General features: G+C 71.3%; 38 protein-coding genes. 23 read left to right on the top strand and 15 right to left on the bottom strand.

Features of this window, described 5'->3' with window-relative positions:
* Positions 1-166: 166 nt before the first annotated feature.
* Together ACFYSH_RS08695 and ACFYSH_RS08690 are read right to left on the bottom strand one after the other, a co-directional pair.
* Positions 167-1,441, bottom strand: a complete 1,275-nt coding sequence (locus tag ACFYSH_RS08695) for an MFS transporter (protein WP_388751527.1) — start codon at positions 1,439-1,441, stop codon at positions 167-169.
* Positions 1,438-2,208, bottom strand: coding sequence for a hypothetical protein (locus ACFYSH_RS08690; protein ID WP_388751525.1), 771 nt, complete (start codon positions 2,206-2,208; stop codon positions 1,438-1,440). The genes ACFYSH_RS08695 and ACFYSH_RS08690 overlap by 4 nt, the downstream gene beginning before the upstream one ends.
* 213 nt (positions 2,209-2,421) lie before the next feature.
* On the opposite strand from ACFYSH_RS08690, the gene ACFYSH_RS08685 reads away from it, so the two are divergent.
* The 3 genes from ACFYSH_RS08685 (at position 2,422) to gndA (ending at position 6,686) form a co-directional block, all read left to right on the top strand.
* The gene (locus ACFYSH_RS08685) at positions 2,422-2,901 is read left to right on the top strand and encodes a DUF5709 domain-containing protein (protein ID WP_388751523.1); all 480 of its coding nucleotides are present in this window, start codon (positions 2,422-2,424) and stop codon (positions 2,899-2,901) included.
* Positions 2,902-3,169: 268 nt separating this feature from the next.
* Complete coding sequence (locus ACFYSH_RS08680; RefSeq protein WP_359473904.1) at positions 3,170-4,999, top strand: ABC transporter ATP-binding protein; 1,830 nt, start codon at positions 3,170-3,172, stop codon at positions 4,997-4,999.
* Positions 5,000-5,246: 247 nt separating this feature from the next.
* Entirely contained in the window at positions 5,247-6,686 is a 1,440-nt protein-coding gene (gndA, locus tag ACFYSH_RS08675; protein ID WP_359473907.1) for an NADP-dependent phosphogluconate dehydrogenase, read from the top strand.
* A 142-nt stretch (positions 6,687-6,828) separates the two neighbouring features.
* On the opposite strand, the gene gap is transcribed toward gndA, so the two are convergent.
* Both gap and ACFYSH_RS08665 read right to left on the bottom strand, forming a co-directional pair.
* Positions 6,829-7,827, bottom strand: a complete 999-nt coding sequence (gap, locus tag ACFYSH_RS08670) for a type I glyceraldehyde-3-phosphate dehydrogenase (RefSeq protein WP_388751520.1) — start codon at positions 7,825-7,827, stop codon at positions 6,829-6,831.
* A 107-nt stretch (positions 7,828-7,934) separates the two neighbouring features.
* Positions 7,935-8,891 carry a helix-turn-helix domain-containing protein gene (locus ACFYSH_RS08665; RefSeq protein WP_359473913.1) on the bottom strand — a complete coding sequence of 319 codons (957 nt, stop codon included), beginning with the start codon at positions 8,889-8,891 and terminating at the stop codon, positions 7,935-7,937.
* 188 nt (positions 8,892-9,079) lie between these two features.
* Here ACFYSH_RS08665 and ACFYSH_RS08660 point away from each other — a divergent pair, with 188 nt between their 5' ends.
* Complete coding sequence (locus ACFYSH_RS08660) at positions 9,080-10,612, top strand: diaminopimelate decarboxylase (protein WP_388751518.1); 1,533 nt, start codon at positions 9,080-9,082, stop codon at positions 10,610-10,612.
* Between the two features lie 591 nt (positions 10,613-11,203).
* Here ACFYSH_RS08660 and panD read toward each other — a convergent pair.
* Both panD and ACFYSH_RS08650 read right to left on the bottom strand, forming a co-directional pair.
* Positions 11,204-11,629: an aspartate 1-decarboxylase gene (panD, locus tag ACFYSH_RS08655; RefSeq protein ID WP_388751516.1), complete on the bottom strand. Its 426-nt coding sequence runs from the start codon at positions 11,627-11,629 to the stop codon at positions 11,204-11,206.
* Positions 11,630-12,308: 679 nt separating this feature from the next.
* Positions 12,309-12,617, bottom strand: a complete 309-nt coding sequence (locus tag ACFYSH_RS08650; protein WP_359473922.1) for a GNAT family N-acetyltransferase — start codon at positions 12,615-12,617, stop codon at positions 12,309-12,311.
* A 273-nt stretch (positions 12,618-12,890) separates the two neighbouring features.
* Between ACFYSH_RS08650 and ACFYSH_RS08645 the strand changes: the two genes are divergently transcribed.
* Entirely contained in the window at positions 12,891-13,358 is a 468-nt protein-coding gene (locus ACFYSH_RS08645; RefSeq protein ID WP_359473925.1) for a MarR family transcriptional regulator, read from the top strand.
* A 437-nt stretch (positions 13,359-13,795) separates the two neighbouring features.
* Here the strand turns inward: ACFYSH_RS08645 and ACFYSH_RS08640 are convergent, their stop codons facing one another.
* The 3 genes from ACFYSH_RS08640 to ACFYSH_RS08630 form a co-directional block, all read right to left on the bottom strand.
* Entirely contained in the window at positions 13,796-14,287 is a 492-nt protein-coding gene (locus tag ACFYSH_RS08640; RefSeq protein ID WP_359473928.1) for a GNAT family N-acetyltransferase, read from the bottom strand.
* Between the two features lie 238 nt (positions 14,288-14,525).
* The gene (locus ACFYSH_RS08635) at positions 14,526-15,290 is read right to left on the bottom strand and encodes a TetR/AcrR family transcriptional regulator C-terminal domain-containing protein (RefSeq protein ID WP_359473931.1); all 765 of its coding nucleotides are present in this window, start codon (positions 15,288-15,290) and stop codon (positions 14,526-14,528) included.
* An 83-nt stretch (positions 15,291-15,373) separates the two neighbouring features.
* A complete protein-coding gene (locus tag ACFYSH_RS08630; RefSeq protein ID WP_388751513.1) occupies positions 15,374-16,897 on the bottom strand; it encodes a DHA2 family efflux MFS transporter permease subunit in 1,524 nt (507 codons plus the stop codon).
* A 137-nt stretch (positions 16,898-17,034) separates the two neighbouring features.
* Between ACFYSH_RS08630 and ACFYSH_RS08625 the strand changes: the two genes are divergently transcribed.
* Positions 17,035-18,159, top strand: a complete 1,125-nt coding sequence (locus ACFYSH_RS08625) for a PLP-dependent cysteine synthase family protein (protein WP_388751512.1) — start codon at positions 17,035-17,037, stop codon at positions 18,157-18,159.
* Positions 18,160-18,165: 6 nt separating this feature from the next.
* Here the strand turns inward: ACFYSH_RS08625 and ACFYSH_RS08620 are convergent, their stop codons facing one another.
* The gene (locus ACFYSH_RS08620; RefSeq protein ID WP_388751510.1) at positions 18,166-19,389 is read right to left on the bottom strand and encodes a cytochrome P450; all 1,224 of its coding nucleotides are present in this window, start codon (positions 19,387-19,389) and stop codon (positions 18,166-18,168) included.
* Between the two features lie 12 nt (positions 19,390-19,401).
* Positions 19,402-20,643, bottom strand: a complete 1,242-nt coding sequence (locus tag ACFYSH_RS08615; RefSeq protein WP_359473943.1) for a cytochrome P450 — start codon at positions 20,641-20,643, stop codon at positions 19,402-19,404.
* 258 nt (positions 20,644-20,901) lie between these two features.
* Here ACFYSH_RS08615 and ACFYSH_RS08610 point away from each other — a divergent pair, with 258 nt between their 5' ends.
* The 8 genes from ACFYSH_RS08610 (at position 20,902) to ACFYSH_RS08575 (ending at position 45,925) form a co-directional block, all read left to right on the top strand.
* Positions 20,902-22,236, top strand: a complete 1,335-nt coding sequence (locus tag ACFYSH_RS08610; RefSeq protein ID WP_388751507.1) for a KamA family radical SAM protein — start codon at positions 20,902-20,904, stop codon at positions 22,234-22,236.
* Complete coding sequence (locus tag ACFYSH_RS08605; RefSeq protein WP_388751506.1) at positions 22,233-23,486, top strand: pyridoxal phosphate-dependent aminotransferase; 1,254 nt, start codon at positions 22,233-22,235, stop codon at positions 23,484-23,486. The genes ACFYSH_RS08610 and ACFYSH_RS08605 overlap by 4 nt, the downstream gene beginning before the upstream one ends.
* 29 nt (positions 23,487-23,515) lie before the next feature.
* Complete coding sequence (locus ACFYSH_RS08600; RefSeq protein ID WP_359473952.1) at positions 23,516-24,208, top strand: DUF6875 domain-containing protein; 693 nt, start codon at positions 23,516-23,518, stop codon at positions 24,206-24,208.
* Entirely contained in the window at positions 24,208-25,284 is a 1,077-nt protein-coding gene (locus ACFYSH_RS08595) for a methyltransferase (protein ID WP_359473955.1), read from the top strand. The genes ACFYSH_RS08600 and ACFYSH_RS08595 overlap by 1 nt, the downstream gene beginning before the upstream one ends.
* Positions 25,277-40,489, top strand: a complete 15,213-nt coding sequence (locus ACFYSH_RS08590; RefSeq protein WP_388751503.1) for an amino acid adenylation domain-containing protein — start codon at positions 25,277-25,279, stop codon at positions 40,487-40,489. Before ACFYSH_RS08595 ends, ACFYSH_RS08590 begins: the two co-directional genes overlap by 8 nt.
* Positions 40,486-44,403 (top strand): amino acid adenylation domain-containing protein, encoded by a 3,918-nt coding sequence (locus ACFYSH_RS08585; protein ID WP_388751501.1) that lies wholly within the window; start codon positions 40,486-40,488, stop codon positions 44,401-44,403. Before ACFYSH_RS08590 ends, ACFYSH_RS08585 begins: the two co-directional genes overlap by 4 nt.
* A gap of 64 nt (positions 44,404-44,467) precedes the next feature.
* The gene (locus tag ACFYSH_RS08580; RefSeq protein ID WP_359478929.1) at positions 44,468-44,677 is read left to right on the top strand and encodes an MbtH family protein; all 210 of its coding nucleotides are present in this window, start codon (positions 44,468-44,470) and stop codon (positions 44,675-44,677) included.
* 12 nt (positions 44,678-44,689) lie between these two features.
* Positions 44,690-45,925 (top strand): cytochrome P450, encoded by a 1,236-nt coding sequence (locus ACFYSH_RS08575; RefSeq protein ID WP_388751499.1) that lies wholly within the window; start codon positions 44,690-44,692, stop codon positions 45,923-45,925.
* Here the strand turns inward: ACFYSH_RS08575 and ACFYSH_RS08570 are convergent.
* Together ACFYSH_RS08570 and ACFYSH_RS08565 are read right to left on the bottom strand one after the other, a co-directional pair.
* A complete protein-coding gene (locus ACFYSH_RS08570) occupies positions 45,905-46,819 on the bottom strand; it encodes a response regulator transcription factor (protein ID WP_388751497.1) in 915 nt (304 codons plus the stop codon). The two genes, ACFYSH_RS08575 and ACFYSH_RS08570, sit on opposite strands and share 21 nt — an antisense overlap.
* A gap of 738 nt (positions 46,820-47,557) precedes the next feature.
* On the bottom strand, positions 47,558-47,998 hold the full coding sequence (locus ACFYSH_RS08565) for a hypothetical protein (RefSeq protein WP_388751495.1): 441 nt from the start codon (positions 47,996-47,998) through the stop codon (positions 47,558-47,560).
* A gap of 372 nt (positions 47,999-48,370) precedes the next feature.
* On the opposite strand from ACFYSH_RS08565, the gene ACFYSH_RS08560 reads away from it, so the two are divergent.
* From ACFYSH_RS08560 to ACFYSH_RS08540, 5 genes are all read left to right on the top strand, one after another.
* On the top strand, positions 48,371-49,096 hold the full coding sequence (locus ACFYSH_RS08560) for a dienelactone hydrolase family protein (RefSeq protein WP_359478920.1): 726 nt from the start codon (positions 48,371-48,373) through the stop codon (positions 49,094-49,096).
* Between the two features lie 120 nt (positions 49,097-49,216).
* The gene (locus ACFYSH_RS08555; protein WP_388751493.1) at positions 49,217-49,765 is read left to right on the top strand and encodes a transposase; all 549 of its coding nucleotides are present in this window, start codon (positions 49,217-49,219) and stop codon (positions 49,763-49,765) included.
* The gene (locus ACFYSH_RS08550) at positions 49,696-49,917 is read left to right on the top strand and encodes an ATP-binding cassette domain-containing protein (protein WP_388751491.1); all 222 of its coding nucleotides are present in this window, start codon (positions 49,696-49,698) and stop codon (positions 49,915-49,917) included. The genes ACFYSH_RS08555 and ACFYSH_RS08550 overlap by 70 nt, the downstream gene beginning before the upstream one ends.
* Before the next feature lie 433 nt (positions 49,918-50,350).
* A complete protein-coding gene (gene rpmF / locus ACFYSH_RS08545; RefSeq protein ID WP_359478941.1) occupies positions 50,351-50,521 on the top strand; it encodes a 50S ribosomal protein L32 in 171 nt (56 codons plus the stop codon).
* Positions 50,522-50,529: 8 nt separating this feature from the next.
* On the top strand, positions 50,530-51,705 hold the full coding sequence (locus ACFYSH_RS08540) for a GTP-binding protein (protein ID WP_388751489.1): 1,176 nt from the start codon (positions 50,530-50,532) through the stop codon (positions 51,703-51,705).
* A 117-nt stretch (positions 51,706-51,822) separates the two neighbouring features.
* On the opposite strand, the gene ACFYSH_RS08535 is transcribed toward ACFYSH_RS08540, so the two are convergent.
* On the bottom strand, positions 51,823-52,242 hold the full coding sequence (locus ACFYSH_RS08535) for a Fur family transcriptional regulator (protein WP_388751487.1): 420 nt from the start codon (positions 52,240-52,242) through the stop codon (positions 51,823-51,825).
* Between the two features lie 196 nt (positions 52,243-52,438).
* On the bottom strand, positions 52,439-53,140 hold the full coding sequence (aztA, locus tag ACFYSH_RS08530) for a zinc ABC transporter ATP-binding protein AztA (RefSeq protein WP_388751485.1): 702 nt from the start codon (positions 53,138-53,140) through the stop codon (positions 52,439-52,441).
* Positions 53,141-53,205: 65 nt separating this feature from the next.
* Between aztA and aztB the strand changes: the two genes are divergently transcribed.
* From aztB to aztD, 4 genes are read left to right on the top strand one after another with little or no spacing between them, the layout of a single operon-like run.
* Positions 53,206-54,117 carry a zinc ABC transporter permease AztB gene (aztB, locus tag ACFYSH_RS08525; protein ID WP_359478912.1) on the top strand — a complete coding sequence of 304 codons (912 nt, stop codon included), beginning with the start codon at positions 53,206-53,208 and terminating at the stop codon, positions 54,115-54,117.
* Positions 54,114-55,322, top strand: coding sequence for a hypothetical protein (locus ACFYSH_RS08520; RefSeq protein ID WP_359478909.1), 1,209 nt, complete (start codon positions 54,114-54,116; stop codon positions 55,320-55,322). The genes aztB and ACFYSH_RS08520 overlap by 4 nt, the downstream gene beginning before the upstream one ends.
* Complete coding sequence (gene aztC / locus ACFYSH_RS08515; RefSeq protein ID WP_388751483.1) at positions 55,319-56,281, top strand: zinc ABC transporter substrate-binding protein AztC; 963 nt, start codon at positions 55,319-55,321, stop codon at positions 56,279-56,281. Before ACFYSH_RS08520 ends, aztC begins: the two co-directional genes overlap by 4 nt.
* A 50-nt stretch (positions 56,282-56,331) precedes the next feature.
* The gene (gene aztD / locus ACFYSH_RS08510) at positions 56,332-57,525 is read left to right on the top strand and encodes a zinc metallochaperone AztD (protein ID WP_388751481.1); all 1,194 of its coding nucleotides are present in this window, start codon (positions 56,332-56,334) and stop codon (positions 57,523-57,525) included.
* The last annotated feature ends 146 nt before the right edge of the window (positions 57,526-57,671 follow it).

Genomic DNA, 57,671 nt, shown 5'->3' with positions numbered 1-57,671 from the left:
GGTACCGGTTTCGGCGCCCGGCTGCCAGGGCGGGGCCGGTACGCGGCCTGGGGCCGTCGTACAGGGCCGGTGCCCCGAATCCGTGGGCCGTGAGGGAGTGGCGCGGTTCCTGGACCTGGCCTCGTAGAGCTTCGGGCGGTCGGTGCGCTGGTTGCCCGCCAGGTCTTCACGCCGTCACCGCCAGGGGTGCGGGCCGTGTCCGGGGCAGGGTGCCGTTGCGGTGCAGCCGGAGCACACCGGCTGCCGAAGCGAGCCCGGCCGCCACGCAGCAGGCCCAGGGGAGCAGAGCGGCCGGGCTGTTGTCCCCGCCTCGCTGGGCGGCGTCCATGGCCCAGCCGACAGCCGCGTTACCGACGGCCGCGGCGATGCCGGAGACCGCGTAGAAGACCCCGAAGTACGTGCCTGTCAGCGTCTGCCTGCCGAACCCCGGGATCAGTTCCATGACGAAGGGCTGCGCGGTCATGACTCCCAGATGCAGCAGGAGGGCTCCGGCCAGTACGGGCAGGGCGCGCAGGGTCGCGTCGAGGGCACCGTCCGGTGGTGCGTCCTCGCCTGCGACGAGCATCGGTGGTACGAAGGCGAGCCCCATCAGGACGAGTCCGGTGGCGATCCAACGCCCCCTGGTCCCCCGGGCTTTGAGCGCCCGGGTGATCCGCAGCTGGAAGGCGACGCCCGCGATCGTGCCCACCAGGAAGACGAGTCCGGCGGCGCCGTCCCAGCCGGTGGCCTGTCGGGCGCCTGCGGGCAGCAGCAGATAGAGCTGGTTCTCGAGGGTGAACATGCCGACCATGGCCAGCGCGAAGGCGAGGAAGGCGCGGTTGCCGACGGCTTCCCTCCAGTCGGCGGCGACGCTGCTCGTGGCCGGGGGCACGTCCCGGGCCGGGAGCACCAGGGCCTGGGCGAAGGTGAGTACGGCGAAGATCGCGGCGGCGGTGAGCGCGGCGGCCCGGAAGTCGACCAGCAGCAGGGCGCTGCCCAGAAGGGGTCCGACGAGGGCGCCGGTCGTCGCGAAGACGTTGAACAGGGCGAACGCCTCGGCCTTGCGCTCCCCAGCCTCCTGCGCGAGGTAGGTGCGGACGGCGGGGTTGAACAGCGCGCCGGCCACCCCGCTGAGCACGGAGGCGGCGAGCAGGACGGGCAGCCCGTCACCGAGCGCGAAGAGGGCGAAGCCGACGGTGCGTAGCGCGCAGCCGGTGATGATGACGCCTCGGGCGCCGAGCCGGTCGGCGGCGGAGCCGCCTATGAGGAACAGGCCCTGCTGGCTGAGGTTGCGTACACCGAGGACGATACCGACGACGGCCGCCGACATCCCCAGGTCGTCGCCGAGGTGGGTGGCGAGGTAGGGGATGAGGAGGTAGAAGCCTGTGTTGACGCCGAGTTGGTTGACCAGCAACAGACGGATGGCGAGCGGGAATCCACGAATTTCCTGCCAGGTCCTCATGCGGCCGCGCTCCGGACCCCGGCTTCGGAGCGGGGCCGTACGCCGAGCTGCGGCGGGCTCGCCGCCGCGACGCGACCGTCCTCGCCGCCGATGCCGCTCCAGGGGCCGTGGGCGAGCAGGAGGTGCCCGTCGAGGCCGGTCCGGCGGGCACGGCCGACGGTGTGGACAGCCGGGGCGATGCCGAGGGTGCCGGCGGTCGGACGGCCGGGCATCAGGTCCGTGCCACTGCCCTTGGCCGGCGCGACGATACGGAGAGCGGCGCGGACACCGCCGCACGGGGCGAGGGCGACGTCGATCTGACGTACGGACGTGCCCTCGCAGAGGTCCATCGGCTCGACGGCCAAGGGGTGGCCGATGCCATGGGCGGCCAGGACGGTTTCGGTCCCGTCCGCACATACGGCGGAGCGGGGGCCGGGTATGCGCGCTGCGGCCAGGACACGGCGGGTGGCGTGCTTGCGACGTGCGTTCTCCATGGCTTCGGCCGAGGGTTCCGGCAGGCCCGGCCTGGCAGCGATGCGGGCGGCGGCCGGCAGGGAGCGGGCACAGGACGTGACCGCCCCCTCGAAGCGCGACGCACCGTGCGACCGCTCGACCCGCGGGAGTGCAGACTCCGCATCACTGGTGGGCGCCGTGACGACACTACGTGCAGTGCGGTGGTGCAGGTCGCTGGTGCGGAAGGTGAAGTGGTGCCCCGCCTCCTCGATGGCCCGTGGCAGCAGTCCGCTCATCGCCCCGACCCAGCTCTCGACCACCGACAGATGAGCCACGATCTCCCCCTTCTCGCCGTGCCGTTGTCCCTGCCGGCAGGCAGAGTTCACCCCCACGCGGGGTATGCCGACCCGATCACGCACACGCTATCGATAATCATTTTCATTGTCATCCCTGGCGGCGTCCCCGCTTCCGGAGACCTGCTTCCGTTGCGCAGCCCGCCGGACCGGAGTGGAATTGCATACAGGGGGACCCGGAGGAAGGGGCACGCCATGAGCGACAGCGACCGGGGGGACGACGTCTACCAGCCGCAGGAGCCGGAGGCCTCGGACCCCGCCGACCTGCTGGATCTGGAGGACACCCTGGACACGTCAGGGATCGCCGACGTCCTGGACGAGGGCTACTCCCCGCCGGACCGTCCCTGGGCCGTCGACGACGAAGGCACCACCGCCTCGGAGCAGCACACGGGCGAAACCCTCGACAGCCGCCTCACCAGGGAAGTCCCGGAGAGCCCCGCCCCTGTCCCCGACGGTCCCGGTGATCTGGTGGACGGCGACGGCGAGCTCTACGACCTGGAAGAAGTGGGAACGGACCGCGCGGGCAGACTCACGCAGGAGGGCGATGGGCACGTGCCCTCCACCCTCACCGCCCAGGACGTCGGTATCGACGGCGCGGCGGCGTCCGCCGAGGAGGCGGCCATGCACCTGATACCGGAGGAGCAGGACCTCTTCGAGGAGAGGCCCGTGGCCTGAAGGCACTGCCATCCGGTGCGACCCATGGGGCGCCCGGTGCGAGGACGGACGGACCGGTGCGGCCGAAAGGCGCCGTTGCGCTGCCCGTGCCCCTGAAAACACTTGGACGCCGACCGCCCGGCCACGCGAGACTCCTCTCCTCCGGACCTCTTGCCACGGACGCGCAGCCGGTGCTTCCGGTGGGTACGGTGCCACGCCCTTCGTGTGCGGCGACCTCTCCCCATGGCGGAGTCCGGAGCAACTGCCCGCGAAACGACATGAGGTCGGCATGGGATCGCAGCAGTCTCACGGCACCGGACCGGGTAAGGGCCCGGTGCGGCTCGCACTCCGCCACTACCTGCGGGAACTCTCCCGCCAACGTCGGCTTTCCGTTCCCGGGCTCCTGCTCCCGGCCGTCGGCAACATCGGAATCACGTACATAGCGCCCCTGATCGTCGCCAAACTCGTCGGCCGGATCGCCGAGGACGGAGCCTTGGGCGTCCGCGAGGCGCTGCCCTACGTCGGGGTGTTCGCCGGAGTGCTGCTCCTGGCGGAAGCGATGTGGCGGCTGGGACTGCACTGCCTCAACCGCGTAGACGCCCGAGGCATCGAGCACCTGTATGTCACCGGAATGGATGAACTGTTCGCCAAGGACGCCTCGTTCTTCCAGGACAACTTCGCCGGATCGCTGACCAAGAGGGTGCTGAGTTTCGCCGCACGCTTCGAGGAGTTCGTCGACACCCTCACGTTCAACGTCATCGGAAGCCTGGCCCCGCTGCTGTTCGGGACGGTGATCCTGTGGAGCTACGACCCCCTCCTGGTGGCCGGCCTGCTGACGATGATCGCGGTGACCGCCGTGTGCGCCGCACCGCTCATCCGGCGCCGCCAGAAGCTGGTCAACCGGCGCGAGGAGGCGATCGCCCGGGTGTCGGGCCATGTGTCCGACGCGCTGATGAACATGGACACCGTGCGCGCCTTCGCGGCCGAGGAACGCGAGGCCGCCGAGCACCGGGCGCGGGTCGCGGAGTCCCGGCGGCTGACGCTGCGCTCGTGGGACTACGGCAATCTGCGCATCGACACCCTCGTCGCACCGCTGTCCGTGCTCACCAACGCACTGGGTCTGCTCCTCGCCGTCGGGATCGGGGCCGGCGGCGGCGGCGTGGAGGCGATCGTGGTGGCCTTCACGTACTACACCGGCTCGACCCGCATCATGTTCGAGTTCAATCAGATCTACCGCCGCCTCGAGAGCTCGATGACCGAGGCCGCGCAGTTCACCGAGCTGCTCCTCGTCGAACCCACCGTGCTGGACCCCGCGACACCGGAGCCGTTGAGCCCGCAGTCCGGGGGTGTGCGCTTCGAACAGGTCACGTTCGCCCACAACGGGGCTGACCCCATCTTCGAGGGGCTCGACCTCGACGTGCCGAGCGGGACGAGGATCGGTCTCGTCGGACGGTCCGGTGGCGGCAAGACCACGCTCACCCGGCTGCTGCTGCGTATGGCCGACGTCCGGTCCGGCCGCATCCTGATCGGAGGTCAGGACATCAGCCGGTTACGCCAGTCCGACCTGCGGAGCCTGATCGCGTACGTCCCGCAGGAACCGGCCATGTTCCACCGCACGCTGCGCGAGAACATCCAGTTCGCCCGGCCGGACGCCACCGACGCGGAGATCCGCGCCGCCGCCGACGCGGCACATGTCACCGAGTTCGCCGGTCAACTCCCGTCGGGCTTCGACACGATGGTCGGGGAACGCGGCGTCAAACTCTCCGGTGGGCAGCGTCAGCGGGTCGCCCTCGCCCGGGCGATCCTGCGTGACGCGCCGATCCTGCTGCTCGACGAGGCGACCAGCGCGCTGGACTCCGAGAGTGAGACCCTCGTCCAACAGGCGCTGTGGCAGCTGATGGAAGGCCGGACCGCGTTGGTCGTCGCGCACCGCCTGAGCACGGTCGCGGCCATGGACCAGCTCATCGTGCTCGACCACGGCCGCATCGTCGAGCAGGGGACGCACCACGAGCTGCTGCACACCGACGGCGCCTACGCCAAGCTCTGGCACCACCAGTCCGGCGGCTTCCTCGTCGACACCGCCACCGGCGAGCCTCTCCCGACTCACGAACCGCTGTGACACGCCCCGGCCCGCGCCATCGGCCTCCCCCGGGCCGATCGACGTGCGCGGCCCCCCGGCCCGCGCTCCGCAAGGAGGCAGGACAGCCGCGTCACGGAGTGCCGACGACCATCCGGTGAACATCCGCGACACCACGGCCCGCTCCCGGTCCGCGATCTCCTGTACCTCCTAAGCTCGGCAGCCCGTTCCACCATCGCGGTCGGCCGAACTGCCGAAGAACACGAAACCGGAAGCAGGCAGAGCAGCAATGAGCAGCACAGCGCAGATCGGTGTCACAGGACTTGCCGTCATGGGGCGCAACCTGGCCCGCAATTTCGCACGCAACGGATACACCGTCGCGGTACACAACCGAACGGATGCTCGCACGCACGAACTCGTCGAACAGTTCGGGGGCGAGGGCCATTTCATCGCGACCGAGAGCGCCCAGGATTTCGTGGCAGCCCTGGAAAGGCCACGACGTCTGGTGGCCATGGTGAAGGCCGGGGAGGCCACGGACGCAGTGATCGCGGAGTTCGCTCCTCTCCTGGAACCCGGCGATGTGATCATCGACGGAGGCAATGCCCACTTCGCAGACACGCGCCGCCGAGAGCGCGAGTTGCGCGAGCAGGGCATCCACTTCGTCGGCACCGGCGTCTCCGGTGGCGAGGAAGGCGCGCTCAACGGACCGAGCATCATGCCGGGCGGCAGCAAGGAGTCCTACGACTCACTGGGGCCGATGCTGGAGAAGATCTCCGCGAAAGCCAAGGACGGCGCCCCGTGCGTCACACATATCGGTCCTGACGGTGCCGGACACTTCGTGAAGATGACACACAACGGCGTCGAGTACGCGGACATGCAGCTCATCGGCGAGGCGTACCAACTGCTCCGCGACGTGGCGGGATACTCCGCCGCTGATATCGCGGGCATCTTCCGCGCCTGGAACACCGGGCGCCTGGACTCCTACCTCATCGAGATCACCGCGGAAGTGCTCTCACACATCGATGCGGCGACCGGTGAGCCCTTCGTGGATGTCGTGCTCGACCAGGCGGAGCAGAAGGGCACCGGTCGCTGGACGGTACAGATCGCCCTCGACCTGGGCGTCCCCGTCTCCGGCATCGCCGAGGCAGTCTTCGCACGTTCCGTCTCCGGCCACTCGACCCTCCGTGATGCCTCACGCCACCTCGCCGGACCGACCGCCCGCAAGCTCGGTGAGACCGAGGCGGCGGCCTTCGCCGACCAGGTCGAGCAGGCACTCTATGCCTCGAAGATCGTCGCCTACACCCAGGGCTTCCACGAGATCGCGGCGGGCAGCGAGCAATACGACTGGAACATCGACCTCGGCAAGGTCGCCGCGATCTGGCGCGGCGGGTGCATCATCCGGGCCGCGTTCCTCGACCGGATCACCAGCGCCTACGAAGCCCAGCCTCAGCTGCCGAGCCTCCTCTCCGACAAGAGCTTCGCCGAGGAGATCGCCGCCGCACAGAGCGACTGGCGCACCGTGATCGCCACCGCCGTCACCCAGGGCGTCCCCACCCCCGCCTTCGCCGCCACCCTCGCCTACTACGACTCCCTACGCGCCGAGCGCCTTCCCGCCGCCCTCACCCAAGGGCAGCGCGACTACTTCGGCGCACACACCTATCACCGCATCGACCGGGACGGCGCCTTCCACACCCTCTGGGGCGGAGACAAGACCGAAGTCGAGAGCTGACCGACGTCGGTCCACGCTGCTGACGGGACAGCCCTTGGGCAGGAAGCAACCGGCTGAGCGCTGCAGTCGGCCCGGCCGGCCACAGCGCTCACCGGAGGTACTGGCCCGTGCAACTGGGCAGGCGGGCCGCCCCGGTTTCCGGTCAGTTGGTGGAGAGGAGTTCGAGGGTATCGATCACGCGGTTCGAGAAGCCCCACTCGTTGTCGTACCAGGCAACCACCTTGACGTGGCGGCCGTCGACGCGGGTGAGAGCCGAGTCGAAGATCGACGAGGCCGGATTGCCCGTGATGTCGGAGGACACGAGCGGGTCGTCCGAGTATTCGAGTACACCCGCGAGCGGTCCCTGCGCCGCGGCGCGGTACGCCGCCAGCACCTCTTCGCGCGTCACGTCGCGGGCGACGGTCGTGTTGAGTTCGACGATCGATCCCACCGGGACCGGCACACGGATCGAGTCGCCCGACAGCTTGCCGTCGAGGTTCGGCAGCACGAGGCCGATCGCCTTGGCGGCGCCCGTCGTGGTCGGCACGATGTTGACGGCGGCCGCGCGGGCGCGGCGGGCGTCGCGGTGCGGACCGTCCTGCAGGTTCTGCTCCTGCGTGTAGGCGTGCACCGTCGTCATGAAACCGTGCTCGATGCCGGCGAGCCCGTCGAGCACCGCGGCCAGCGGCGCGAGCGCGTTGGTCGTGCACGAGGCGTTCGAGACGATCGTGTGCGCGGCCGGGTCGTACGCCTCGGTGTTGACCCCGAACGCGAGGGTGACATCCGCGCCGTCCGCCGGCGCACTGATGAGTACCTTCTTCGCGCCCGCGTCGATGTGGGCGCGGGCGGCCGCGGCCGACGTGAAGCGGCCGGTCGCCTCGAGCACGATGTCGACGCCGAGTCCGGCCCACGGCAGTTGCGCGGGTTCACGCTCGGCGAGCACGGTGATGCGTCGGCCGTCGACGACGAGGGCGTCCCCGTCGACAGTCACCGGACGGCCGAGCCGCCCCGCCGTCGTGTCGTAGGCGAGCAGCCGCGCGAGGGTCGCGGGCTCCGTGAGGTCGTTGACGGCGACGACCTCGAGGTCGCTGTCACGTTCGAGCAGCGCGCGCAGCACGTTACGTCCGATGCGGCCGAATCCGTTGATGGCGATGCGAGTCATGAGTGGTGTCCCTTCGGGTTCACCACCAGGCTCTCGCGCAACAGTTGCCGGTGACAGCGGCGTGATCGCCATGGTCCGCAAGGATCACGCCACATGGCCGGGCCGGGCTAATGGCCCTGGGCGAAGGTTCGCCGGTACTCGGTCGGCGTGGTGCCGAGGACGCGTTGGAAGTGCAGTCGCAGATTCGCGCCGGTGCCGAGACCGACGTCGGCGGCGATCTGCTCGATGCCTCGCTGTGAACGCTCGAGCTGCTCACGGGCCACGTCGATGCGGGCTCGCATGACCCACTGCATCGGCGTGTACCCCGTGTCCTCGACGAAGCGCCGCGACAACGTCCGCGGTGACACCGCCGCATGCCGGGCGAGTGCTTCCAGCGTGAGGGGCTCGCCGAGCCGGTGCAGCGCCCACTCCCGGGTCGCGGCGAACCGCTCGCCGAGCGACTCGGGCACGCTGCGCGGCACGTACTGCGCCTGGCCGCCGCTGCGGTAGGGCGCCGCCACCAGGCGCCGCGCCGCGTGGTTCGACGCGGACACCCCCAGATCGCCGCGCAGGATGTGCAGACACAGGTCGATGCCCGAGGCGGCGCCGGCTGACGTGAGCACGCTGCCCTCGTCGACGAACAGAACGTTCGCGTCGACCCGGACGAGGGGACGCTTTGCCGCGAGTGCCCGTGTGTAGTGCCAGTGCGTCGTGGCGCGCTTGCCGTCGAGCAGACCCGTGGCAGCGAGCGCGAAGGCGCCCGTGGAGATGGCGGCGAGCCGCGCGCCACGATGGTGCGCGGCGATCAGCGCATCGACGACGGCTTGCGGCGGGTCGTCGCGGTCCGGGTACCGGTAGCCGGGGACGAAGACGATGTCAGCCCATGCAAGGGCCTCGATGCCGTGGGCGACGTAGTACGACAGGCCGTCGCCGCCGGTCACGGGACCGGGCGCCGCACCGCACACCCGCACCTCGTACGGCATGCTCGCGCGGGTCGTGAACACCTGCGCGGGAATTCCGACATCGAGGGGCTTGGCGCCTTCCAGCACGAGGACGGCGACGTGATGCAGTGGTGAGGCCGGCACGGGAAAGAGGGTATGCGGGGGTGCGGGGTGCTGCAGCCCAGTTGCCGAAACGGCGCAGGTCCGCACAGGAACCGAGTCGATACCGAGACGCACCTCCGTCCGGTCGGCCTGGACGCGGGGCAGGGGCCCGCCTCCGCCATCGGACCCCTGACCCGGCTGCGGCCCGCGGGGATGACTTCGGGCGCTGTATGGGCCAGGATCGGTCCATCGGACATCTGGACCACGACGCGACGAGCATCCGGCTCCACCCCCACCAGGCGTTCGCCGTCCGGATGCCGACGCCCGAGGCCGTGGTCCCTCATCGCCTGAGCGCGCCGACCTGGGAGGCTCCTATCGACGACACCCGCCCCGCACCGGCGTCGGGCCCCGCGACGGCCGAAAGCTCTGCGCCCGCCCCGCGCTCGCACCGGTTCGCCGAAGCGCTACGCCTCGCGGTGACGGAAGGACTGCTCGGCGAGGAGAAACCTTTGGCGGGCTTCCTGGACGCCGACGGGATACGCGACTCCGTCGACGCGCTGCGGGACGCCTTCGCCGCCGAACCGGGCGTGCGGGTACTGCACACCTTCGCCGCGAAGGCCGCCTCGCTGGTCCCGGTGCTGCGGCTGCTCGCCGACTGCGGCATGGGCTGTGAGGTGGCCGGGCCGGGCGAACTGAGGCTCGCCGTCGAGGCCGGCTTCCCCACGGCACGCATCGTCCTGGACTCACCCGCCAAGACGCGTGACGAACTCCGGCTGGCGCTGGCGCTCGGTGTCGCGGTGAACGCGGACAGCTTCGACGAGATCCGCCGCATCGAGGAGCTCCGCTCCCCCGGCTCTGCGTCCGTGGTGGGACTCCGGGTGAACCCCCAGGTGGGAGGCGGTTCCATCGCCGCCATGAGCACGGCGACTGCCACCTCGAAGTTCGGCGTCGCCCTACGTGACCCCGGCGCCCGAGAGCAGGTCGTCCGGGCCTTCGCCGAGCGCCCCTGGCTCACCCGCCTGCACGCCCACGTCGGCTCGCAGGGCTGCGCACTCGAGCTGATCGCCGCAGGCATCGCGGAGACGTACCGGCTCGCCGAAGAGATCAACGAGACCCTGGGAACGCGCCGGGTCACCGGGCTCGACATCGGGGGCGGACTGCCGGTCAACTTCACCGACGACGAGATCCGGCCCACCTTCGCGGAGTACGTGACCGCGCTGAGGGAGGCCGCTCCCGGGATCTTCGACGGGAGCTACGACCTGGTCACCGAATTCGGCAGATCCCTGCTCGCCAAGAACGGCTTCATCGGGGCGCGTGTCGAGTACACCAAGGACGCGGGCGGGCGCCGTATCGCGCTCACCCACGCGGGGGCACAGATCGCGACCCGTACCGTCTTCATGCCCGACGCCTGGCCGCTCCGCGTCGGCGCTTTCGACGGCGAGGGACGTCCCAGGAGCGGCCCGCCGATGGTCCAGGACATCGCGGGACCGTGCTGCTTCGCCGGGGACGTGGTGGCCCACGCCCGGGAGCTGCCCGAACTGCGGGAAGGCGACTTCGTGGCCCTGTACGACACGGGTGCGTACTACTTCTCCACACCGTGGGCCTACAACAGTCTGCCCAGGCCGGCCGTGTACGGCTTCGCCGGAGAAACCGGCGGCCTGCGCTTCGCCCTTGTGCGCGAGGCGCAGTCCCTGGACTCGGTGGCGGCCGAGAGCGGACTGCGCCACGCCGATGCGCTGACAGGGCTCCACGCAGGGCCCTGACCGCTCCGGCTCACCCCGCCGGCTGGGGCGAGGGCTCCGGCTCGGGTACCGGTTCGGGGTTCGGGCTGGGAGGCTGCGGAATCGGATCCGGCGCAGGGCCGGGCGGCACGGGGCCCGGGGGTACGGGTGGCGGGGAGGGCACCGGTGTCGGGGGCCCCGGCATCGGCGGGGGCGTCGGCGCGGGCGGTACGGGGTCGGGACTCGGGTGTGTCATCTCGGTCCTCCAACGACGACGAACGGGACGAGTGGATCTCCTCTCCACCGTCTCCCCGTGCGGCTGCCCGCGCCTGCCGAGTCCACACGTACGTGCCGTGGCTCCAGACCCTGGCTTCCCCCCGGGCCCCTTGTCAGAAAAGCTCGGATGCGACTCGAGCTGCCGCTCGGCTCCGCGCACCAGCTCTCCGGGCGCCTCCGGATGGCGCTGGACCCACCTGTCGACGGACGGGCGGAGAGGGGCTACGGGGGCTCCCACGGGTGAGCCGCCCTCGTACGCCACCAGCTTGCCGTGCTCACGGTCGTCCTGGATCACCACCGAGGTGCTCTCAGGCTCCATGGCGGGTACTCCCGCGTGCGGTGGACGGCGTGCGCGGATCAGCTCCGGGAGGGCACCGCCTGCGGGCTCCGCTCGGTGCGCGTACCCGGCACGGGCGCCGAGGCGTCGGTGCCCAGCTCCACGATGCGGTTCCTGGCGTCGACGTGCACCACGCGGGGCACGAGCGCACGCGCCTCCGCGTCGTCGACCTGTGCGTAGCTGATGAGAATGACCAGGTCACCGGGGTGTACCAGGTGAGCGGCCGCGCCGTTGATCCCGATGACACCGGACCCGCGCTCCCCCTCGATGACGTACGTCTCGAGGCGGGCGCCGTTGTCGATGTCCACGATGTGCACGAGCTCGCCGGGCAGCAGATCCGCCGCGTCCATCAGGTCGGCGTCGACCGTCACGGATCCGACATAGTGCAGGTCGGCCTGGGTCACGGTGGCTCGGTGGATCTTGGACTTGTGCATGGTGCGCAGCACTTTTGCCTCCTAGAAGACGGCTCCCTGCCAGATTTGTGCAGGTCAGGGGCGCTGTTCACTATACACCGGCATGTCTTCGACTCGAGAACTTCCCGGAACATCGTGCGCCGTGGCGCACACGCTTCTCACCTGCGCTGAGCAAGCTGCCGCGAAGCCGTCAGCCGGAGCATGTACGGAAGACCGCCCCGGTCCCATGCTGATCGGATGCCGAGTTGGCTGATGAGGAGCCAGGCAGGTCGAAAGGTCCGGAGCAAGTGGCCACCGGCCTTCGAGGCGTGGCGTCGTAGAGGCTGTGGTGTCGTAGACGCTGACGCCCCTTGATCCCTGCGGTATGCCGACCATGTGAGGTATGCGCAAGGGGCGGGCCGGCCGAGCACCCTGCTCGTGCTCCGCTCCCCACATCTGCCCACCGCGCCGTAGTAGTGTGCGGGCCAGGACATCCGCTTGCAGGCGCCCTTGAGCTGGGGCGCGGCGGCGACGGACGACCAGGCCCGCCTCGCCGAGGACAACATCCGGGCCGTTCTCGGGCCGACGGCTCCAACGAGCAACACGTGGTCGCGTTTACACAGGTCAGCGACGTTTGACGCCTGTACCACCAGCAAACGACGACTCCGGCCCGTACGCCCTCCGCTCGGATGCGCCGCTCACGCCCGCCTCCGTCCCTGCCGTGCTCGGCTTCTCAGTCACTGACCTTGCTGCGAGACTGGTACAGCAGGTCCTGGTACTCGGGGTGCCGACTGATCCAGCCCGCGAAGAAGGGGCAGGTGGCCAGCACCCGCAGCTTCGCGGTGCGTGCCTCGTCAAGGGCTGTACGCACCAGCGCCGACCCGACTCCCGCGCCCTCGTACTCCGCCTCGACCTCGGTGTGCACGAACGCCACGAGTTCCGTCGTACGGATGTATTCCACGACGCCCGCCACCTTGGACTCTCCATCGACACGGGCCTCGTAGCGCTTCGCCTCGGGCACGTCGCTCACTTCGACCGTCATGTGTCCTCCTTGCGGGGGCCCGATCCCGCTCAAGTCGGCGGAATCCCGTCAGCCAGGACATCACCCTAGCCCCATAAGGTTGATGCATCAACTTGCTCTCGACGAGAGCGACCACGGGGCGCCGGCCTCCGGACCCGCAGGAGACACGGCACGCACCACTCACCTGCCGGGTGCGAACCCGAGCGTCCTGCATGACGCACGCGGCCTCGCACAGGGCCGCATCGCAGCCACCGCCAGTAGATGAGCTGTCAACGATTTCGTTAGACTGCCCGTATGGACGCACAGCCGCGCTGGCTCGACCCGGAACAGAAGGCCGCCTGGGACAGCTTCATCCGCATGCAGGAGACGCTCATCGGACGACTGTCCCGACGCGTCCAGGTCGACTCCGGCATGTCAGCAGCCGACTACGTCGTACTCGTCAGCCTCACCGAAAGAGGCAACGGGCGAATGCGCTTCCTGGATCTGGCCAAACTCGTGGAGTGGGAGAAGAGCCGGATGTCCCACCAGGTCACGCGGATGGCGAAACGCGGACTCGTGGCCAGGGAGGAGTGTCCCGACGACGGACGCGGAGCATTCATCGTCGCCACCCCGGCCGGCTACAAGGCGATCGAGGAGGCTGCACCCCAGCACGTCGAGCACGTCCGCCGCCTCTTCATCGACGCCCTGACCCCGAACCAGCTCACCGCACTCGGCCGGATCTCCAAGCGCGTCCTGGACCACATGGAGAAGCAGCCGGACTGACCGGGCGAGGGGACGCGATTGCCTGGATCACGAGCGGTCAGCCCCGCGCCGCCCCGAAGGGGCGCCTCGGCTCTCGGGACGCGACCGATGAGGGTTCCCTTCTCTCCCTCGCACCAGGGCTGAAAGGGCGCAGCATCGACTGAGCTTTTACCTGGGACCCAGGGCAGCATGGTTGACCTGCCACCGCGTGGCCCGGCCGCCTGCTATGGGAAGACCGCCACGGTTCAGCACGCCGGATTCCTCATCCTCCCTCTGGTCCGCACGCTCGAAGAACAGCCGACGCGCTCAGACACCTCCTCAGCCTTGCCGTAGGACATGAGCAGGAACTCGGCCATCGCCTTGTGGAGGCGGGCGCGGGCCGGTCGGTCCAGCCGGTCGACGCCTCCCCAGAACTTGTTGGTGTTCGTCCCGTCGCGTACGCCCTTGATCTGCCCTGCCTACCCGTCCAGTGGATCTGCCTCGCCCAACTCCAGCTCCCCGACCTTCTGGTCCCCGCTCATCTCCCCCGTCGGACGGAACCCCAGCCCCAGATAGAAACCCTCGGGGCCGTCCTCGCCCGGGTGCCAGGTGGTGGTCAGGCGGGTGCCGCCGCGGCGGCGGATTTCAGCGGCCACGGACTCGACCGCGAAGCGGCCGTATCCGCATCCCTGTTCGCCGGCCGCGATGTTGAGCCGCCACAGTCCCGAGCGGATGTCGGCACCCTTGCCATCGCCCGCGAAGTCGATGTCGAGGAAGGCCATGAGGAAGCCGACAGGCCGGTCGCCGTCGAAGATGAGGCGGGGCCAGGCTGTGCCGGGGTGTACGTATGCCTCGGCGAGGGACTTCACCACCGGCGCCACCAGGTGCTCCTGGTCGGGGCGCACCTTCAGACCGACCGCGACATCGAGGTTGGCGGCAGTGACCGTTTCCAGGCGGAGCGTAGTTGTCATGCGGGAACCGTAAACCAGCGGGTCAACCGGTTTTCCCGGCGTCGCGTACCTCCCGCAGGCGCGACCCCGTCGGTCTCCTACCGGCCTCCGGGCACCGGTCCACGGAAGACGATTTCGGGCCGACCGAGATCGAGGACCGCAACGGTCCGTCAGGCAGGGCCGGGGCCCATCCACTCCCTCACCGCTCAGAGCCCGGTCGTCGGACTCGGAGGGCGACCGGAACGGCGGACCGGTTCGGTCACGGGCGGTCCCGGGCCGGTGTCTCGCCCGAGTCGGCCAGAGCCCTGAGGCCGGCGACGATGCACTGGAGGCCGAAGGCGAAGTTGCGGTCGCGGATCTCGGTGGCCGTGCCGATGTCGCGGCTCGCGAGCTCCCGCAGGGTCGCGAACTCCGTGAGTCCTGACCGCACCGCGTTCGACACCTCCGCGAAGCCCTCGTCCGCCGGCTGCTCGCCGTTCCGCTCCGCCTTCGCCGCGTTCTCGATCATCCGGGTCTCCGCGGTGGCGAACCCGCAGACGTACTCCAGCACCAGGGCGGCGGCGCTGTCGGTCTGGTCGGGGGCCAGCCCCGAGCCGCTCGCCACGCGCAGCGCGGTGTCCGTCATGCGCAGAGCGTTCGGGCCGATGTTGAGGTACTCGCCGATCAGTCGGGCGGCCCACCGGTGCCGGGCGAACACCGCGCGCAGGCTGCCCGCGAGGGCACACAGCTGCTCGTCCCAGGGAAGGCCGTCCGGTGGTGCCACGACCTCGCCGAAAACCTCGTCCAGGGCCAGTTCCAGCAGCTCGCCCTTGGTGGCCACATGCCAGTACAGGGACATGTGCCCCGCGTTGAGCTGCGTCGCCACCCGGCGCATCGACAGCGCCTGCAGGCCCTCGGCGTCCAGGAGTTCGACCGCGGTCCGCACGATACGCACCCGGCTCAGTCCCGGCGGCCCGGGCTGCCGCGCGGGGCGTGTCAGCCACACGCTCGCGGACTGTGCCGCCCCCCGCTTGCGCTCGCCCACGCCCGGCCTCCCGGTCTCGTCCGCCACTCATTCGCCCGTCTGTCATCATACGGCCGCGTGCCGCACGTCCCGGGGCGCGCAGCTCACGCCGAGGTGTGCCGCTCCGGTTCACCGGAGACCGCTGCGCCGACCGGCGTCGGCGGGACGGTGTGTTCCCGTCCCGCCCAGCCGAGCAGTGCGCCGGCCGCGACACCACCGACCGCGACGGCGAGGGCGCCGAGGAACTGGCTGGTCTCCAGAGCCGAGACGAACGCGTCACGGACCTCAGCGACCCGGCCGCCCGCAGCGGCGAGCGCTGTGGGGAGCGACTCCTCCGATCCGTCGGGCAGGACGGGCGGCAGTCCCGCGTCGAACCGGGCGACCAGCGCGGCGCCGAGCGCGGCCACGCCCAGACCGGTGCCCAGCTCCTGGAGCGTGCCGTTGACGCCCGAGGCGGTGCCGGCCCGGGCCGGTGGGATCGCGCTCATCAGGGCGGCACCGGCGGCGGGGCCCGCGGTACCCATGGCGAACCCGACCACGACGAGGCCGGGCAGGGTCCAGCCGTAGCCGCTGTCGCTGGTCGCGGCGATGGCGCACAGACCGAGCGCGGCCGTCACCATGCTCAGCGCGACGGTCCGGGCGAGGCCGATCTTCTTGCCCAGCGGAGCGCTGGCGGCGCCGCTGCCGATGAGCAGCGCCACGGCGAACGGCACGATCCGCAGGCCGGTTTCGAGCGGGGAGTAACCGAGGACGAACTGGAGCTGCTGGGTGAGCAGGAACAGCGAGCCTCCCATGCCGAAGGCGGCGAGCAGGCCGCCGAGCGCCGCTCCCGTGAACCTCCTTTCGGCGAACAGGCCCATGTCCAGCATCGGATGGGGTGTGTGGCGCTCCCAGACAGCGAACACGGCCATGGCCACGGCGGCGACGGCGAGCGGGCCAAGCACCAGCGGGTCCGTCCAGCCGTGCTCGGCGACGGCGATGACCGCCCAGACCAGGGACACCATGCCGAGGACGGACAGCGGCAGGCCGACGAAGTCGGGCCGTTCGCTGTGCGGATTGCGGGACTCGGGGACCAGCCAGGCGATGGCGACCAGACCGATGAGTGCAATCGGCACGTTGATCAGGAAGACCGCGCCCCACCAGAAGTGGGCCAGCAGGAACCCGCCGATGATGGGGCCACCCGCCATACCGGCGGCCGATACGGCCATCCAGATACCGATGGCCTTCATGCGCTCCTCGTCGCCGAAGACATGCATGAGGACAGCCAGCGTGGCCGGCATGAGGAGGGACGCGCCGAGGCCCATGACCACCCGGGCCGTGACCAGCATGCCCACCGAACCGGCCAGCGCTCCGATCAGTGAGCCCCCGCCGAACAGGGTGAGTCCCGCGAACAGGGCCCGCTTGCGGCCGAAGTGGTCGGCCATGCCGCCGGATGCGATGAGGAGACCGGCCAGAGCGAGCGAGTAGGCGTTGATCACCCACTGCACGTCCGCTGTACTGGCGTCGAGGTCCTCCATGAGGGTGGGGACGGCGACGTTCAGGACGGTGTTGTCCAGCACCGTCGTCAGCAGGGTCAGGCAGAGGACCCCCAGGATCCACCACTTGCGGTCACGTTCGGATGTCGCCATCAGCGTGCTCCTTCCGGGCCGGTCTCGTACAGCATACGAATCAGTCGTACACTGGACGAGAGGTTCTGGGTGCGGATTCCGGCCAACTGGGGAAGGTCATCCGTGACGGCCTGGCTACGAGAACGGAGACGCATCGCGTGGCACGGAGAATCGGGGACGAGAGGGACCGCGCCTGGGTCAGCCGGGCGATCGAACTGCTGCTGGCCGACCGGGCGGACGAACCCCCCACGCCTCTGCGGGCGTTCCCGCTCGCCGGGCCACCGGGGGCGGCGCTGTACCTGAAGGACGAGTCGCGGCGGCCGACGGGGAGCCTGAAGCACGGGCCCGCCCGTGACCTGTTGCTCGATGCCCTGCGCGCCGGTGAGATCGGGCCCGGCACCGCGCTGTTCGAGGCCACCAGCGGCAACATGGCCGTCGCACAGGCACACTTCGCGCGGCTCCTCGGGCTGCCGTACACCGCCGTCGTACCGGGCAGGACCGGGACGGCCAAGCGCCGGCGGATCGAGGCGCAGGGCGGGATCTGCCATCCCTTCGACCCGCCGCTCGCGGTCTACGGCAAGGCGCGTTCCCTCGCGGAGGAGGCCGGCGGTCACTGTGTGGACCATCTGGAGCGGGTGGGGGACGCGGTCGACTGGAGCGGTCCGACAAGTCTCGGGGCGCAGATCCTCAGCGACACGGAGAATGCCGGGGAGCCCGCGCCGGCGTGGATCGTCGTGGGGGTCGGCAGTGGGGCCACGTCGGCTGCCGTCGGCCGGTATCTCCGGATGCGCGGAGTGGGGACCAAGCTCGCCGTGGTCGACCCGGAGAACTCGGCGTACTTCGCCGGCTGGGCCGCGGACTTCCCCGGGTACACCACCGGCATGCCCTCCCGCATCGAGGGGATCGGACGGCCTCGTATGGAGCCCGCCTTCGATCCGTCCGTGATCGATCTGGTGATCCCGGTGCCGGACGTTGCGAGCGTGGCGGCGATGCGGCATCTGCACGCGATCACCGGGCTGATGGCGGGACCCTCCTCCGGGAGCTGTCTGTGGGGCGCCTTCCAGGTGCTGGACCGCATGCGCCGGGAGGACGTCCGGGGGCCGGTCGTGATGGTCGTCGGGGACGGCGGCGAGGCCTACCGTGACACCTACTACGACGACTCCTGGACCGAGGCCAAGGGGTGGCGACTGCACGGCCCGCTCTCCGACATGGAGCACTTCACCGCAACGGGGGCCTGGAGTGGCGCCCGGCCGGGCGAACCCGGCCGGGACGACGGCTCGTGAGGCCTCTCATGCGGCCCGTACCGACACCGGCAGGCTCGTCACGCCGAAGATGTCGGGGCGCTGGTGGTAGGCCGGGGTGCCGACGGTGATGTCCTGGTAGCGGTCCAGCAGGGCACGCAGGACGATCGACGACTCCATCCTGGCCAGGGGTGCGCCGAGACAGAAGTGGATGCCGTGGGAAAAGGTCAGATGGCCCGTCGGGGTGCGGCGGGGGAGGAAGCGGTCAGGGTCGGGGAACTGCAGTTCGTCGCGGTTGGCCGACAGCAGCCAGGTGACCACGATGCGACCGGCCGGGACGTCCACCTCGCCGATCCGGGTGTCCTCACGGGTGAGCCGGTAGAGGAAGGACACCGGCGGGCGGTAGCGCAGCACCTCGTCCAGGGCCCCGGGGATCAGCGAAGGGTCCTCACGCATGAGAGCCAGGGTGCCCGGTGTCTCGTCGAAGCTGAGCAGGGCGTTGCTCATGAACAGTGTCGTCGTCAGATGCCCGGCGAGCAGCAGGAACGCCGAGAAGTTGACCATCTGCTTGTCGGTGAGGCGCTCGCCGTCGGCTTCCGCCGCCACCAGGCGGGACAGCAGGTCGTCCCGGGAGGTGGTGCGGCGGTCCTGGACATGGGCGAGGAGGTAGTCCGCCATCTCGGTGAGCTCGGCGGCGCGGGTCTTGGCGTAGCCACCCTCGAGGAACTGGCCGGCCGTCACCTCGTCGCTGGGCGGCAGTAGGTACTCCGCCCATCGGCGGAACATCTCCCGGTCCGAGGTGGGGATGCCCAGCAGCTCGGCGATGACCACCACCGGCAGCGGCCCCGACAACTCCTCCACCAGGTCGAACTCCGTGCGCCCGGCGACCGGGTCGAGGAGTTCCGCGGTGACCGCGTGGATCCTCGGCTCGAGACCCGCCACCGTGCGCGGGGTGAACGCCTGGCTGATCAGCTTGCGCAACTGTCCGTGCCGGGGCGGGTCCGTCACGCTCAGGGACGCCTCCGCGAAGTTCGGCAGGCCCGGCTCCGGCGGGGGTGCGAGGGAGCTGAAGTCTGAGGAGAAGACGGCGGGTTCGGACAACACGCGCAGCGCGTCGGCGTGAGTGAGGACATGACACGAGCCGCTCGCCGGGTCGATCCACACGGGGGCGTCGCGTCGCATCCGCTTCAGCCACGCGTACAGCTCGCGGCCGTCGCCCACCACGGCGGGCGGCCCTTCGAACGGGGCGGACCCGGGTGTCACTGACGTCATCGGATCGTCTCCTCAGGAGGTCTGGACGGTGATCGGCAGGCTCTTCACCCCGAAGATCTCGGGACTGCGCTCGTAGTAGACGGGCGTTCCGACGTCCACCTGGCGGTAGCGGTCCAGGAGTTGGTTGAGAACGATCCGGGACTCCAACCGGGCCAGCGGGGTGCCGATGCAGAAGTGGATGCCGTGACCGAACGTCAGGTGGGTGCTGGGCTTGCGCGAGATGTCGAAGCGGTCCGGGTCGGGGAAGTGCCGCTCGTCTCGGTTGCCGGACATCTGCCAGCACATCACCGGCACGTTCGGCGGCAGGGTGACCCCGGCCAGCTCCGTCTCCTGGCGGGTGACCCGGGCCTGGAAGACCACCGGCGGCCGGTGCCGCAGCACCTCTTCCAGGAAGGCCGGCACCAGCTCGCGGTCCTCGCGGACCGCCTTGGCCTGCCCGGGCTCCTCCGCGCAGCTCAACAGGGCGTTACCCATCAGCAGCGAGGTCGTCAGATGGCCGGCCAGCAGCAGGAAGTTCAGGAAGCTGACGGTCTCGCCGTCGGTCAGCGCGTCGCCGTCGACCTCGGCGGTCACCAGCCGGGTGATCAGGTCGTCGCGTGGGGTGGTACGGCGGTCCTGGACGTGGCCCAGCAGATAGGCGTGCATGTCCTTGAGCTGGCCGACTATCTGTTCGGGCATCGTGCCGTCGGGTACGGCGCCCACCGGCAGCTCGTAGTTGGTCGACAGCAGGGCCTCGCCCCAGCCACGGAACAGCTCGCGGTCGGCCGGCGGGATGCCCAGCATCTCGGCGATGACGATGACCGGCAGCGGGTAGGCGACCGCGCTCACCAGGTCGAAGTCCCGCTCCCCCGCGACGGTGTCGAACAGCTCCCGGGTCAGCACCTCCACCTTGGGCTCCAACTGGGCGATCATGCGGGGGGTGAACGCCTGGCTGACCAGCCGGCGCAGCTTGCCGTGCCGGGGCGGGTCGGTCATGGTCAGCACGCCCTCGGTGAAGTTGGGGGCGTCAGGGTCCGGCGGTGGCATGATCGCGCTGAAGTCGGAGCTGAACACGTCCGGGGAGGACATCACCTTCAGCAGGTCGTCGTAGCGGAACACATGTGCCGCGCCGGTCATCTCGTCCCGCCACACCGGGTGGCGGTCACGCATCGTCTTCAGCCAGTCGAGCAACTGACGGCCGTCCCCCACCCCGGTCGGGGGCCGGGGCACCTCCGCCGTCCCGGCGGCGTCCGTCGGTTCCATCGGTCGGGTCATCGCAGCTTCACTCCTCGCGGGTGGATGCGGCAGACCGAAGCGCGCCTCGGGCACGGTGCCGGTCCGGCACTTCGGCGCCTGGGGCCGGACGCTAGCCCTTGATCAGGGCTGTGACCCGGGCCACTGCCGGAAGCTGTCGGGCTCGGGGCAGGAACGTGCCATTCGGGTGGTGGGCCCGGTCAACCGACCTAGCGTTCCCTTCGAGTCGCAGTCGAACGTCCGCGCTACGGGCCGGGCGTCGAGGGACGGGGGACCAGCGTGCACCTGACGGCCGACGGCACCACCACCCGCTTTCGCGCGTACGGACCGCGGCAGCTGGACGAGATCGCCCGGCGGCATCCGCTTCCGGACGCCGCACGTGAGACGGTCCGGCTGGTGTCGCGGGTGCTGCCGTTCCGGGTGAACGAGTACGTGCTCTCCGAACTTGTCGACTGGACCCAGGCTCCGGATGATCCCATGTACCAGCTGGTGTTCCCGCAGCACGGCATGCTCGACGAGGCCGATACGGCGGTCCTGCGCCGACTGGCCGGGCGCCGGGACGGCGACCCCGAGGTGGTCGCCGCGGTCCGTGCGATCCGTGAACGGCTCAACCCGCATCCCGGCGGGCAGCAGGAGCTGAACGTGCCGCGCGACGACTCAGGTACGGTCCCCGGTCTCCAGCACAAGTACCGGGAGACCGTCCTGTACTTCCCCGGCCAGGGACAGACCTGCCACACCTACTGCACCTACTGCTTCCGCTGGGCACAGTTCGTCGGGGACGCCGACCTGCGGTTCGCGGCGCGGGGCCCCGAGGGCCTGATCCGGTATCTCCGCGGGCACCCCGACGTCAGCGATGTGCTGGTCACCGGCGGTGACCCGATGGTGATGACCACCGAGCGGCTGCGCACCCATCTGGAGCCGCTGCTCGATGCGCCGACCGTACGGACGATCAGGATCGGCACCAAGTCGCCGGCCTACTGGCCGCAGCGGTTCGTCAGCGACGCCGATGCCGACGACGTACTGCGCCTTTTCGAGCGCGTCGTGGGCTCCGGGCGCGTCCTCGCGCTGCTGGCCCACTTCAGCCATCCGCGCGAGCTCGCCACCCCGCTCGCCCAGCGTGCGCTGGAGCGGATCCGGGCGACGGGCGCGGTGGTGTACTGCCAGGCACCCCTCATCGGCCACGTCAACGACAGCGCCGCCACCTGGTCCGCGCTGTGGCGGGCCGAACTCGCCGCCGGGCTTGTGCCGTACTACATGTTCGTGGCCCGCGACACCGGGCCGCACGCCTACTACCGGGTACCGCTCACCCGCGCGGTGGACGTCTTCCAGGACGCCTACCGAGACCTGCCCGGCCTCGCCCGGACCGTGCGCGGGCCCGTGATGTCGACGACCGTCGGCAAGATCGTCGTGGACGGGGTGGAACAGATCGCCCAGGAACGGTACTTCCGGCTGCGGCTGCTCCAGGCCCGCGATCCCCGGCTGGTCGGGCGTCCGTTCCGGGCGCCCTGGTCGCCCGATGCCGCCTGGTTCGACGATCTCCGGCCCGAGACGGGCGACGACGAGACGCTGCGCGCCGCGCTGACGACCGGTTTCCGGACGGAGGTCGCGCGATGAGCGCCGGGATGTCGCCCAACCTCGCCCTCGACCAGGAGGTCGCCCGGCTGCGGGCCGCCGGGCAGCGGGTGCTGCATCTGGGGTTCGGGGAGGCGCGGTTGCCGCTGCACCCGGGGCTGACACGGGCGCTCGGTGACGGTGCCTGGCACACCGCCTACGGCCCGGTCGCGGGGCGTCCGGAGGTGCTGGCCGCCGTGGCCGGTTACCACGGCCGACGGGGGCTGCCCACCGAGAGCGAACAGATCGTCGTGGCGCCCGGCAGCAAACCGCTGCTGATGGCGCTGGTCGCCGCCGTCGAGGGCGAGGTGCTGCTGCCCCGGCCGGCCTGGGTGACGTACGGGCCGCAGGCGCGTCTGTCGGGGCGCGAGGCCTGGGGGGTCGACGTCCCGGAAACGTGCGGGGGCGTGCCCGACCCGGCCGCACTGTCCGGCACCCTCCGGCGGATGCGGGAGCGGGGCCGACGGCCCGGGCTGCTCGTGCTGACCCTGCCGGACAACCCGACCGGCACCCTGGCGCCGCCCGGTCTCATCCGCGAGGTCTGCGGGATCGCCCGCGCGGCGGACCTCACCGTCGTCTCCGACGAGATATACCGGGACCTTCTCCACGACCCCGCCACCGCCTTCCTCAGCCCCGCCGAGGCCGCACCCGAGCGCACGGTCGTCACCACCGGGCTCAGCAAGACGCACGCCCTCGGCGGCTGGCGGATCGGCTCGGCCCGCTTTCCCGCCGGCGACCGGGGCGCCGAGCTGCGCGCCCGAGTCCTCGCCACCGCCAGTGAAGTCTGGTCCTCGCTCGCCGGGCCACTGCAGAGTGTCGCCCGGTACGCCTACGACGAGCCGCCCGAGCTCACCGAGCACGTCGCCCGCGGCGCACGGCTGCACGCCGCCGTCACCCAGGCCGTGCACCGCACCATGACCGAAGCGGGCGCCCGAGTCCGCTCCCCCGACGGCGGCTTCTACGTCTACCCCGACTTCGAGCCGGTCCGCGCCGTGCTCGCCGCCCACGGCGCCGTCGACTCGGCGTCCCTGGAGCGGGTCCTGCTGGAGCGGGCCGGAGTCGCCGTCCTCGGCGGCCACCACTTCGGCGACGACCCGCACGCCCTGCGCTTCCGTGCCGCGACCAGCCTGCTCCACGGCGGGACCGACCGCCGGCACCGCGCCGCCATGGAGTCGGACGACCCGACCGACCTGCCGTACATCCGCCGCGAGTTGGAACTGCTCGCTCAGGTCCTGACGAAGCTGACGGCCTGACGGCCGCCGTGCTCACCGGAGGGAGTCACATGACCACGGGTGCCGAACAGGGCACACAGCCTGCGCTCGCCGGGTTCGACGGTGACACCACTGTGTCACCGCCGCGCGGGTACGAACACCGGTTGCGCCAGGACGTCGCCGTCCTCGACACCTGGCTGGGCGACTACATCAGCCGGCCGAGTCCGCAGCTGCGCCGCAAGGGAGCCGTCTGTCCCTTCATGCCGGCCGCACTCCAGGCCGACGCGCTGCGCGCCAGCTTCCACTACGACATCTCCGGCAAGGACCCGGACGAACTGCACGACCTCCTGGAGGAGGAACTCACCCGGTTCATGCGGCGGCCCGCCGAGCACTCCCTGGACAGCCTCGTCGTGGTGCTTCCCGATCTCGCCGAGGACGGATACGCCGCCCTGGACGAGGCCCACACCCGGCTGAAGGACGCCGCCGTGACGGGCGGCGCCATGATCGGTCAGTTCCACCCCGCCTGCGACGAACGCTCGGTACGCAACGACGGGTTCCCTGTCTCCCGCTCCCCGCTGCCGCTGCTCGCGATCCGGCACATGGCCTCGCACGACATCCTCTTCCTGCACGAACTCCCGCACTGGTTCGACTCCTACCGCGAACGCTTCGGTGACCAGTTCACCGAGGGACGGATCCGTGAGCCCCTGATGCTCGGCATGTTTGCCGCGGCCGAGCGCCGCCACCTCCGGCGGAAGGAGTCCTGATGCGCCCCGAGGAAGCCGACGCCGCCGTCGCCGTACGCGCGCTGCTGTACGCACCACTGGTCTCGCGTGCCCTGTGCAGTGTGGCCGAACTGGGCATCCCCGACGCCCTGTCGGACGGCCCGCGCACCGCCGCGGAACTGGCCCGGGACACCGGTGCCCACGAGAGTGCCCTGCATCAGGTGCTGACCGCGCTGACCGCCTTCGATGTCTTCGAGGTGCTGCCGGACGGCCGGTTCGCCCTGGCTCGCCTCGGCACCGCCCTCACCGCCGACGCCCCCGGCAGCGCTCTGCCCAGCGCCCTGATGGCCCAGGCCCTCTCGGCCCGCGCCTGGCAGGGCATCCCGGACACCGTACGCACCGGAGCGCCCGCCTTCGACAAGGAGTTCGGCGCCGACTTCTTCACCGTCCTCGACCGACGCCCCGACCTGCGGGCCCTGTTCGACGCCACGCAGGCCCGCGATGTCGAACTGGAGAGCGCGGCCGTCCTGCGCGCCCACGACTTCTCCTCCGCGGCCACCTTGGTCGACGTCGGTGGGGGCGACGGCGCCCTCCTCGGCCACCTCCTGACGGCCCACCCGAGCCTGCGCGGGGTACTGCTCGACCGGCCCGCCGCGGCCGCCACGGCGCGCGCCCGGTTCACCGCCGCCGGGCTCACCGACCGCGCCGAGGCACGCTCCGGGGACTTCTTCACCGCCGTACCGGAGGGCGGGGACGTCTATCTGCTGCGGGAGATCCTGCACGACTGGGACGACGAGCAGTGCGTCACCCTGCTCGCCGCCTGCCGTCGGGCCATGCCCGCGCACGCCCGTCTCATCGTGGTCGAACTCGCCGCCGACGACCGGCCGGGCACCGACGCCGACGCCCGCACAACCGCGTTGATGTCCCTGTACATGCTCTCCGTGCTGCCCGGCCGTGAGCGGACCCCTCGCGAGTTCGGGGCGCTGCTCGGTGCGGCGGGCCTGCGGCTGGACACCGTGAGCCGGCTGACCGGGCAGAAGGCCCTGCTCGTGGCGACCCCCGAACCCGCCGACCCGTCCTCTCGAACGAGCCGTGAGCGGAGCACCGACCATGTCTGAGACCCCCGCACCACGCCACCCGCTGACCGGCCCGCAGCTCGGCGCCTACTACGGCCATGAACTGGACCCGCTGAAGTCGACGTACAACCAGGCCTCCTACCTGGAGATCACCGGCCCGCTGAGGGCGGACCTGCTGGAGACGGCGCTCAGGCGGGCGGTCGCCGAGACCGACGCGCTGCGGATGCGGTTCGCGGCCGACGCCACCGGACCCGTGCAGTACCCGTACGCGCCGGATCCTTTCCCCTTCCCGGTGCTCGACGTGACCGGCGCGGACGATCCGCGGGCCGAGGCCGAGGCGTGGATGCGCGCGGAGCTGGCGCGCCCCGTCGACCTGGCCACCGGACCCACCCATGCCGAGGCGCTGTTCCGGATCGGGCCCGACCGGCACCTGTGGTACCAGCGCCACCACCACCTCGTGCTCGACGGCTACGGCGTCTGGCTGCTCACCCGGCGCACGGCCGCGCTGTACGACGCCCTGCTCGGGGGCGTCGACACCGCGGGCACCCCGATGCGGCCGCTCGGCGACCTGCTCGACGAGTATTCCGCCTACCTCGGCTCCGAGGACTACGACCGCGACCGCGCCCACTGGCACCGGCGGCTCGCCGCGCGGCCCGCCCCGGTGCGACTGGGCGGCCGTAGCGCCCCCGCCGGGCCGGGGTACATCCTGCACCGCACCGCCGCCGACGTCTCCGTCACCCGGGGTCTGCACGCGCTCGCCGAGCGGCTCGGGCAGCGCTGGACGCGCCCCGCCGTGGCAGCCGTCGCCGCCCATGTGCACGCCGAGACCGGACGGCGGGACCTGCTGCTGACGCTGCCCGTCACCGGCCGTACGACGCCGGCCGCCCGTGAGGTGCCGGGCATGCTCGCCACGATGCAGCCCCTGCTGCTCGACCACGACCCGGGCGTCGATCTGGCCGGGTTCACGGCCCGGGTCGCCGAGCGGGTCGACGAGGCCTTGGCCCATCAGCGGTACCCGTACGAGCGGCTACGCCGTGCGCTGCGCACCCCGTCCGACGCGCCCAAGCTGTACGGGCCGATCGTCAATGTGCTCGCCTTCTCCGCGGAGCCGACGTTCGGCGGCCTGCCGGCCGTACGGCAGTGGATCGCCATCGGGCCCGTGGACGACCTGGAGTTCATGATCCAGGAGTCGGCCACCGGGGAGCTCCAGCTCAACCTGTGGGCCAACGCGGCCGTCTACTCGGCCGATACCGTGGCCCGCCACGGCGAGGACGTCATCTCGCTGCTCACCCGCTTCGCCGAGGCGGACCCGGACACACCTCTGGCGCACCTGACGCAGCGGCGGACCGCCGCGACGACGCCGGCTACGGCCGCCGAGCCGCCGACCGGTACCGCCACCGACCTGTTCGCCGCCCGCGTCGCTGCGGACCCCGAAGCCCCCGCACTGCTCACCGAAGGCGAACCGCCGCTGCCCTATGCGGAGTTGGGTGCTCGAGTCGAGCGGCTCGCCCTGCGCCTGATGGAGCGCGGGGTCGGACCGGAGAGCCTCGTGGCGCTGGCGCTGCCGCGGGGGCGGACTCTGATGACGGCCGTGCTCGCGGTGTGGAAGGCGGGGGCCGCGTTCCTGCCCGTGGACCCCGACTACCCGCCGGACCGGGTCGAGTTCATGCTCGCCGACGCCCGTCCCGCACTGTTGCTGACCGAACCTTCCGTCGACCTGTCGGCGGTGGAGCTGGCCGGACTGCCCCGGATGACGCTCCGGAGCGACGACACCGGACCGGCGCCGACCGCCGCTCCGTTCCCGTCGGCCGATCCGGCCCACCCGGCCTACGTCATCTACACCTCGGGCTCGACCGGCCGTCCCAAGGGCGTGGTTGTCACCCACGCCGGTATCGCCGACCTCGTGGCCACCCAGCGGATCCGGCTGACCGCCGGACCCGGCGCCCGCGTGCTGCAGTTCGCCTCGCCCAGCTTCGACGCGGCGTTCTGGGAGACGGCGATGGGCCTGTTCAGCGGTGCCGCGCTGGTGGTGGAACCGGCCGACAGGCTGACCCCGGGGCCCGCGCTCGCCGCGACCCTCGCCCGGCACCGGGTCACCCATCTCACCGTGCCGCCCTCCGCACTGTCCGCGATGACCGGCCTCGACCTGCCCACCGTGACCACCCTCGTCGTCGCCGGAGAAGCGGTGACCGAGCAGTTGGTGGGCGACTGGGCGCCCGGCCGCACCATGGTCAACGCCTACGGACCGACCGAGACGACCGTCTGCGCCACCACCAGTGGCCCGCTCACCGCCGACGGCGGCCCCGCCCCGCTCGGCGCCGGCGTCCTCGGCAGCCGCGTCCACGTCCTCGACGACGCCCTGCGCCCGGTCGCCTCCGGCGGCACCGGAGAGCTCTACGTCGCCGGACACTCCCTCGCCCGCGGCTATCTGCGAAGGCCCGGCCTGACCGCCACCCGCTTCGTGGCCTGCCCGTTCGGGACGCCCGGCGAGCGCATGTACCGCACAGGCGATCTCGTGCGGTGGACCGGGGACGGACAGCTCGTCTTCGTGGGCCGCTCCGACGACCAGGTCAAGGTGCGCGGTCACCGGCTGGAGCTCGGCGAGGTGGAGACCGTCCTGCGGCGCCACCCCGAGGTCGCGCAGAACGCGGTGACCGTCCACGGCGAACTGCTCGTCGCCTACGTCGTGGCCGCTCCCGACGCGAGCGTCGACGCCGGGACGCTGCGCGGATACGCCGCAGCACGGCTGCCCGATCACATGGTGCCGGGCGCCGTCGTCCTCCTGGACTCGCTTCCGCTCACCCCCAACGGCAAGACGGACCGGGCCGCACTCCCTGCGCCGGACTTCCGGGCGACGCCCGCCGTTGCGGACGCCCGCCGTCCGCTCACCGAGCACGAGGTGGTGCTGTGCCGGCTGTTCGCCGAGGTCCTCGCGCTCGAGGAGGTCGGTCCGGACAACGACTTCTTCGACCTCGGCGGCCACTCCCTGCTGGCCACCCGTCTCCTGGTGAAGATCCGTACGACCGTCGGTGCCGACCTCTCGGTCGCCGACCTCTTCGACGCCCCCACCCCCGCGGGTCTGGCCGCCCGTCTTGCCCCGCCCGGTGCCGGAGGCGTGACCCGGCGGGAGCGGCCGGAGGTCGTGCCGCTGTCGTACGCCCAGCGCAGGCTGTGGTTCCTGCACAAACTGGAGGGGCCCGGCGCGACGTACAACATTCCGCTCGCCCTGGAGATCGAGGGGCGCCTGGACGTGGAGGTCCTGGAAGCGGCCGTCAACGACGTGGTCGCCCGGCACGAGCCCCTGCGGACCGTGATCGGGGAGCGCGAGGGCGACCCGGAGCAGGTCATCCGTGAACCCGCGCCGGGCCTCGTGACCGTCGACTCGCAGGAGGCAGAGGCGGACCGGCTGTCGGACACCCTCGCCCGGGCCGTGGCCCATCCCTTCGACCTCGGCCGTGACCTCCCCCTGCGTGTCAGCGTGTTCCGCGCCGAAGAGGACCGTTACACGGTTCTCCTTCTCATGCACCACATCGCCGGGGACGGCGCCTCCCTGCGGCCGCTGCTGCGGGATCTGACGGAGGCGTACGCGGCACGGCTGAGGGGGCACGCGCCGCGATGGGCTCCGCTTCCGGTGACGTACACCGACTACGCCCTGTGGCAGCGAGAGCAGTTCGGGGAGGACGAGGAGCACCCTGATCTGACGTACTGGCGCGCTGCTCTCGCCGGGCTGCCCGACGCGCTGGAGCTGCCCTCCGACCGGCCCCGCCCGGCGGTCAGCAGCCACCGTGGCGCCGTGCACACCTTCCGTGTCGACCCGGGGCTGCACCGGGCGCTCCTGGACGTCGCGCGGGAGACGGGGACGACGTTGTTCATGGTGTTGCAGGCCGGACTGGCCGCGCTGCTGTCCCGGCTGGGCGCCGGGGACGACATCCCACTCGGCTCCCCCGTCGCAGGACGCACCGACGACAGCCTGGACGAACTGGTCGGATTCTTCGTCAACACCCTGGTCCTACGGACCGACACCTCCGGCAACCCCACCTTCCGCGAACTGCTCGCCCGCGTCCGGGCCACCGACCTCGACGCGTACGCCCACCAGGACCTGCCCTTCGAGCAACTGGTGGAGGCACTCAACCCGGAGCGGTCACTGTCCCGGCAGCCCCTCTTCCAGGTGATGCTGTCGCTCGACAACAACCCTTCCGCCGCCGTCACCATGCCCGGACTCGGTGTACACACCCGGGTCGTCCGGGCCGAGGTCGCCCGCGTCGACCTGACGCTGAGCCTCAGCGAGGGGCAGGGCGGCGGTATGGAGGGCTCCCTGGAGTACGCCACCGACATGTTCGAGGCGGACACCGCCGCCGCGCTCATGGCACGCCTGGTGGGACTGCTCGCAGCGGCCGTGACCGACCCGTCCGTCACCGTGGCCGACCTGGACGTCCTCAGGGCGGGCGAGGCGGCGATGCTGACCGTGGGGTGGAACGCGCCCGCGCTGCACGTCGCCGCGGACCTCACGTCCCGCACGGTTCACGGACGCTTCGCCGAGCAGGCAGCCCGCACCCCGGACGCCGTCGCGCTGCGCGAGCCCGACGGCGGCACCGTGACCTACCGCGAGGTGGACCAGCGGCAGCGCCGCCTCGCGGTACGGCTGCGCGCCCTCGGCATCGGCCCGGGCGATCGGGTCGCCGTCCTCCAGGAGCGATCGGCGGCGCTGGTCGTCACCACGCTGGCCGTGCTGCGCACCGGCGCCGCCTACGTCCCGCTGAACCCGGCCGACCCCGCGCCCCGTATGCGGCACGTTCTGGCAGAGACGGGCGCCGCCGCCCTGCTCACCGACAGGGCCGACGCCCTGCCCGAGCCGGGCGTCCCGGTGCTGTGCGTCGTCGGCGCACCGGACCTGGACGGGCCCGGCGACGAAGCGCTCTTCGCGGGTCAGGCCGACGATCTCGCCTACATCATGTACACCTCAGGTTCGACCGGTGCCCCCAAGGGCATCGCCGTGACCCACGCCAACATCCTGGCCCTGGTCGACGACCGGCGCTGGCGCTCCGGCGCGCACGGCCGTGTACTGCTGCACTCTCCGTACGCCTTCGACGCCTCGACCTACGAGATGTGGGTGCCGCTGCTGCACGGCGGAGAGGCGGTGCTCGCGCCCGCCGGCGGGCTCGACTCCGCCGCACTCGCCGACACCATCGAACGGCACGGTGTGTCCGCGGTGTTCCTCACCACAGCTCTGTTCAACCACCTCGTCGAGGAGCACCCCGGCTCCCTGTCCGGGGTGCGAGAGGTGTGGACCGGCGGCGAGTTCGTCTCGCCCGGGGCCGTACGCCGGTCCCTCGAACGCTGCCCCGGCACCAAGGTCGTGCATGTCTACGGACCCACCGAGACCACCACGTTCGCGGTCTGCCACCCGCTGGCGGGACCGGAGTCGGTCCGGCACGAGACAGTACCCATCGGCCGTGCCCTGGACGGCGACCGCTGCTTCGTGCTCGACGAGCGGCTGCGGCCCGTGCCGCCGTGGGTGGTGGGCGAGCTCTACATCGCGGGCGAGGGGGTGGCCCGCGGATACGTCGGCCGGCCTGGGCTGACGGCACAGCGGTTCGTGGTGTGTCCGTTCGGGGCGCCGGGTGAGCGCATGTACCGCACCGGCGACCTGGTGCGGTGGACGGGCGACGGACAGCTCGTCTTCGTGGGCCGCTCCGACGACCAGGTGAAGATCCGCGGCCATCGCATCGAACTCGGCGAGATCCAGGCTGCCCTGCTGGACGACCCGTCCGTGGCCCACGCCGTGGTGACCGTCCTCGACGACGCCCCCGTCGGCCGCCGTCTGGCCGCCCATGTCGTCCCTGCCGACCTCACCGACCCGCCCGTCGTGGACCGCCTGCACGCCCGGCTTGCCGAGCGGTTGCCGGGGTTCATGGTGCCGGGGGTGTTCGTGGTGATGGACGCGTTGCCGTTGACACCGAACGGGAAGGTCGACCGGCGGGCACTGCCGGCGCCTTCCGAGGCTGTCGTCCGGGGAGCGGGCGGCCGGGTCGCGGGATCGCCGGAGGAGGAGATGGTGTGCCGGGTCTTCGCGGAGGTGCTGGGACTCCCGCGGGTAGGGGCGGACGCACAGTTCTTCGAGTTGGGCGGTCATTCGCTGCTGGCGACCCGGGTGGTGGGCCGGCTGCGGTCACTGTTCGGGGTGGAACTGCCGATCCAGACGCTCTTCGACGCACCCACGCCTGCCGGGCTGACGGCACGCCTGCGGGGGCTGTCCGGCCGGTCCCGGCCGGGTGTGGCCCGGCGGGAGCGACCGGAGATCGTACCGCTGTCGTACGCCCAGCGCAGGCTGTGGTTCCTGCACAAACTGGAGGGGCCCGGCGCGACGTACAACATTCCGCTCGCCCTGGAGATCGAGGGGCGCCTGGACGTGGAGGTCCTGGAAGCGGCCGTCAACGACGTGGTCGCCCGCCACGAACCCCTGCGCACCCTGATCACCGACGACGACGGCTCACCCCGGCAGCTCATCCACGAACCGGCGCCTGATCTGGTGACCGCGGAGACGCACGAGGTCGAGGCGGACGGGCTGCCCGCGGCGCTCGCGGACGCGGTGACGTACCCCTTCGATCTCGCCGGTGAGCTGCCGCTGCGAGTGGACGTGTTCCGTACGGCCCCCGAGCGATGGACCGTACTTCTGCTGGTGCATCACATCGCCGGGGACGGATGGTCGCTGCGGCCCTTGCTGCGGGACCTGACCGAGGCCTACGCGGCACGGCAGCGCGGCCGGGCGCCGCAATGGGCCCCGCTGCCGGTGACGTACACCGACTACACCCTGTGGCAACGGGACCTGCTCGGCGCCCCGGAGGATGCGGACTGTCTCGCGCACAGGCAACTCGCATACTGGCGACGGGCATTGGCCGGGATGCCGGAACAGCTCGCGCTCGCCACGGACCGCCCCCGGCCCGCAGTGACGAGCTTCCGGGGCGAGGTGCACCGGGTACGGTTCAGCGGCTCTCTGCACCGGGCGCTCCTGGACGTCGCGCGGGAGACGGGGACGACGTTGTTCATGGTGGTGCAGGCCGGACTGGCCGCGCTGCTGTCCCGGCTGGGCGCCGGGGACGACATCCCACTCGGCTCCCCCGTCGCAGGACGCACCGACGACAGCCTGGACGAACTGGTCGGATTCTTCGTCAACACCCTGGTCCTACGGACCGACACCTCCGGCAACCCCACCTTCCGCGAACTGCTCGCCCGCGTCCGGGCCACCGACCTCGACGCGTACGCCCACCAGGACCTGCCCTTCGAGCAACTGGTGGAGGCACTCAACCCGGAGCGGTCACTGTCCCGGCAGCCCCTCTTCCAGGTACTGGTCGTGCTGCAGAACGCGCCGGCGGCGGCGTACTCGCTGCCCGGCCTGGACATCCGCCCGGTGCCGACCGTGCCGGGCGTGTCGAAGTTCGACTACTCGCTCAGCCTGCACGAGACCTACGACGCCGAGGGACGGCCGGACGGTCTCGAGGGGTACGTCGAGTACTCGACCGATCTTTTCGACCGGGCCACCGTCGTCCGTACCGTGGACTTGCTGGACCGAATGCTGAGCCGCTTCGCCGAGGACTGCGACCGGTCCATCGGTGAGATCGAGACGGTAACCGGCGAGGACCGCCGACGGGTGCTGGAGACGTGGAACGAGACCGCGCCGTCGCCCGCCGAGGCCGACGTGCCCACGCTCTTCGAGCAGCAGGTGGCCGCCTCCCCCGACGATCCCGCGGTGATCTTCCCGGGCGGTCAGCTCAGCTACCGCCAACTGGACGAACGGGCCAACAAGTTGGCGCATCTGTTGCTGCGGCGTGGCATCGGGCGTGAGGACCGGGTGGCGCTGGCCGTACCGCGCGGCCCGGAGACCGTTGTGGCGCTGCTCGCCGTCCTCAAGGCGGGAGCCGCCTATGTGCCCGTGGACCCGGCCTATCCGGCGGCCCGGATCGCCTATCTCCTCGACGACTCGCGGCCCGCCCTCCTGGTCACTCACGGGGACACAAGCCCGCGTGCGACGGCGGGCGAGGTGCCCACACTGCTGCTCGACGCCCCCGAGGTCGTCACCGCGCTCGCCACCGCCCCCGGTACCGCGCCGGACCGCCCGGGCGAGTCCCAAGGCGCCGCCTACGTCATCTACACCTCGGGCTCCACCGGCCGCCCGAAGGGCGTCGTGGTCACCCACACCGGTGTCGCCGCCCTCGTCGCCTCGCAGCGGGACCGCTTCGGGGCGGGCCCCGGCAGCCGGGTCCTCCAGTTCGCCTCTCCCAGCTTCGACGCGGCCTTCTGGGAGACCGTGATGGCGCTGTTGACCGGCGCCGCCCTCGTGGTGGCCACGGCCGACCGGCTGACGCCGGGCGATCCGCTGGCCGGGCTGATCCAGGAGTCCGGCGTCACCCACGCCACGCTGCCGCCGTCCGCGCTGCGCGCGCTGGAGGACCGCGAACTGCCCTCGGTCCGCTCACTCGTCGTCGCGGGGGAGGCCGTCCACGCCGACCTGGTGCGGCAGTGGGCGCCGGGACGCTCCATGATCAACGCGTACGGCCCCACGGAGACCACTGTCTGCGCCACCACCAGCTCCGCGCTCGGCGCCGAGGACGCCCCACCGCCCATCGGCCGGCCGCTGACCGGCTCCCGGGTCTACGTTCTCGACGCGCGACTGCGCCCGGTGCCGCCCGGTGTGCCCGGCGAGCTGTACGTGAGCGGTCCGGCACTGGCCCGTGGCTACCTGCGCCGGCCGGGCCTGACGGCGGGCCGGTTCGTGGCCTGTCCGTTCGGGGCACCGGGCGAGCGCATGTACCGCACCGGCGACCTCGCGCGGTGGACCGGCGACGCACAGCTGGTGTTCGTCGGGCGCGCCGACGAGCAGGTCAAGATCCGCGGCCATCGCATCGAGCTCGGCGAGATCGAGACCGCGCTCGCCGAACACCCGGCGGTGGCCGACGCCGCCGTGGCCGTGCACCGCGACGACCTGGGGGACGCCCGCCTCACCGCGTACGTCGTCCCGTGCTCCGATGACGACCCGGTCCTGGACGAGGCCGCCGATCGGCAGCAACTCGACTCCTGGGCTTCGGTGTTCGACAGGCAGTACAGCGACGGGGAGCCCGGAGCCGACCTCGGTGAGGACTTCTCCGGCTGGCACAGCACCTACGACGGCGCACCCATCCCCCTCGACGACATGCGGGAATGGCGCTCGGCGGCCGTCGACGCCATCCTCGCCCTCCGGCCCCGGCGGATCCTGGAGATCGGCGTCGGCAGCGGTCTGCTCCTCGCCCCGCTGCTCGACCACTGCGAGACGTACTGGGGCACCGACGTCTCGCCCGAAGCGGTCGACGCCCTCGGCGCCCGGCTGGCCGCCGCCCGCCCCGACGCCGCGGGCCGGGTGCGGCTCACCGCCCTCGCAGCCGATGGCGTGGGCACCCTGCCCGAGGGCGAGTTCGACACGGTGGTGCTCAACTCCGTCGCGCAGTACTTCCCGAGCGAGCGTTACCTCGTCGACGTCCTGCACAAGGCGGTGCGGCTGCTCGCTCCCGGCGGCGCCCTCTACCTGGGCGACGTCCGGGACCTCAGGTCGGCGAAGCGGCTCCACCTGGCCTCGCAGGCCGGACGCCTCGGCGCGGCCACACCGGCCGAGGTGGTGCGCAGGGCGGCCGAACTCGCCCTCGCGGAGGAGAAAGAGCTACTGGTCGACCCCGAACTGTTCACCTCCTTCGCCGCCACCTGCCCCGGCATCGGCGGCGCCGACATCCGTCTCAAGCGCGGGCGTCGGCACAACGAACTCACCCGCTACCGCTACGAGGTGGTGCTCCACAAGAGGTCCACCGACGAGCTGCTGACGGTCGCCGACGCTCCTCGCGTGACCTGGGAGGAGCTGGGCGGCTCCGCCCAGGCGCTGGCCGCCGCGCTGACGGCACGGCGCCCGGAGATGCTGCGGGTGACGGGCGTGCCGAACGCCCGTACGGCGACCGACGTGCAGGACGCATCCGGAGCGCCCGAGCCCGACGACTTGTCCGCACTGGGCCGACGGCTCGGATACGAAACCGCCGTGACCTGGTCCGCCGACCGGCACGAGAGCGAACTCGACGTCGTCCTCGTCGACATGACGACCGCGGTTCCACGCCCGATGACCGGCGTCCACCGGACGGACGCCCCGGTCACCGGCCCGCTCACGAACACCCCGTCCGTCGCCTCGCGTTCGTCCCGGCTGACCGCCGGGCTACGGGCTCATGTCACCGAGCGGTTGCCGGGGTTCATGGTGCCGGGGGTGTTCGTGGTGATGGACGCGTTGCCGTTGACACCGAACGGGAAGGTCGACCGGCGGGCACTGCCGGCGCCTTCCGAGGCTGTCGTCCGGGGAGCGGGCGGCCGGGTCGCGGGATCGCCGGAGGAGGAGATGGTGTGCCGGGTCTTCGCGGAGGTGCTGGGACTCCCGCGGGTAGGGGCGGACGCACAGTTCTTCGAGTTGGGCGGTCATTCGCTGCTGGCGACCCGGGTGGTGGGCCGGCTGCGGTCACTGTTCGGGGTGGAACTGCCGATCCAGACGCTCTTCGACGCACCCACGCCTGCCGGGCTGACGGCACGCCTGCGAGGGCTGTCCGGCCGGTCCCGGCCGGGTGTGGCCCGGCGGGAGCGACCGGAGATCGTACCGCTGTCGTACGCCCAGCGCAGGCTGTGGTTCCTGCACAAACTGGAGGGGCCCGGCGCGACGTACAACATCCCGCTCGCCCTGGAGATCGAGGGGCGCCTGGACGTGGAGGTCCTGGAAGCGGCCGTCAACGACGTGGTCGCCCGCCACGAACCCCTGCGCACCCTGATCACCGACGACGACGGCTCACCCCGGCAGCTCATCCACGAACCGGCGCCTGATCTCGTCCGGGTCGGGCGACGGGAGATACCTCCCGAAGATCTGGAGTCGGTACTGGGCAAGGCGGTGGCCCATCCCTTCGACCTGGGCCGTGAACTTCCCGTGCGCGCCGAAGCCTTCCGGCACGGACCCGAGCGGTGGTCGGTGTTGCTGCTGGTGCATCACATCGCCGGGGACGGATGGTCGCTGCGGCCCTTGCTGCGGGACCTGACCGAGGCCTACGCGGCACGGCAGCGCGGCCGGGCGCCGCAATGGGCCCCGCTGCCGGTGACGTACACCGACTACGCCCTCTGGCAACGGGACCTGCTCGGCGACGAGGACGAGCCCGCTCCACTCGCCCGCGAGCAACTCTCCTACTGGCGACACACGTTGGACGGCCTTCCGGACCAGCTCGCGTTGCCCACCGACCGCCCCAGGCCCGCCGAGCCCAACTACCGGGGTGACATGCGGCCCTTCTTCATCGACCCGGGGCTGCACCGGGCCCTCCTGGACGTCGCGCGGGAGACGGGGACGACGTTGTTCATGGTGTTGCAGGCCGGACTGGCCGCGCTGCTGTCCCGGCTGGGCGCCGGGGACGACATCCCACTCGGCTCCCCCGTCGCAGGACGCACCGACGACAGCCTGGACGAACTGGTCGGATTCTTCGTCAACACCCTGGTCCTACGGACCGACACCTCCGGCAACCCCACCTTCCGCGAACTGCTCGCCCGCGTCCGGGCCACCGACCTCGACGCGTACGCCCACCAGGACCTGCCCTTCGAGCAACTGGTGAACGCGGTCGGCGCCGAGCGGTCCATGGCGTACAACCCGCTGTTCCAGGTCATGCTGGCGCTGGACAACAACGCCGACACCGCCATGGAGCTGCCGGGGCTGCGGGTGCGCCCACGGCCTGTGGGCACACGGGCCGCGCGCTTCGACCTCACGGTCGGACTGAGCGAGCGGGTCGTGGGCGATCTGGGGGCCGAGGGCGTCCAGGGCAGCGTCGAGTACAGCACCGATCTGTTCGACGCGGCGACCGTCGACGCGTTCGCGACCCGGCTGCTGCGGCTGCTGGGCCAGGCGGTGATCCGGCCCGACGTGCCTTTCGGCGACCTGGAGATCCTCACCGGGCAGGAGTACGCGGCGCTGACGGCGGCCGGCGGCCCGGGTGCCGCGCCCGAGGCCACGGCACCCGCACTGTTCGAGGAGCGGGTCCGGGAGGCACCGCACGCGGTCGCGGTGACGGCGGGGCGCGAGCAGCGCACGTACCGGGAGCTGAACGAGGCCGCCAACCGGCTGGCCCGGATACTGGTCGAGCGCGGGGCCGGGCCGGACACGGTGGTGGCGGTACAGCTCCCGCGTGGGCCCCGGCTCACCGAGGCGATGCTCGCCGTCCTCAAGGCGGGCGCCGCTTATCTGCCGCTCGACCCGGCGTATCCCGCCGACCGCATCGCGTACATGCTCGACGACGCCCGGCCGGTGCTGCTCGTCGGCGCTTCCACCGACGCCGCGGTGCCGGTCCTCGACCTCGACACCGAGGACACACGCGCCGCCCTGGGCATGGCGCTCCCGCACGACCTGGACGACTCCGAGCGCCGGGCACCCCTGCGCCCCGCCCACATCGCCTACGTGATCTACACCTCCGGCTCGACGGGACGGCCCAAGGGGGTCGAGGTGCCGCATCGGGGTGTCGCCAACCTGGTCGCCGCCTCCGGGGGGGAGCTGGGCGGGGTGGGCCCGGACAGCCGGGTGCTGCAGTTCGCCTCGCCGAGCTTCGACGGAGCGTTCTGGGAGATCGGCGGGACTCTGCTGACCGGCGGGTGTGTGGTCATGCACCCCACCGGCGCGTGGAACGCGGCCGAGGACCTCGTACCCCTGGTGGCCTCGCAGAAGGTGACGCATCTGGCCATCCCGCCGTCCGTGCTGGCGATCCTGCCGGACGACGCACTGCTGCCGGACACCACGCTGTTCGTCGTCGGCGAGGCCTGCCCGCCCGCGCTGGTGGAGCACTGGGCTCCCCGCTGCCGGATGCTCAACTCCTACGGCCCGACCGAGACCACCGTCTCCGCGACCGTCACCGAGCCGCTCACCGCGGGCGGTACCCCGCCCATCGGCACCCCGATCCGGGGAGTGCGCGTTCATCTGCTGGACGAGCGGCTGCGGCCGGTGCCGCCCGGAGTGGTGGCCGAGGTGTACGTCGGCGGCGCGGGCGTGGCCCGCGGCTACCGGAACCGGCCCACCGCCACCGCGGAACGCTTCGTCGCCGACCCCTGGGGTACGCCGGGCAGCCGGATGTACCGCACGGGCGACCTCGCGAGGCGCCGCCGGGACGGACAGCTGGAGTTCGTCGGCCGGATGGACGAACAGGTCAAGATCCGCGGTTATCGCATCGAACTCAACGAGATCGAGACCGTGCTGGCCGCACACCCCGGTGTCGCCCGGGCCGCGGTCGCCGTGCGCTCGGGTCCGCGTACGAACCGCCTCGTCGGCTACGTCGTACCCGCTCGGGGCGAGGACGGCACCGATGACGCCGGGCTGCGGGCCTTCGTCGCTCGGACGCTGCCCGCGTACATGGTCCCGGCCGCCTTCGTCACACTGGAGCGGCTGCCTCTGTCGCCCAACGGCAAGCTGGACCGGGCCGCCCTGCCCGCTCCCGAGCCGGTGGGCGCCGCCGGCGGGCGGGGGCCGAGCGGGGCGGTGGAGGAGACGCTGTGCGGCATCGTGCGCGGGGCGCTCGGGATGCCGGACGCCGGTGTGGCGGACGACTTCTTCGACCTGGGCGGCGACAGCATCACCGCCATCCAGGTCAGCGGCCGCGCTCGGGCCGCCGGACTCGCGCTGTCGCCGCGAGACGTCTTCCGGCACCGCACCGTCGTCGCCCTCGCCCGCGTCGCCACCGAAACCGGTACGGCCGTACAGGCGGACGACGGCACCGGAGAGGTGGCGTCGACGCCGGTGATGCGGTGGCTGCACGGACTCGGCGGACCCACCGACGGGTTCCACCAGTCGATGCTGCTGCGGACGCCGGCGGGCGTACAGCAGGACACGGTGGAGGCCGTGCTGCAGACCCTTCTCGACCACCACGACATGCTGCGGTTGCGCCGGGGGGACGGTGGACGGCTCGACGTCCCGCCCGCCGGTACCGTCCGGGCCGCCGATCTGCTGCGCCGCGTGGACCTCACCGGACGCGATGAGCAGGAGCGCGCCCGTACGGTCGCCGAGGAGTCGGCGCGTACGGTCGCTGAGCTCGCCCCCGGCGCGGGCCGCACCGTGGCCGCCGTCCGGTTCGACCACGGACCCCAGGAGGCGGGCCGGCTGTTCCTGGCCGTGCACCATCTCGCGGTCGACGGCGTCTCGTGGCGCATCCTGCTGGAGGACATCGCCGAGGCGGGCCGTGCGCTCACCGAGGGCCGCGAGCCTCGCCCGCAGCCGGTCGTCACCTCCTTCCGGCGCTGGTCGGAGCTGCTGGTCACCGAGGCCGACAGCACCCGTCGCACCGCCGAACTGCCGCACTGGCTGGCCACGGCGTCCGAGCCCGCGCCGCTCGCACCCGGCCTCGACCCGGTCCCCGGCCGCGACCTCACCCGCACGGTCCGGCGCCGTGCCGACCGCCTCGACACGGACACCGGCCGTGCGCTGCTCACCACCGTCGCCACGGCGTTCCACTGCGGCCCCGACGAACTGTTCCTCAGCGCCCTGGCATTGGCCGTGGCCCGGTGGCGCCGCGACCGTGGCACACCGGCCGGCGGGCTGCTCGTCGAGCTGGAGGGCCACGGCCGGGCAGACCTGCCGGACACGGACGTCTCGCGCACGGTCGGCTGGTTCACCAGCGCGCACCCGGTCCGGCTCGACCTGGCGCACACCGACCTGGACGAGGCCCTGCGCGGCGGCCCTGCTCTCGGTGACGCCGTGAAGCGGATCAAGGAGCAGGTGCGGTCCGCTCCCGGCGACCGCCTCGGTCACGGTCTGCTGCGCCACCTCAATCCGCACACCGCTCCCAGGCTCGCCGGACTCTCCGTGCCGCGCGTCGGCTTCAACTACCTCGGCAGGCTGCCCTCCGGCGGCCCGGCCGCCGACTGGGCGGTGGACCCCGCTCCGGGCGCCTTCGGCGGCGGCGCCGACCCGGACCTGCCCGCGGTGCACACCCTCGCTCTGAACGTCGTCGCCGAGGACCGCGCCGAGGGGCCGGTGCTGCGCGCCGGGTGGACCTGGCCGGGCGCGCTGCTCGGCGAGGACGACGTGACGACGCTCGCCGACACCTGGCTGGCGGTGCTGGCCGCGCTCGCCCGGCACGACACGGGCGACGCCGGGCGCACCCCGTCCGACGTACCGCTGGTCGGCCTGAGCCAGGACCAGCTCGACCGACTCGAAGCAGATTGGAGGTCCCCGCGGTGAACCACCGGTCCGGACTGATCGACGTCCTGCCGCTCTCCCCGCTGCAGGAAGGCCTGTTCTTCCACAGCCTGTACCACCGGGACGGGACGGACGTCTACGTCACCCAACTCGTCCTCGACCTCACCGGTCCACTCGATGCCGCCGCGCTGCGCCGGTCCGCCGAGGCCCTGCTGCTGCGCCACCCCCATCTGGGCGCGGCGTTCTTGACGGAGGGCCTGGACCGGCCGGTCCAGATCGTGCCACGCACGGTCGAACTGCCCTGGGAGTTCGTCGACATGAGCGGCCTTCCGGCGCCGGAGCGGACGGCACGGGCCGATGACTTCCTCGCCGGCGACCGCGCCCGCCGCTTCGACCTCGCGGCCCCGCCGCTGCTACGTACCGCCCTGCTCCGGCTGGCCCCGGAACACCACCGGCTCATGTTGACGGTCCATCACATGCTGTTGGACGGCTGGTCCACGCCCGTGCTGGTGCGCGAACTCCTCGCGCTCTACGACTCCGGCGGCGCTCCCTCCGCCCTACCGCCCGCCCCGCCCTACCGCGACTATCTGGCCTGGGTGGCCCGGCAGGACAAGGCTGCCGCCTGTGAGGCCTGGCGCGCCGAACTCGCCGGAGTCGACGAGCCCACCCGGCTCGCCCCTCCCGGCGTCGAGCCCGGCGCTGGACAGGCCCCGGAGCGCCGCACGGCCGACCTCGACGAAGGCCTCACCCGGAAGCTCATCGACCTCGCCCGCTCCCGGGGGCTGACCCTGAACAACCTGGTGCAGGCTGCGTGGGCGGTGCTGCTGAGCCGGCTCACCGGCCGCGACGACGTCGTCTTCGGCACCGTGGTCTCCGGGCGGCCGCCCGAACTGCCCGGCGTCGACGCCATGGTGGGGTTGTTCATCAACACGGTGCCCACCCGGGTCCGTACGGCCCCCGGCGACACCCTCACGTCGGTGGCGGTCCAGGCCCGCGACCGGCATCTGGCGACGGGCGCGCACCACCATCTGCCGCTCGCCGAGATCCAGACGGCTGCTGGGGTCACCGAACTCTTCGACACCATCGTGGTCTTCGAGAACTACCCCAAGGGTTCCGCCGCCCTCACCGCACGCGGGCTGGCCGTCACCGGCGTCGCGGGCCACGACGCCACCCACTACCCGCTGATGCTGGCTGTCGTCCCCGGTACCCGGCTGCACCTGCGGCTCGACCACCGCCCCGACGTGATCGACGGCGAGCGCGCCGAAGGGGTCCTGGCCGCACTGCGCGCCGTTCTCACCGCTTTCGCCCTCGACCCCGACCAGGCCGCAGGCCGCATCGAACCGCTGCCGCCCGCACGTCTGCGGCAGGTCCTCGCCGACTGGAACGACACCGGCCGCGCGGTGCCCGAGACCACCCTGGCCGGCCTCCTCGACGACTCCTTCCGCCGCCGCCCGGACGAGGTGGCCCTCGTCTTCGGCGACGAGGAGCTGACCTACGCCGAACTCGACGCGCGGGCGGCGCGGTTGGCCCGGTACCTGATCGAGCGGTGCGCGGGTCCCGAGCAGATCGTGGCGCTCGCCGCCGACCGCTCCGTCCCGCTGGTCGTCGGCCTCCTCGCCGTCGTCCGCACCGGTGCCGCCTATCTGCCCGTGGACCCGGACTACCCGGCCGGGCGGATCACCGACATGCTCGACGACGCCCGGCCCGCGCTGCTGCTCACCGACGGCTCCGCCGTGGGCCGACTGCCCACCGCCGACTGGACCGTGCTCGACGAACCGGCCCTCCAGGACCGCCTCGCCGGGTACTCCGCCGCTCCCGTGACCGTCGCGGTCACCGGACACACCGCCGTGAACGTCCTCTTCACCTCCGGCTCCACAGGCCGCCCCAAGGGGGTGATCGGCACGCAGCGCGGCCTGGTCAACCGGATGGCCTGGTTCGCCGAGCTGTACTCCTTCGAAGCCAACGACCCGGTGTGCGCGAAGAGCTCGATCAGCTTCATCGACGGCACCGTGGAGATCCTGCAGACCCTCGTGCACGGCGGCCGGGTCGTCCTCGCCGACGCCGTCACCGCCAAGGACCCGGCCGCGCTCGCCGACCTCGTCAGCAAGAGCGGCACCTGTGTGCTGACCGCCGTGCCGAGCCTGCTCCAGGCCCTCTTGCACGAGGAGGAGACCAGCGCTGACGGCGCCGGGCGGCTGGCCTCGCTGCGGCTGGTGCTCAGCAGCGGCGAACCCATGCCGCCCGAACTGCCCGCCCGCCTCGCCCGCAGCTGTCCCGATGCCCGCCTGATCAACTTCTGCGGCTGCACCGAGGTCAGCAGTGAGAGCCTGTACGCCCACTGCACCGCGCACGACCAGTCCATCGGCCGCCCGCTGTGGAACACCCGCGCCCTCGTCCTGGACTCCGCCCTGCGCCCGGTGCTGCCGGGCGCGCCCGGCGAGCTCTACTACGGCGGCATCGGCGTCGGACGCGGCTACCTGGGCCGGGCGACGGTCACCGCCGAACGCTTCGTCGCCGACCCCTTCGGCCCGCCCGGCGCGAGGATGTACCGCACCGGCGACCTGGTGATGTGGCGGCCCGACGGCAGCCTCGCCTTCCTGGGGCGCGCCGACGACCAGGTGAAGGTGCGCGGGGTGCGCGTCGAGCCCGGAGAGGTCGAGGCCGTTCTCGCCGCTCACCCGGGAGTAGCCGAGGCCGCGGTGGCCGTGAGGGGCCTGCCCGGCGCCGTCCGGGCTCTCGTCGGCTACGTCGTCCCGCGCAACGACGGCGACCTCCTCGACCCGGTCGCGCTGCGCCGCCACGCCTCCGCCCGGCTGCCCGCAGCCATGGTGCCGGGCGCCCTGATCGTCCTGGGTGCTCTGCCGCGCACCCCGAACGGCAAGGTCGACCGGCGTGCCCTGCCCGCGCCCGACGCGACGGCGGCGAGGACGACGCCGCCCTCGGGACCCGACGAGCAGGTGTTGTGCGAGCTGTTCGCGGAGGTGCTCGAGCTGCCCCGGGTGGGCGCGCAGGACGACTTCTTCGCCCTCGGGGGACACTCTCTGCTGGCCACCCGCCTCGCCGCCCGGGTCCGCTCCGTGCTCGGCGTGGAGCTCGGCCTGCGCGCCCTGTTCGAGGCGCCCACCCCGGCCGGTCTGGCCACCCGGCTCGGTGGCGGCGAGGGGCGCGACGCCTGGTCCGTACTGCTGCCGCTGCGTTCCACCGGCACCCGGCCGCCCCTGTTCTGCCTGCACCCCGCCGGCGGGTTCAGCTGGTGCTACACGGGCCTGCTACGCCATCTCCCGCCCGACCAGCCGGTCTACGGCATCCAGGCACGCGGCCTGACCGAACCCGAGCGCATCCACGACGGCGTCGAGCGGATGGCCGACGACTACTGCGCCCGCATCCTAGACGTCCGGCCCAGCGGCCCGTACCACCTGCTCGGCTGGTCCTTCGGCGGGCAGCTCGCCCAGGCCGTCGCGGTCCGACTGCGAGGGGCCGGCCACCAGGTCGGGTTGTTGGCCATGCTCGACTCCTATCCGCCCGAGGCGCTGCCGGCCGACGAGCCGCCGGACCGCAGCGAGGTGCTGCGCTTCCTGTTCGCCGAGTACTTCGGCGTCGAGCCACCGGACCGCGCGGACGGCCCGCTCGACCCGGCCCGCGCCGCCCGGTTACTGCGCGCCGCCGGACTCGCCGACTTCACCGACGGCCATCTGACGGCCATCGCCGACGTGCTGTCCGCCAGCGCCCACGCCGCCCGCGCCCATGAACCCACCCCCTACGACGGCGGCCTGTTGCACTTCCGCGCCACCCTCGGCCGGCCTGAGGGACTACCGGAAGCGGGGGCCTGGCGGCCGCACGTCACCGGACGGATCGAGACCCACGACATCGCCACCACCCACGGCCGGATGACCAGGCCCGACGAGCTCGCGCAGCTCGGCCCGATCGTGCGGGCCAGGCTGGACGCCGCGGGGTGACCCCCGTCGGGCAACGCCCCGTCACGTCCGATTCACGTTCCCCTTCCACACAAGGAGCAGCACCATGAGCAATCCCTTCGAGGACGACGACGCCCGCTACCTGGTCCTGCGCAACGACGAGGGCCAGCACTCCCTGTGGCCCGCGTTCGCGGCGGTCCCCGACGGCTGGACGACGGTGCACGGGGAGGCGGACCGGCAGGACTGCCTCGACTACGTCGAGGAGCACTGGACGGACATGCGGCCCGCCAGCCTGCTGCTCACCAGCGAAGACTGACCGGGGCGGGCCATGACTCCTCTCGAACCGAAGGGCACCGGGCCGGTCCCGGCCGAAGGCCCCGACCTGGCCGACCCGTCGCTGTACCGGGACGGCGCCCCGGAGGCCCTGTGGGCGCGACTGCGCGCGCGGACGCCGGTGTACCGCAACGAGCGTACGGACAAGGAGTCGTTCTGGGCGGTGCTCGGACACCGCGAGGCCCTCGAGGTGCTGCGCAGGCCGGAGGTCTTCGTCTCCGGCCGGGGCATGCGGCTGGACGACTCGCCGGGGGCCACAGAGGCGGCGTCGCAGCGCATGCTCATCGTCACCGACCCGCCTCGGCACACCCGACTGCGGCACGTCATGAACGCCGCCTTCACCCCGCGCATGGTGGCCCGGCTGCACCGCACCATGCGGGCCACCGCGACGGAGGTCATCGACGAGGCGCTGGAGCGCGGCGCATGCGACTTCGTGGACGTCGCGGCCCGGTTGCCGGTAACGGTGATCTGCGATCTGCTCGGAGTGCCGCCCGCCGACCGGTCCTTCATGCTGGACCGCACCATGACGGCGTTCGGCCATGCGGGGCCCGGGTCGGCGGACCGTGCCGCGGCGGCCCGGGCGCACACGGACATCCTGCTGTACTACGCCGAACTCGTTGAACGGCGGCGGCGGGAACCGTCGGACGACGTCGTCACCGCGCTCGTCCAGGGCACGGTCGACGGGCGGCCGCTGACCGACGAGGAGATCTACCTCAACTGCGACGGACTCGTCTCCGGTGGCAACGAGACGACCCGGCACGCCACGGCCGGCGGACTGCTCGCCCTGATGCGGCACCCCGAGGAGTGGGAGGTCGCCCGCGGTGCGGACCATCCGATGGAGGCCACCGCCCAGGAGATCCTTCGGTTCACCAGCCCGGCGATGCACGTCCTGCGCACCGCCGCCCGGGACACCGCACTGGCGGGGCATCCGGTACGGGCGGGAGATCGGGTCGCGGTGTGGCTGCCCGCCGCCAACCGCGACCCCGCGGTCTTTGCCGACCCCGACCGCTTCGACGCGCTGCGGGCCTCCAACCGGCATGTGGCGCTCGCCCCGGGCGAGCACTACTGTCTGGGTTCCGCACTGGCCTTGGCCGAGCTCACCATCTTCTTCGAGGAGTTGGCGTCTCGCGCGGAACTGCCCGAACCGGCGGGCGAGCCGATCCGGGCAGCTTCCAGTCTCGTCTGGGGTTTCGAGTCCCTGCCCGTACGACTACGACCGCGGACCTGTTGAGGCGGAGCGCCCCGGTCCGCCGGGGACGCGGAGAGTCGTCGTCCGGCCCCGCCCGGGCGGCTCCTCCGACGCCGGAGAGGCTCCGGTCGTCAGCCCCAGCTCGGCGGCGCGGAGACCGGCCTGGAATCGGGACGAGGCGCCGAGGCGCTGCATGACCTCCGAGACATGACGCCTGAACGTGCGCACGGACATGCCCAGTTCGCGGGCAGTCACCTCGTCCGTGCGTCCGGTGCTCATCAGGTGCAGGACCTGGAGCAGCACCTCGTCCTCCTCCTCGCCGTCCGGGGAGGTGAACCGCATGGCGATGGACCAGTCGGTGGCTCTGCTGAACACCGCGTCGAACAGCACGCTCAGGGATTTGACCGTGTGCGGTTCGCAGACCAGCACCGACTGCGAGGTGTCCCGGTGGACGGCGGGCAGGATCGCCACGGTACGGTTCACCACGGCGAAACCGGACAGCGGATGCATGGACACCCGCACCTGCGCGGCGCTGTGCAGCACGCGCTCCATACAGCCGACACGGCAGCCCTCGCCGGCTGCCGCGGTCAGCACGCGCACCGGAGCTCCCCGCTCCAGCAGCCACTCCTGCATCGGCCATGCGCCGCCGTAGCTGCACGAGTAGAGGGCGTTGACGTCGACGTAGGAGAGTTCCGGACGTGCGCGCCGGGGCTGGGACTGCCAGTAGTCGATCGCGGCCCGGAAGGCGTCCTCCGTGCGCAGTGACTCGACCATGCCCGGTTCGGGCCTCCGGCCACTGTCATGGGCCCGGAGCGCGGACCGGATGAGCGCCTGCGCCTGGGCCAGAGCCGCTTTTACCTGATCGTCGGTGTTGTCGGGGCCGGACTCGTGTATGTACGGCTTTTCTCGCGAAAGGCCACTTACCGTCGTACTCAAAATTCCCCCGTATCACGTCTTGATTTCCTCTCGCGCGCGCTCTCCGCTCACCTCAGCCGATTGATTTCTTTGTCACAATACAATAACCAAGGTTTCGGTAGCTGCTTTTGAGCCACCCTGTAGACGTCTCAAAATCTCCACAGAAATCCGCTGACCCGGGATAATGGTCTACTCATACGGAATTCAAGAATCCACATCGTGCATGTACAGGCGTTTCAGTTAGGCTCAAAACACACCGCTCCGGCGATCACTACCCCCTTCCGAGGCACTCTGCTCGCCCATTCACCGGCGTGGATCCGCGCTCGCATGCGTGATCAGGCGCCAGCCCCGGGGCCGGTCCCGGCACCGGACCCGGCCGGCGTCGGATGGCGGAGTACTCCACCGGGCACGCGGACGAAATCTAGAACGAGATTTCGAAATACAAGAGTTCTATAGGAAGCCGAGGGTGCCGCGTCGCGCGAAATGTCGTGCGTGCAGCACGACGCACCTGTGACGGTTACGGAAATGGCTCCGTTATCCGATCGCCTGTCCACATGGCACCAAGGAGTGCCCATGCATCGCTCGCACCGCCCTGTGCTCATTCATCCTGCGTTCGACCATGTCGTTTCCCGTTCGGGCACACCCTCTCGCCCCGCCGGCGGCCGCATCCTCCCTCTCCGGGGGCCCGGCCGGATGCCAAGGAACGGGCACGACGGAACCCACTGTGCTCCAGGCGTCACCGGTTCCAGTCAAAGGCAGTCAACGAGTTCGCCCACGGCCACGGCATGCGCCGCCGCTGCGGGCTATCGAGGCCAGCGCAAGGCCCACGTCCAGCACGTCCTGACCGCGATCGCCGTCGACGTCGGAGCGCCTCAACGGAAAACCGGCCCGGCCGAACATCTGTCGCTTGATCAGCTTCGTTTTGTTGTTGACGCCTTCGGTTCCGCCATCGTGATACGCCCTGGTCAGAGCGGCATTCACGGCGGCACGGTCCCGCTCGAGACCGCGGGCGAAGGACATCTCATGTCGCTGGCGGGTCACGTAGGCGCTCAGGCAGCAAGACCACAGGTGGTGCGAAGGCACGGTCGGGGTCGGACAGCGTGCGGTGCTGTAGGCAGCGGAAGAGGCAGCCGAGCAGTCTGTTGAACAGGTTCCTGAGAGCTGCGGTATGCCGTTCTCCACCAGCACGCCGTCGGTCATAGTGGGCGCGTGGAGCCTGCGTGCGCAGGGCTGCGAAGGCCCACATGTGCCCGGCCGGTGCACATTCCGCACCGCCGAGAACCAGGTCAGACCGAGCTACCAGTCGGCGTACAGCGCGGAGGTGGTTTCGTCGAGCAAGACGTAGCGGGCGAAATCGCGTGCGCGGCGTGGTGTGCCTCGAAGTCGGCGAAGAGGGCATGGCCGACCCGGCAGGTCCACCCCCAGGGCCGTGGACAGGACAGGTGATCCGACAACACTGCCGCGGTAACGGGGCTTGTGAGACATCGCCGGATCTCAGAGGCACACCCGCGCTGTTCTGCCAGCGGTGAACACCTGCCCGACCGGGTTCGACGATCACTACCGTCCAGTCTCATGACGACGATTACAACCCGCACGGTCGAGTACCCGGCCGACGGATTAACGATGATCGGGCACCTCGCGCTCCCGGCCGGCGTCGACCGCCGACCCGCAGTCCTGGTCGGGCCCGAGGGGCCGGGGCTCAGCGACGTCGAGCGCCGCCGAGCCGATGCGCTCGCCGAGCTGGGATACGTGGCGCTGGCCTTTGACCTCCACGGCGGGCGCTATTTGGGCGACCCCGAGAAGATGCTGGCCCGTTGCATACCGCTGCTCGCCGACCCCGACCGCATGCGGGGCATCGGCCACGCGGCGCTCGACGTGTTGCGCGCCGAACCGCGGACCGACCCCGACCGGATGGCCGCCGTCGGCTACGGCACCGGGGGCGCCATCGGGCTGGAACTCGGGCGCGACGGCGTCGCCCTGCGCGCGATCGGGACGGTCAACGCACTGACCACGGGCCGACCGGGCGAGGCCGCCCGCATTCGCTGCCCGGTGTGGGCCGGGGTCGGGTCCGAAGACCCGATCATGCCGCCCGCGCAACGGGACGAGTTCACCGCCGAGATGCAAGCCGCAGGCGTCGACTGGCGCCTCGTGGTCTACGGCGGCGCCTTGCACGCCTTCCACCACCCACCTGTCGACCAGCCTGTGGTCCCCGGCGTCGGCTACCACCCACGGCACGCGCAGCGAGCCTGGCACGACGTCGTCCACCTGCTCGCCGAGTGCCTGCCCGTGACGGACTGATCTGGTCGGCAACCGCGATTCCAGGCCGCGAACCAGGCCGGTCGACCGCCACCGACTCCGGTTTGTAGGACATCACCGCAGCTCAAGAGGGTGTCTCACGTGGCGCTCTGTTGGTGCGGCATGATGCCGCTCGTAGCTGATGATCTTTCTCCTCGACTTGTGCCGGACGGGTTATGGGCGTTGATGGCACCGCTGCTGCCGGAGTTCGCATCCCGTCCGCAGGGCGGCGGTACGAGTCCCGTAGACGCGCGGGCGGTGTTCACGGCAGTGGTCTACCCAGTGACCAGCGGTTGTGCCTGGCGGCATCCTCCGCCGACCTTCGGCGTCTCGCCGGCAACAGCACACCGCCGCTTCACGTGCTGGACGGAGGCCGGGCTGTGGCGTCGGCTGCATCGGGTGATCTTGGACGAGCTGGGCGCCAGGGGCGAGCTGGACCGGACCTCGGCGATCATTGCCGCGGCCTCCGCCCGTGCGACAAGGGGCGGGAGAGTCCCTGTACGTCCGGGATCACGGGCGCTTCCTGGCCCAGGCCGCCCGGCGCGCCATCCCCGAGGCCGGCGACCCGGTCCCCCACCACGTCGCACTGATCGTCCTCGCCCATGTCACCTACCGCTACCCCGACCGCGGCAGCCCGGCACTCGACGAGGTGTCACTCACACCGCCCGGTGACCGCCGTGGTCGGCGAGAACAGGTCAGGAAAGAGCACCTTGATGAAGGTCCTCCCAAGCCTGCTACCGCCCCGGAGCGGGACCATGCGGTGGGGGGCGCCGCCGACATCGCCGGCCCGCGAGCGCGCCCAGGTCTTCGAGCGCGGTGAATGACAGAAAGTGGGACTGGCCCGTACCCACTGGCGCAGCGCGACCTCGGAGGCCGACGGCATCCTCATCGTGGACGAACCCACCTCCGCACTCGACCCGGAGGCCGAGATCGAAGCGTTCGACCGCGTTCGCCGGCTCGCCGCCCCCAACCGCGCCGTCGTCCTCGTCACCCACCGCATGTCCGGGGTGCGTCACGCCGACCGCATCTACGTCCTGCACCGCGGGCGGTTGGCCGAAGACGGCAGCCGCGACCAACTCCTGGCCGCCCGAGGGCGCTACGCCGCGATGTTCGATGCCCAAGCCGTCCAGTACGCCCCTTCCGCCCCCATCCCACGCCCGGGTTCCCCCATCGCCGCGGACTCGCATGGAGGAACGTTTGAAATTGACTATCGTTTTCATATAGCGTTGGTCGCCGACGACGACCCAGGAGGCTCCCATGGCAGTACCCAAGCGGAAGATGTCCCGCAGCAACACCCGCCACCGCCGCGCCCAGTGGAAGGCCACGACACCTCAGCTCGTGCCGGTCACGGTCGACGGCGTCGTCCACCAGGTGCCACAGCGACTGGTGAAGGCGTACGAGCGCGGCCTCCTGCACCCGGGGGACTGATCCGCTCCATGGCGCAGAACCTCCTGCCTGTGACCGTGCTCTCCGGCTTTCTGGGCGCGGGCAAGACGACACTGCTCAACCACGTCCTCGGCAACCGCGAGGGCATGCGCGTCGCGGTGATCGTCAACGACATGAGCGAGATCAACATCGACGCGGCACTGGTGCGCGGGGGCGAGGCCGCACTCTCGCGCACCGAGGAACGCCTGGTCGAGATGACCAACGGATGCATTTGCTGCACCCTGCGCGACGACCTGCTCGACGAGGTGGACCGGCTCGCCCGCGAGGGGCGCTACGACTACCTGCTGATCGAGTCCAGCGGCATCTCGGAACCCATGCCGGTGGCGGCGACGTTCTCCTTCCCACGCGACGACGGTGCGACCCTGGACGACCTCGCCCGGCTCGACACGATGGTCACCGTGGTCGACGCGGCCAACTTCCTTCCGGAACTGTCGGGAGGTGACGGCCTCGCCGAGCGGGGACTCGATCAGTACGAGGACGACGAACGCACGGTCAGCGACCTGCTCATGGACCAGATCGAATTCGCCGACGTCATCGTGCTGAACAAGCTGGACCTCGTGGACGCACGAGGGCGGGAACGCCTCGAGGCCGCACTCACTCGCCTCAACCCGGTGGCCCGGATCGTGCCCGTCAGTCGAGGACGCGTGGAACTGTCGGAGGTTCTCGGCACCGGCCTCTTCGACCTGGAACGGGCCCAGCAGGCTCCCGGATGGGTGCGGGAGCTGAACGGGGACCACGTGCCGGAGACCGAGGAGTACGGAATCTCCAGCACGGTCTTCCGCGCGGACCGCCCCTTCCATCCCGGCCGCCTGTGGACGTTCGTCACCGCCGGCCTCGACAGCGGCCGGTACGGGCAGGTTCTGCGCTCCAAGGGCTTCTTCTGGCTGTCCAGTCGTCCGAACGTGACGGGTCTCTGGTCGCAGGCGGGCTCCGTGGCCCGCTTCGAGCCGTCCGGCGCACGCGACGCCGACACCGCTCAGGGCCAGGAACTGGTCTTCATCGGCACGGATCTGCGCGCCGACGCCCTGCACGAAGCCCTGTCCGGGTGTCTGATGTCCGAGAGGGAGCAGCGGCCGGCGGCCGATCCGTTCCCGGAGTGGGACACGTACGGCATCGACGAGGCGTGTGCACACGAGCACCCTCAACAGGTGGCGTCCCACCTTTGAACTCCGGGCCGGACGGTGGTCGCAGCCACGGCATCGTCCGGTCCGGCCCCCTCGCCGGGTTGCCTCCCCTACATGGAGGCCGCCCGGTGACGTGGCAAGCGCCCTCGGACCTGCCTCTCAGCCCGCCTCGCCTTCCGCGCAGCCAGGGCAGGTGCCCGTCGCGGCGACGGCGTGCCGTACGTCCGCGAATCCGTGGCGAGGCCCCAGCTGGGCGACCCACTCCTCCAGCGCCTGGGAGACGAACGTGACGCCGACCCCGCAGACCCGGCACCTCAGGTGGTGCTCGTGCACGGGTGGCAGATACCGGTACGCCTTCACCGCGCCGCGCGCGTGGACCGTCTCGAGCCGTCCCTCCGCGTCCGCATCGGACAACGCCCGGTACACCGTGGTGAGGCCGATTCGGACACCCCGCTGCGTCATCGCCGCGTGGAGGCCCTGAGCACTGAGGAATCCTCCGTTCTCCCGGAGGGCGGCCAGCACTTCGGGCCGCCGGTCCGCCGCACGGCGGCGTCGGGGTCGATCGGGAGCGCTGACCATCGTCGCCTCCTGTCGGAGAGAGGCCGGCGCCGGGGAGGAGGGACCCGACACCGGACCGAGGGGCAGTACCTGCGGCCATGGGGCCGTCGGCACTGGTGCACGGCCCGGACAGCCGGGCCACCGCCCACCCTAACCACAATGGTAATCATGTTCAAAAATGGCGGCTCGCTTCGACGCGCCCGGGCACCCCGGCCACTCACACCCTCCGGGGCAGTCGCCAGATCCGGTCGATCGCGTCATCGGTCAGCACCTCCCGAGGATTCCCCTCCCCCCACAGCCGCCCCGCCTGGAGCAGCAGGACGTGGCCCGCGGATCGGGCCACCTCCAGGTCGTGGGTCGCCTGCACGACGGTCACCCCCTCCTCGGTCAGCCCGGCGAGCACCTCGGCGATGAGCCGCTGAGCTGCGGTGTCGAGGCCGGTGGTGGGCTCGTCCAGCACGAGCAGATCCGCCTCCTGGGCCAACCCCTGCGCGACGAGCACGCGTTGACGCTGACCGCCCGAGAGCTCCCCCAACTGCCGGTGAGCGAGGGAGCTGACACCGAGCCGACCCATACTCGCCTCCACGACGTCCCGGTCCCGCTCGGACAGCCGCCGCCACAGCCCGCGGTGCCCCCACCTCCCCATCGCGACGGCATCCCGCACGGTCAGCGGCAGCACATCGGCCGCCCTGCTGCGCTGCGTCACGAACGCCGCACGCCTGCTGGTCCGGTGCGCGACCTCCCCCGCTGTTACCTGGATCACCCCGGAGATCACACCAAGAAGCGTGGACTTCCCCGATCCGTTCGGTCCGACCACGGCCGTGGTGGCGAACGCCGGTATGTGCAGGCTGAGTTGCTCCAGTACCGCACGATTCGCATAACCGGCCGACACACCGTCGAGCCTTACCTGCCGCTGCATCTCCTGAACCTCTCCCCATAGCGCTTCGTTGTAGTGATAATCATTTTCATTGTAGTGTCCGCCGCATGGAATGGTTGATGGGCCCCTTCGAGGTGACCTTTGTTCAACGGGCCCTGTGGGGCGGCATGCTCGTGTCGTTGATCTGCGCCCTGGCCGGCACGTGGGTCGTTCTGCGCGGTATGGCGTTCTTCGGGGACGCGATGGCGCACGGCATGCTCCCGGGGATCGCAATCGCCTCGCTGCTGGGGGGCAATCTGCTGATCGGCGCCGCTGTGAGCGCGGCCGTCATGGCACTCGGCGTCAGCGTCGTCGGCCGGTCACCCCGACTGTCGCAGGACACCAGCATCGGTCTGCTCTTCGTCGGAATGCTGTCGCTGGGCGTGATCATCGTCTCGCGTTCGCAGTCCTTCGCGGTCGACCTGACCGGGTTCCTCTTCGGTGATGTGCTCGCCGTACGTTCGGCAGACCTGGCCTACCTCGGGGGCGCGCTGGTCATCGCTCTGGTGATCTCCGTACTCGGCTACCGACCGTTCCTCGCGCTGGCGTTCGACGAGCGGAAGGCGCACACGCTGGGGCTTCGGCCGCGCCTCGCACACGCGGCTCTGCTGGCCCTCCTCACGCTGGCCATCGTCGCCTCGTTCCACGTGGTGGGGACCCTGCTGGTCTTCGGCCTTCTGATCGCCCCGCCCGCTGCCGTGCTGCCGTGGGCCCGGCGCATCCCGGTGATCATGATCGGCGCCGCCTGTCTGGGGGCCGCCGCGACATTCATCGGCCTGCTCCTCTCGTGGCACCTCCACACGGCCGCCGGGGCGAGCATCGCGGCTACGGCAGTCGTCCTCTTCCTGCTCTCCACCGCGGCCTCCGGTCTCCGCGATCGCCGGGCGCGGTCCGCTCCCCCCACGCCCGCTCCGCCTGCCTCCGCTCGCCCCACCTCCGCGACCGCCCGCCCGCCCATGGAATACGGACATCCGTCATGACAGCCAGAAAGATCCGAACCGCAACAGCACTCTCCTGCGCCGCTCTCGCCGGCTCCGGGCTGCTCCTCGGCTGCCAGAGCGGCAGCGACGCGGAGGCGCCCTCGAAGGCCTCGGCGAGACCTCACGGGTACGTCGAAGGAGCCGAAGAGGCCTCCGAGCAGCAGTCCCGACTCGTACTCGCCGACGCGAACACAGGCACGGTCAAGGTCCTGGACCTGATCACCGAGGACATCACGTCACTCGAAGGCAGTGCGGGCGTTCAAGGGCTGCGCACCGACGGCCGGTTCGCCTATCTGAGCAGCCCCGACGGCACCCGCGCCGTCGACACCGGCGCCTGGACGGTGGAACACGGCGACCACGTCCACTACTACCGCGCCGCGATCCGCGACGTGGGACCCGTCGCGGGGACGGAGGTCGCACACGTACACAGCGATCAGGCCGTCACCGTGGTGTCCTCATCGAAGGGCGGCACCCAACTGCTCGACCGCAGGAAGCTCGAGGACGGCGCCGTCCCCCCTGGCAGCGCGCTGACCGGGGCGGGGAGCGGGGCGGTCGTCCCCCACAAGGAACACCTGCTGGTCACCGGGACGGGCCCTGGCAAGGACACCGTCGAGGTCCGCGACCGGAAGGGCGCACGGGTCAGCACGTTGAAGGAGCCGTGCGCCCAGGTGCGCGGCGAGGCCGTCACCCGCCGGGGCGTGGTCTTCGGATGTGCCGACGGCGCGCTGCTGGTCAGCGAGGACAAAGGCACGTTCGGCGCCGAGAAGATTCCGTACGGCACAGCGGTGGAAGCCTCGGAACGGGCCGTCGACTTCCGTCACCGGGCCGGCAGCACCACGCTCGCGGCCAGGTCCGGCGACGAGGCCGTCTGGGTCCTCGACGTCACCGAACGCGCCTGGACCCGGGTCGTGACCGGCCCGGTCGTGGCCGCCAACACCGCTGGAGAGGGCTCTCCGTTGCTCGCGCTCGGCAAGGACGGTGTGCTCACGGCCTACGACATCTCCACCGGGAAGCGCGTCGCCCGTAAGGAACTCCTCACGGAGGGAGCCGGGACCGCCTCCATCGAGGTCGACACCACCCGCGCGTACGTCAACGACGCCTCGGCGCGGAAGGTCCACGAGATCGACTACAACGACCGGCTCCGGATCGCCCGGACCTTCCCCCTCGACTTCGCCCCGACCTACATGGTGGAGACCGGCCGATGAGCGACGCTTCCACCACCGGACGCAGGCGCCGGTCGCCCGCGCGTCTCCTTGTCGCGTCCCTCGTCGGCGCTCTGCTCCTGGGAGTGAGCGGCTGCGCCGGGGGTGACCAGGGAGGCCGCGGCCGCCCCTCCGTGGTCGTCACCACGAACATCCTCGGTGACATCACGCGCAACATCGTCGGCGACGAGGCCGAGGTGAGCGTGTTGATGCAGGCCGGCGCCGACCCGCACTCCTTCGGCGTCTCGGCTCCGCAGGCGGCGTCCATCGAGCGGGCCGACCTGGTCGTCTACAACGGACTCGGTCTGGAGGAGAACGTCCTGCGTCATGTGGAGGCCGCCGAGGAGGCCGGCGTCTCCACCCTGGCCGTCGGGGAGGCCGTCGATCCGCTCACCTACACGGCGGGCGCATCAGCCGACGAGCCCGACCCGCACTTCTGGACCGACCCCCAGCGGGTCGGCAAGGCCGTCGGGCTCATCGCGGATCAGGTGGCCGAGCACGTGAGGGGCGTCGACAAGGCCGTGGTCGGGAAGAACGCGTCCGCCTACGGTACGCAGGTCACCGACCTGGCTTCGTGGATGCGGAAACAGTTCGACGTCATTCCGTCCGAACAGCGCCAGTTGGTGACCAACCACCATGTCTTCGGATACCTGGCCCAGCGTTTCGGATTCCGGATCGTGGGCGCGGTGATCCCGAGCGGGACCACCCTCGCGTCACCGAGCGCGTCGGACCTCACCTCCTTGTCGACCGCGATCGAGACGGCGGGCGTGAAGGCGATCTTCGCGGACTCCTCCCAGCCCGACCGACTGGCTCGGGTGCTGAAACGCGAGAGCGACATCGAGGTCGACGTCGTGCCGCTGTTCTCCGAATCCCTCACCGAGAAGGGAGAGGGGGCGGCGACGTACCTGGAAATGATGCGCGCCAACACCCGGTCCATATCCATGGGGCTGGGCACCGAATAGCCACGCTGTCGCCGGTCATGAGCGACAGCCACGGAGAGGAAACACACGTAATGAAGCATGGAACACGCCCGAGGACCGCTACTGCCGTGGCCGCCCTGCTCGCGGCTTCCCTCGCGCTCACCGCCTGCGGCAGCGACAACGAGGCCACCGCGGCCAAGTCGACGGACAAGGCGTCCGGTTCACCGGCCGCCGAGGTCGCGGACCCGATCGTGACCACGTACGACGGGGGCCTGTACGTACTGGACGGGACGACGCTGAAGCTCGCCGAGGACATACCGCTGGCCGGCTTCAACCGCGTCAACCCCGCGGGCGACGACCGCCACGTGATGGTCTCCACCTCGACCGGTTTCCAGGTACTGGACGCGGCGGGACGGGGGCTCACCGACGTCGAGTTCGAAGGCAGCAAGCCGGGTCACGTCGTACGTCACGCGGGCAGGACCATTCTCTTCGCCGACGGTACCGGAGTGGTCACGGTCTTCGACCCGAAGGAGCTCGGCGGGGCGAAGCCGAAGGCCGAGACGTACACCTCCGCGGCCCCGCACCACGGGGTCGCCATCCAGCTCGCCGACGGGAAGCTGGTGACCACCCTCGGTACGGAGGAGAAGGGGGTCGGCATCGTCGTCCTCGACAAGGACCGCAAGGAGATCACCCGCAGCGAGGACTGCCCCGGCGTCCACGGGGAGGCGACCGCTCAGGGCGAGGCGGTCGTCATCGGGTGCCAGGACGGGGTCCTGATCTACCAGAACGGTGCCATCAAGAAGGTGAAGAGCCCCACGGAGTACGGCCGGATCGGCAACCAGGCCGGGTCCGACGAGTCGCCCGTCGTCCTCGGTGACTACAAGAAGGACAAGGACGCCGAGCTGGAACGCCCGGAGCAGGTGTCGCTCATCGACACCGAGACGGGCAAGCTGCGGCTCGTCGACATCGGTACGAGCTACACCTTCCGTTCGCTGGCACGTGGCCCGCACGGTGAGGCGCTCGTCCTGGGCACCGACGGCAGCATCCATGTCATCGACCCCGTCACGGGCAAGGTGACCAAGAAGATCGCCGCCATCGGTTCCTGGCAGGAGCCGATGGACTGGCAGCAGCCCCGCCCTGCGCTGTTCGTACGCGACCACACGGCGTACGTCTCGGACCCGTCGAGCAAGAAGCTGCTCGCCATCGACATCGAGTCGGGTAAGCAGCTGGCCTCGGCGGAACTGCCGAAGGCTCCCAACGAGCTGAGCGGCGTCAAGCAGCACTGACCACCCCTCTCCCCGACACGAGGAGCGGGGGGGCCCCCCGGGGGGGGGCCCCCCCCGGGGGGGGGGGGGGGGCGGCCGGCCGCCGGCGCGCGGGGGGGGGGGGGGGCCCCCGGCGGGCCCCCCCCCCCCCCCCCCCCGCCCCCCCC

This window comes from Streptomyces sp. NPDC005791, assembly GCF_042871485.1.
In the GTDB taxonomy this organism is placed as follows: Bacteria; Actinomycetota; Actinomycetes; order Streptomycetales; family Streptomycetaceae; genus Streptomyces.
This window is presented reverse-complemented; position numbering and strand designations above follow the sequence as displayed.

Bases quoted from the DNA above. Each gene is read 5' to 3' on its own strand.
- ACFYSH_RS08640 (WP_359473928.1), bottom strand. From the start codon at position 14,287: ATGACAACTACGCTCCGCCTGGAAACGGTCACTGCCGCCAACCTCGAT.
- ACFYSH_RS08535 (WP_388751487.1), bottom strand. From the start codon at position 52,242: ATGGTCAGCGCTCCCGATCGACCCCGACGCCGCCGTGCGGCGGACCGG.
- rpmF (WP_359478941.1), top strand. From the start codon at position 50,351: ATGGCAGTACCCAAGCGGAAGATGTCCCGCAGCAACACCCGCCACCGC.
- ACFYSH_RS08590 (WP_388751503.1), top strand. From the start codon at position 25,277: ATGTCTGAGACCCCCGCACCACGCCACCCGCTGACCGGCCCGCAGCTC.
- ACFYSH_RS08645 (WP_359473925.1), top strand. From the start codon at position 12,891: ATGGACGCACAGCCGCGCTGGCTCGACCCGGAACAGAAGGCCGCCTGG.
- ACFYSH_RS08550 (WP_388751491.1), top strand. From the start codon at position 49,696: ATGTCACCTACCGCTACCCCGACCGCGGCAGCCCGGCACTCGACGAGG.
- ACFYSH_RS08685 (WP_388751523.1), top strand. From the start codon at position 2,422: ATGAGCGACAGCGACCGGGGGGACGACGTCTACCAGCCGCAGGAGCCG.
- ACFYSH_RS08555 (WP_388751493.1), top strand. From the start codon at position 49,217: ATGATGCCGCTCGTAGCTGATGATCTTTCTCCTCGACTTGTGCCGGAC.
- ACFYSH_RS08600 (WP_359473952.1), top strand. From the start codon at position 23,516: ATGACCACGGGTGCCGAACAGGGCACACAGCCTGCGCTCGCCGGGTTC.
- ACFYSH_RS08580 (WP_359478929.1), top strand. From the start codon at position 44,468: ATGAGCAATCCCTTCGAGGACGACGACGCCCGCTACCTGGTCCTGCGC.
- ACFYSH_RS08615 (WP_359473943.1), bottom strand. From the start codon at position 20,643: ATGACCCGACCGATGGAACCGACGGACGCCGCCGGGACGGCGGAGGTG.
- gndA (WP_359473907.1), top strand. From the start codon at position 5,247: ATGAGCAGCACAGCGCAGATCGGTGTCACAGGACTTGCCGTCATGGGG.
- ACFYSH_RS08605 (WP_388751506.1), top strand. From the start codon at position 22,233: ATGAGCGCCGGGATGTCGCCCAACCTCGCCCTCGACCAGGAGGTCGCC.
- aztD (WP_388751481.1), top strand. From the start codon at position 56,332: ATGAAGCATGGAACACGCCCGAGGACCGCTACTGCCGTGGCCGCCCTG.
- ACFYSH_RS08540 (WP_388751489.1), top strand. From the start codon at position 50,530: ATGGCGCAGAACCTCCTGCCTGTGACCGTGCTCTCCGGCTTTCTGGGC.
- ACFYSH_RS08565 (WP_388751495.1), bottom strand. From the start codon at position 47,998: ATGACCGACGGCGTGCTGGTGGAGAACGGCATACCGCAGCTCTCAGGA.
- ACFYSH_RS08575 (WP_388751499.1), top strand. From the start codon at position 44,690: ATGACTCCTCTCGAACCGAAGGGCACCGGGCCGGTCCCGGCCGAAGGC.
- ACFYSH_RS08695 (WP_388751527.1), bottom strand. From the start codon at position 1,441: ATGAGGACCTGGCAGGAAATTCGTGGATTCCCGCTCGCCATCCGTCTG.
- ACFYSH_RS08520 (WP_359478909.1), top strand. From the start codon at position 54,114: ATGACAGCCAGAAAGATCCGAACCGCAACAGCACTCTCCTGCGCCGCT.
- ACFYSH_RS08560 (WP_359478920.1), top strand. From the start codon at position 48,371: ATGACGACGATTACAACCCGCACGGTCGAGTACCCGGCCGACGGATTA.
- ACFYSH_RS08620 (WP_388751510.1), bottom strand. From the start codon at position 19,389: ATGACGTCAGTGACACCCGGGTCCGCCCCGTTCGAAGGGCCGCCCGCC.
- ACFYSH_RS08630 (WP_388751513.1), bottom strand. From the start codon at position 16,897: ATGGCGACATCCGAACGTGACCGCAAGTGGTGGATCCTGGGGGTCCTC.
- aztB (WP_359478912.1), top strand. From the start codon at position 53,206: ATGGAATGGTTGATGGGCCCCTTCGAGGTGACCTTTGTTCAACGGGCC.
- ACFYSH_RS08680 (WP_359473904.1), top strand. From the start codon at position 3,170: ATGGGATCGCAGCAGTCTCACGGCACCGGACCGGGTAAGGGCCCGGTG.
- aztA (WP_388751485.1), bottom strand. From the start codon at position 53,140: ATGCAGCGGCAGGTAAGGCTCGACGGTGTGTCGGCCGGTTATGCGAAT.
- ACFYSH_RS08595 (WP_359473955.1), top strand. From the start codon at position 24,208: ATGCGCCCCGAGGAAGCCGACGCCGCCGTCGCCGTACGCGCGCTGCTG.
- aztC (WP_388751483.1), top strand. From the start codon at position 55,319: ATGAGCGACGCTTCCACCACCGGACGCAGGCGCCGGTCGCCCGCGCGT.
- gap (WP_388751520.1), bottom strand. From the start codon at position 7,827: ATGACTCGCATCGCCATCAACGGATTCGGCCGCATCGGACGTAACGTG.
- ACFYSH_RS08660 (WP_388751518.1), top strand. From the start codon at position 9,080: ATGGGCCAGGATCGGTCCATCGGACATCTGGACCACGACGCGACGAGC.
- ACFYSH_RS08650 (WP_359473922.1), bottom strand. From the start codon at position 12,617: ATGACGGTCGAAGTGAGCGACGTGCCCGAGGCGAAGCGCTACGAGGCC.